The organism is Marinococcus halotolerans DSM 16375, assembly GCF_000420725.1.
GTDB classification, from domain to species: domain Bacteria; phylum Bacillota; class Bacilli; order Bacillales; family Marinococcaceae; genus Marinococcus; species Marinococcus halotolerans.
In genome coordinates this window covers 1-57,671 of the sequence record NZ_ATVM01000005.1, presented here as the reverse complement: position 1 = coordinate 57,671, position 57,671 = coordinate 1, and the positions used below count along the sequence as shown (strand labels likewise).

45 protein-coding genes and 1 other annotated feature (1 of these 46 running past the window's edge) are annotated in these 57,671 nt (G+C 47.2%); of the genes, 5 read left to right on the top strand and 40 right to left on the bottom strand.

Annotated elements, in window-relative coordinates; translation table 11 throughout:
- The 27 genes from thrS to G548_RS0105205 all read right to left on the bottom strand — a co-directional run.
- Positions 1 to 1,550: the 5' portion of a threonine--tRNA ligase gene (gene thrS / locus G548_RS0105335; protein ID WP_027847227.1), read on the bottom strand. The gene continues 391 nt to the left of window position 1, outside the view; only the first 1,550 of its 1,941 coding nucleotides appear in the window; the start codon lies at positions 1,548 to 1,550; the stop codon falls past the left edge of the window.
- A gap of 331 nt (positions 1,551 to 1,881) precedes the next feature.
- The gene (gene mqnC / locus G548_RS0105330) at positions 1,882 to 2,991 is read right to left on the bottom strand and encodes a cyclic dehypoxanthinyl futalosine synthase (protein WP_022793117.1); all 1,110 of its coding nucleotides are present in this window, start codon (positions 2,989 to 2,991) and stop codon (positions 1,882 to 1,884) included.
- Between the two features lie 141 nt (positions 2,992 to 3,132).
- Positions 3,133 to 4,059, bottom strand: a complete 927-nt coding sequence (gene dnaI, locus G548_RS0105325) for a primosomal protein DnaI (RefSeq protein ID WP_022793116.1) — start codon at positions 4,057 to 4,059, stop codon at positions 3,133 to 3,135.
- Between the two features lie 18 nt (positions 4,060 to 4,077).
- The gene (locus tag G548_RS0105320) at positions 4,078 to 5,481 is read right to left on the bottom strand and encodes a replication initiation and membrane attachment family protein (RefSeq protein ID WP_022793115.1); all 1,404 of its coding nucleotides are present in this window, start codon (positions 5,479 to 5,481) and stop codon (positions 4,078 to 4,080) included.
- 16 nt (positions 5,482 to 5,497) lie between these two features.
- Positions 5,498 to 5,977 carry a transcriptional regulator NrdR gene (gene nrdR, locus G548_RS0105315; protein ID WP_022793114.1) on the bottom strand — a complete coding sequence of 160 codons (480 nt, stop codon included), beginning with the start codon at positions 5,975 to 5,977 and terminating at the stop codon, positions 5,498 to 5,500.
- Positions 5,978 to 6,148: 171 nt separating this feature from the next.
- Positions 6,149 to 6,532: an adenosylmethionine decarboxylase gene (gene speD / locus G548_RS0105310; protein WP_022793113.1), complete on the bottom strand. Its 384-nt coding sequence runs from the start codon at positions 6,530 to 6,532 to the stop codon at positions 6,149 to 6,151.
- Positions 6,533 to 6,907: 375 nt separating this feature from the next.
- The gene (locus tag G548_RS0105305; protein WP_022793112.1) at positions 6,908 to 7,939 is read right to left on the bottom strand and encodes a glyceraldehyde-3-phosphate dehydrogenase; all 1,032 of its coding nucleotides are present in this window, start codon (positions 7,937 to 7,939) and stop codon (positions 6,908 to 6,910) included.
- 138 nt (positions 7,940 to 8,077) lie between these two features.
- Complete coding sequence (coaE, locus tag G548_RS0105300) at positions 8,078 to 8,671, bottom strand: dephospho-CoA kinase (RefSeq protein WP_022793111.1); 594 nt, start codon at positions 8,669 to 8,671, stop codon at positions 8,078 to 8,080.
- Entirely contained in the window at positions 8,644 to 9,507 is an 864-nt protein-coding gene (gene mutM, locus G548_RS0105295; protein ID WP_022793110.1) for a DNA-formamidopyrimidine glycosylase, read from the bottom strand. Before mutM ends, coaE begins: the two co-directional genes overlap by 28 nt.
- Positions 9,508 to 9,519: 12 nt before the next feature.
- Positions 9,520 to 12,144 carry a DNA polymerase I gene (gene polA, locus G548_RS0105290; RefSeq protein WP_022793109.1) on the bottom strand — a complete coding sequence of 875 codons (2,625 nt, stop codon included), beginning with the start codon at positions 12,142 to 12,144 and terminating at the stop codon, positions 9,520 to 9,522.
- 261 nt (positions 12,145 to 12,405) lie between these two features.
- Positions 12,406 to 14,187: a two-component system histidine kinase PnpS gene (pnpS, locus tag G548_RS0105285; RefSeq protein WP_022793108.1), complete on the bottom strand. Its 1,782-nt coding sequence runs from the start codon at positions 14,185 to 14,187 to the stop codon at positions 12,406 to 12,408.
- Positions 14,184 to 14,894: a response regulator transcription factor gene (locus G548_RS0105280; protein ID WP_022793107.1), complete on the bottom strand. Its 711-nt coding sequence runs from the start codon at positions 14,892 to 14,894 to the stop codon at positions 14,184 to 14,186. Before G548_RS0105280 ends, pnpS begins: the two co-directional genes overlap by 4 nt.
- A gap of 170 nt (positions 14,895 to 15,064) precedes the next feature.
- Complete coding sequence (gene mdh, locus G548_RS0105275) at positions 15,065 to 16,009, bottom strand: malate dehydrogenase (RefSeq protein WP_022793106.1); 945 nt, start codon at positions 16,007 to 16,009, stop codon at positions 15,065 to 15,067.
- 29 nt (positions 16,010 to 16,038) lie between these two features.
- Complete coding sequence (gene icd, locus G548_RS0105270) at positions 16,039 to 17,307, bottom strand: NADP-dependent isocitrate dehydrogenase (protein WP_022793105.1); 1,269 nt, start codon at positions 17,305 to 17,307, stop codon at positions 16,039 to 16,041.
- A 124-nt stretch (positions 17,308 to 17,431) separates the two neighbouring features.
- Complete coding sequence (citZ, locus tag G548_RS0105265; protein WP_022793104.1) at positions 17,432 to 18,547, bottom strand: citrate synthase; 1,116 nt, start codon at positions 18,545 to 18,547, stop codon at positions 17,432 to 17,434.
- A gap of 231 nt (positions 18,548 to 18,778) precedes the next feature.
- Complete coding sequence (locus G548_RS0105260; RefSeq protein WP_022793103.1) at positions 18,779 to 19,252, bottom strand: DUF441 domain-containing protein; 474 nt, start codon at positions 19,250 to 19,252, stop codon at positions 18,779 to 18,781.
- 108 nt (positions 19,253 to 19,360) lie between these two features.
- On the bottom strand, positions 19,361 to 19,759 hold the full coding sequence (locus G548_RS0105255; protein WP_022793102.1) for an FxsA family protein: 399 nt from the start codon (positions 19,757 to 19,759) through the stop codon (positions 19,361 to 19,363).
- An 86-nt stretch (positions 19,760 to 19,845) separates the two neighbouring features.
- Positions 19,846 to 21,600 (bottom strand): pyruvate kinase, encoded by a 1,755-nt coding sequence (pyk, locus tag G548_RS0105250; protein WP_022793101.1) that lies wholly within the window; start codon positions 21,598 to 21,600, stop codon positions 19,846 to 19,848.
- A gap of 84 nt (positions 21,601 to 21,684) precedes the next feature.
- Positions 21,685 to 22,644: a 6-phosphofructokinase gene (gene pfkA / locus G548_RS0105245; protein WP_022793100.1), complete on the bottom strand. Its 960-nt coding sequence runs from the start codon at positions 22,642 to 22,644 to the stop codon at positions 21,685 to 21,687.
- Positions 22,645 to 22,854: 210 nt separating this feature from the next.
- The gene (locus tag G548_RS0105240; protein WP_022793099.1) at positions 22,855 to 23,817 is read right to left on the bottom strand and encodes an acetyl-CoA carboxylase carboxyltransferase subunit alpha; all 963 of its coding nucleotides are present in this window, start codon (positions 23,815 to 23,817) and stop codon (positions 22,855 to 22,857) included.
- Positions 23,818 to 23,832: 15 nt separating this feature from the next.
- On the bottom strand, positions 23,833 to 24,678 hold the full coding sequence (gene accD / locus G548_RS0105235; RefSeq protein ID WP_027847226.1) for an acetyl-CoA carboxylase, carboxyltransferase subunit beta: 846 nt from the start codon (positions 24,676 to 24,678) through the stop codon (positions 23,833 to 23,835).
- 263 nt (positions 24,679 to 24,941) lie between these two features.
- Complete coding sequence (gene ystJ, locus G548_RS0105230) at positions 24,942 to 26,177, bottom strand: NADP-dependent malic enzyme (RefSeq protein WP_022793097.1); 1,236 nt, start codon at positions 26,175 to 26,177, stop codon at positions 24,942 to 24,944.
- A 114-nt stretch (positions 26,178 to 26,291) separates the two neighbouring features.
- Positions 26,292 to 29,585 carry a DNA polymerase III subunit alpha gene (locus tag G548_RS0105225; RefSeq protein ID WP_022793096.1) on the bottom strand — a complete coding sequence of 1,098 codons (3,294 nt, stop codon included), beginning with the start codon at positions 29,583 to 29,585 and terminating at the stop codon, positions 26,292 to 26,294.
- 41 nt (positions 29,586 to 29,626) lie between these two features.
- Positions 29,627 to 30,586, bottom strand: coding sequence for a DHH family phosphoesterase (locus G548_RS0105220; RefSeq protein WP_022793095.1), 960 nt, complete (start codon positions 30,584 to 30,586; stop codon positions 29,627 to 29,629).
- A gap of 17 nt (positions 30,587 to 30,603) precedes the next feature.
- Positions 30,604 to 31,914, bottom strand: a complete 1,311-nt coding sequence (locus G548_RS0105215) for a CBS domain-containing protein (RefSeq protein WP_022793094.1) — start codon at positions 31,912 to 31,914, stop codon at positions 30,604 to 30,606.
- A 198-nt stretch (positions 31,915 to 32,112) separates the two neighbouring features.
- Positions 32,113 to 32,796 (bottom strand): metal-dependent hydrolase, encoded by a 684-nt coding sequence (locus G548_RS0105210; protein ID WP_022793093.1) that lies wholly within the window; start codon positions 32,794 to 32,796, stop codon positions 32,113 to 32,115.
- A gap of 79 nt (positions 32,797 to 32,875) precedes the next feature.
- On the bottom strand, positions 32,876 to 33,634 hold the full coding sequence (locus tag G548_RS0105205; RefSeq protein WP_022793092.1) for an SDR family oxidoreductase: 759 nt from the start codon (positions 33,632 to 33,634) through the stop codon (positions 32,876 to 32,878).
- A gap of 171 nt (positions 33,635 to 33,805) precedes the next feature.
- Between G548_RS0105205 and G548_RS0105200 the strand changes: the two genes are divergently transcribed.
- Positions 33,806 to 34,246 carry a universal stress protein gene (locus tag G548_RS0105200; protein WP_027847224.1) on the top strand — a complete coding sequence of 147 codons (441 nt, stop codon included), beginning with the start codon at positions 33,806 to 33,808 and terminating at the stop codon, positions 34,244 to 34,246.
- Between the two features lie 128 nt (positions 34,247 to 34,374).
- Here G548_RS0105200 and argH read toward each other — a convergent pair whose 3' ends face one another.
- From argH to G548_RS0105140, 12 genes are all read right to left on the bottom strand, one after another.
- Positions 34,375 to 35,754, bottom strand: a complete 1,380-nt coding sequence (argH, locus tag G548_RS0105195; protein WP_022793090.1) for an argininosuccinate lyase — start codon at positions 35,752 to 35,754, stop codon at positions 34,375 to 34,377.
- Entirely contained in the window at positions 35,751 to 36,956 is a 1,206-nt protein-coding gene (locus tag G548_RS0105190) for an argininosuccinate synthase (RefSeq protein WP_022793089.1), read from the bottom strand. The genes argH and G548_RS0105190 overlap by 4 nt, the downstream gene beginning before the upstream one ends.
- 341 nt (positions 36,957 to 37,297) lie before the next feature.
- The gene (locus G548_RS0105185; protein WP_022793088.1) at positions 37,298 to 39,676 is read right to left on the bottom strand and encodes a Lon protease family protein; all 2,379 of its coding nucleotides are present in this window, start codon (positions 39,674 to 39,676) and stop codon (positions 37,298 to 37,300) included.
- A 121-nt stretch (positions 39,677 to 39,797) separates the two neighbouring features.
- A complete protein-coding gene (locus tag G548_RS0105180) occupies positions 39,798 to 40,991 on the bottom strand; it encodes an acetate/propionate family kinase (protein ID WP_022793087.1) in 1,194 nt (397 codons plus the stop codon).
- A gap of 29 nt (positions 40,992 to 41,020) precedes the next feature.
- The gene (locus tag G548_RS0105175; protein ID WP_022793086.1) at positions 41,021 to 42,019 is read right to left on the bottom strand and encodes a class I SAM-dependent methyltransferase; all 999 of its coding nucleotides are present in this window, start codon (positions 42,017 to 42,019) and stop codon (positions 41,021 to 41,023) included.
- A gap of 168 nt (positions 42,020 to 42,187) precedes the next feature.
- Positions 42,188 to 42,688 carry a thiol peroxidase gene (tpx, locus tag G548_RS0105170; protein WP_022793085.1) on the bottom strand — a complete coding sequence of 167 codons (501 nt, stop codon included), beginning with the start codon at positions 42,686 to 42,688 and terminating at the stop codon, positions 42,188 to 42,190.
- Positions 42,689 to 42,720: 32 nt separating this feature from the next.
- Positions 42,721 to 43,275: an RDD family protein gene (locus G548_RS17395; RefSeq protein ID WP_022793084.1), complete on the bottom strand. Its 555-nt coding sequence runs from the start codon at positions 43,273 to 43,275 to the stop codon at positions 42,721 to 42,723.
- Positions 43,276 to 43,290: 15 nt separating this feature from the next.
- Positions 43,291 to 44,286: a signal peptide peptidase SppA gene (gene sppA / locus G548_RS0105160; RefSeq protein ID WP_022793083.1), complete on the bottom strand. Its 996-nt coding sequence runs from the start codon at positions 44,284 to 44,286 to the stop codon at positions 43,291 to 43,293.
- Positions 44,283 to 45,914 carry an amidohydrolase gene (locus G548_RS17390; protein WP_022793082.1) on the bottom strand — a complete coding sequence of 544 codons (1,632 nt, stop codon included), beginning with the start codon at positions 45,912 to 45,914 and terminating at the stop codon, positions 44,283 to 44,285. The genes sppA and G548_RS17390 overlap by 4 nt, the downstream gene beginning before the upstream one ends.
- A gap of 98 nt (positions 45,915 to 46,012) precedes the next feature.
- On the bottom strand, positions 46,013 to 47,218 hold the full coding sequence (gene thiI / locus G548_RS0105150) for a tRNA uracil 4-sulfurtransferase ThiI (RefSeq protein ID WP_022793081.1): 1,206 nt from the start codon (positions 47,216 to 47,218) through the stop codon (positions 46,013 to 46,015).
- Positions 47,215 to 48,360 (bottom strand): cysteine desulfurase family protein, encoded by a 1,146-nt coding sequence (locus G548_RS0105145; RefSeq protein WP_022793080.1) that lies wholly within the window; start codon positions 48,358 to 48,360, stop codon positions 47,215 to 47,217. Before G548_RS0105145 ends, thiI begins: the two co-directional genes overlap by 4 nt.
- 77 nt (positions 48,361 to 48,437) lie before the next feature.
- Positions 48,438 to 50,147 carry a septation ring formation regulator EzrA gene (locus G548_RS0105140; protein WP_022793079.1) on the bottom strand — a complete coding sequence of 570 codons (1,710 nt, stop codon included), beginning with the start codon at positions 50,145 to 50,147 and terminating at the stop codon, positions 48,438 to 48,440.
- Positions 50,148 to 50,416: 269 nt separating this feature from the next.
- Here G548_RS0105140 and hisJ point away from each other — a divergent pair, with 269 nt between their 5' ends.
- The 3 genes from hisJ (at position 50,417) to rpsD (ending at position 52,693) form a co-directional block, all read left to right on the top strand.
- Positions 50,417 to 51,238: a histidinol-phosphatase HisJ gene (gene hisJ, locus G548_RS0105135; RefSeq protein ID WP_022793078.1), complete on the top strand. Its 822-nt coding sequence runs from the start codon at positions 50,417 to 50,419 to the stop codon at positions 51,236 to 51,238.
- A gap of 13 nt (positions 51,239 to 51,251) precedes the next feature.
- The gene (locus G548_RS0105130; RefSeq protein WP_022793077.1) at positions 51,252 to 51,758 is read left to right on the top strand and encodes a GAF domain-containing protein; all 507 of its coding nucleotides are present in this window, start codon (positions 51,252 to 51,254) and stop codon (positions 51,756 to 51,758) included.
- A 332-nt stretch (positions 51,759 to 52,090) separates the two neighbouring features.
- Positions 52,091 to 52,693 carry a 30S ribosomal protein S4 gene (gene rpsD / locus G548_RS0105125; protein WP_022793076.1) on the top strand — a complete coding sequence of 201 codons (603 nt, stop codon included), beginning with the start codon at positions 52,091 to 52,093 and terminating at the stop codon, positions 52,691 to 52,693.
- 72 nt (positions 52,694 to 52,765) lie between these two features.
- Here rpsD and tyrS read toward each other — a convergent pair whose 3' ends face one another.
- Positions 52,766 to 54,043: a tyrosine--tRNA ligase gene (tyrS, locus tag G548_RS0105120; protein ID WP_022793075.1), complete on the bottom strand. Its 1,278-nt coding sequence runs from the start codon at positions 54,041 to 54,043 to the stop codon at positions 52,766 to 52,768.
- A gap of 89 nt (positions 54,044 to 54,132) precedes the next feature.
- Positions 54,133 to 54,354 (bottom strand) — a binding site (T-box leader).
- Positions 54,355 to 54,467: 113 nt separating this feature from the next.
- Between tyrS and G548_RS17385 the strand changes: the two genes are divergently transcribed.
- The coding region (locus G548_RS17385) for a transglycosylase domain-containing protein (protein WP_022793074.1) at positions 54,468 to 57,671 on the top strand (3,204 nt) is incomplete at its 3' end.

The window sequence follows — 57,671 nt, the reverse complement described above, 5'->3', positions numbered from 1 at the left end:
ACCGGACGATGCTCGCCTCCGTCACTTCCAACATACGTGAGATCAAAACGTTCAGGAAGGTGGGTGTCGATCTGGACGGTGGAAAGCGTCTCTTCCTTGCCCATCGCTGTTTTTACCTGGACATCGAGCTTCGGGCCGTAAAATGCTGCTTCCCCTTCTGCTTCTACGTATTCAGCGTCAATCGCATCCATCGCTTCCTTCAAGATGCGCTCGGAATTTTCCCACATCTGGTCGTCATCCACGTATTTTTCCTTATCCTCCGGGTCCCGGTACGAAAGCCGGAAGGTGTAATCCTTGATGCCAAAATCATGGTAGACTTCACGGACAAGCCTTACAGCACGAATGAATTCATCCTTCAGCTGATCCGGGCGGGCAAAAATGTGACCGTCGTTTAACGTCATCGCCCGCACGCGCTGCAGGCCGGCAAGCGCCCCGGATTTTTCATAACGGTGCATCGTCCCGAGCTCTGCAATGCGGACCGGCAGATCGCGATAGCTGTGCTTTTTATTTTTATAAACCATCATATGGTGCGGACAGTTCATCGGCCTAAGCACGAGGGTTTCATTGTCCATTTCAATCGGCGGGAACATATCATCCTGATAGTGGTCCCAGTGGCCCGACGTTTTATACAGCTCGGAGGAACCAAGCACCGGCGTATACACGTGATCATAGCCGAGGCGCACTTCTTTATCTACAATATAGCGCTCAATAATCCGACGGATTGTGGCACCGTTCGGAAGCCAGAGCGGAAGTCCCTGCCCGACTGTCTGACTTGTCGTAAATATATCGAGCTCTCTGCCGATTTTACGGTGATCGCGCTCTTTGGCTTCTTCGAGCATTTTCAAATGATCATCAAGCTGGGACTGCTTTTCAAAGGCGGTGCCGTAAATACGCTGCAGCATTTTGTTATTGCTGTCTCCGCGCCAGTAAGCCCCGGAAATGTTCATCAGCTTAAACTTTTTCAATTTGGATGTTTGCGGTACATGGACGCCGCGGCATAAATCGACAAATTCTCCCTGCCGGTAAAGCGCAATCTGTTCTCCTTGCGGGATATCTTCAATTAATTCCAGCTTCAGCTCGTCACCAAGCTCTTTAAAAAAGCGGACTGCTTCTTCCCGGGACACTTCCTCGCGAATAATTTCCAGATTCTCATCGATGATTTTATTCATCTCTTTTTCGATTCTGGGAAGGTCTTCCGGCGTCAGCTGGTGCGCCATATCAATGTCATAATAAAACCCGTTTTCAATCACCGGGCCGACGCCAAGCTGCACGTCATCAAACAGGCGATTCACCGCCTGGGCCATCGCGTGTGCGGTGCTGTGCCGGAGCACTTCAAGGCCTTCCGGGGACTGGTACGTAATGATTTCAATCTGACCGTCCTCCCGGAGCGGAGTGCGAAGATCCACCATTCTTCCGTTGATCTTTCCTGCCAGTGCACTCTTTTTCAGGCCTGAGCTGATACCTCCGGCTACTTCTTCTGTGGTCGTGCCGATGTCATATGATTTTTCGTTCCCATCTGGAAATATGAGCGTGATTGTCTGTTCTGCCACTGTGATTTGTCCTCCTTTTATAACTGTAATAAACCAAAAAACACATAAAAAAGCCCGCCCCCTCGAAAGGGGCGGGCTCAGCCGCGGTTCCACCCTAGTTTCCGTCCCAAGCGCAGGGACGACTCTATCCGGGTAACGGCCGGGGGCCCGCCGGCAGATACTGCTGTTCCCTGCCGAAGCTCCGAGGGGGTAAAAATAAAACGGTTCGTAGAGAACTTCCAGCCCTGGTTCTCTTCTCTGGGACGCCTGTTTTATTTTCATGTCCTCATCCTTGCATTTTCCTTTTCGCTATTTCAGCATAGCGAAAAGCTCCTTATGATGCAACCTGTAGTTAGTTTTGCATTACAAAGTCTTTTTCGCTGTTCTCTTCTCCCTCAAACACCCGAAGCGTATGATACTTCGTATTGCGCTGCGCCGGCGTGTAGCCTGCTTCCCGTATTAAACGAAGAATTCGGTTGATATTCACTTTGTGCGTGGTACCGGCTGAAGAGACGACGTTCTCTTCCATCATGGTACTGCCAAAGTCATTACAGCCGTAGGAAAGGGAGCGTTTCCCTGTCTCTGGTCCTGCTGTTACCCAGGAGGACTGGAAGTTCGGGATGTTGTCCAGAAATAAGCGCGAAATGGCTACGTTCCGGAGATAGCCTTCCGGTGTAATACGCTCGCCTTTCATGCTTGTGTAATCCTGCTGGAAGGTCCAGGATATGAAGGCCAAAAAGCAGTTGGATTCATCCTGCGCCTCACGAATGCGCCACAGATGCTCTGCCCGCTCTTCGTTTGATTCGCCAAAGCCAATAACCATCGTTGCCGTACCGTGCATACCAACCTCTTTAGCCATCTTCATGCAGTCGATCCATTGATCGGCCGTGCATTTCAAGCGGCTGATCCGTTTTCTCGTTTTCTCTGTGAGTATTTCGGCACCGCCGCCCGGAAGCGAATCCAGACCAGCTTCGTGAAGAGCCGTTAATACCTCTCTCAATGACAGGCCGGAAACTTCCATCATTTTATAGACTTCTGCCGGCGTAAACGAGTGCATCGTTACGTCAGGAAAATGGCTTTTAATTTTTTTGAGCAGGTTCGTATAGTATTCAAATGGAAGATTCGGGTTGGTTCCACCCTGCATTAGAATTTCGTCTCCTCCAACATCCTGGAGTTCTTTAATTTTCTGCAGGATCTGGTCATCCGAAAGAAGGTAGCCCTCTTCCGAGCCCGGCCGGCGGTAAAATGCACAGAAGCGGCAGAAAGTATCGCAGACGTTTGTGTAATTGACATTCCGGCCTATGTTAAAGGTAGCGACAGGCTCCGGGTGCCAGCGTTTTTTAATTTCATCCGCGGCAGCTCCCATTTTTTCTATTTCATCGCTTTCATACAAGCGGACAGCATCTTCCATTGTCAGTCGTTCTCCGTTTAGTGCCCGTTCCAATATTCCATCAATGTTCATTTGTATACCCTCCAGAAAATTCCTTTGTGGCGCTCGCATGAAAATACCGCGAATCCAACCCATTTTCTGCATGCTGGGCGCTATCATCATGGTAGCATATTTATTTGTATTATACACTTAGAATGCCCTCTGTATTTCCAATTATCCCCGGCGGTTCTGTCCATCCATGAAGACTTCTTCTGTGAACGGGCGGATGCGCTCCATGATGCGCTTAGCCTTCAGCCTCTCGTTACCGCCCTTCTGGGAATACGTCAAATGCTCTTCAAGTTCACTGTAATCATAATTGGACGTATAGACAGTAGGAAGCTTTTCCATCATCCGGTACTGCAGAATAACGCCTAAAATATCGTCTCTTGTCCAGGCACTCATTGACTCGGCTCCAAGATCGTCGAGTATGAGCACCGGCACACCTTTGACGCTGTCCACCTTTTCCCTCACCGTATTATCCGATAACGATTCCTTGATCTCCCGGAAAAAATCCGGCACGTGTACAATCATCGAGCCGATGCTGCGCTCTGCCAGTTCATTCATAATAGCTCCGGCAATATACGTTTTACCGACCCCGAATTTTCCGTACAGGTATAGTCCCTGTCCGTCCTCCCCGGGCACGGTGGTCGATGCAAAGTGAAGTGCTGCGGTCCCTGCCTTCGCCCTTGATTCATGGTCCATGTCCACCTGATCAAAGGAAGCGTGCAGAATCTCTTTTGGGATATAATAGCTTTTAATAAGGGCCTGTCTTTTTTTCTTTTCGTCATCGTGTACCTTTAGTGAACAGCGATGATAGGCAACCGTCACTTTTCCTTTGTCTTCCATCAATTCCGGCTGGTACCCCTGCATCAGGTTTGGGCAGTTTTCGAGCCCCGGACAGGCATCACAGTTGCTGCGCTCCCGCTTATACTCAAATAAAGCTGCCTTGTTTTTTTCATATTCTTCCGCTGGTATATGCGGATGACGGCGTTTAAAATCGATGACTCCCGGATAGGCAAATACTTCTTTTTCAAGTCTCGCCATCCGCTCCTTCCAATCTTTGTCCATCCATCTGTTTAACGATGATCCGATCGAATCCATCCAGCCGCCTCCTTTCTTTTAACGGTTTGCTCTTTCCCGGCGCTCCTTCAGCATTTCTTCAAAGCGCTCCCTTTCCTTCGACAGCTGCTCCTCCTGCGTGGAGTTTGTACCTTTCTCCGGCGTATTTTCCGACTGCTCTTCTTTTTCCAGCCATTTAGGCAGTTTATCGTTTCGGACATAGCCCTGCTGGCGTTTGTTCGCATAATTGTTTTTAGGCGCCAGCCGTTCCTGTGCCTGCTTATGCTCTTCCTTCGCAAGCTTCATAGCATCCTCTACAGTATGTACTTTTTTTCGTGTCCACTGGCCGGCGATTTTATACACAAGCGCCTTGCTTAATTTCATGTTATTTTTCTGCATTACATAGTCGGTCAACACATTTACCACTCCCGGGGATAAACGATAGCTGAATAAAAGCTCCTCCACGAGATGAATATCGGATTCCGGTACAGTCGCTCCTCCGGCAACCGAACGAAGAAACGTCACCGGGGACGTCTGTTCATAAAACTGCTTCATCTGCTCCTGCTCGGACACAGGGCGGTCCTTTGCCGGCGCTGGCTCCTGGTGTTCTGTACGGTTTCCGAGCGCAGGCGGGGCTGCTCCATGCTCCATGCGGTAATGATTTTTTGCTTTTTTACGAAGATCCTCAATGTTTACTTCATCATCCGCTGATAAGGACTCCTGAATCACTTTTCCCATATCAATCGGCGAGAGCTGGTACACAAAAGCAAGCCGGCGCACGGTTTGCTGCAGCGAAGGCGTTAACAGCCGCGAGGTGTCAAGAAAGGAAGGAAGCGAAGCTTTCAGCATTTCCATATCGAATCCATTTTCTTCAAGCTGCAGACGCGACGGCTCACTGCCGCCGATAAACTCCGTCCCTTCATCTGCCGGAGGCGGTTCGGAAGCCATTTCCGATGCATGCAGAGAAGCAAATACTTCATTGAACGAAGCCGTAATTTCTTCTGCGGCTTCGGGCACAGCCGAAATGCCAAAACGCTGGCGCAGCTGAATGTATTTACTTTTCCCAAGGCGGTTATACAAAAATACACTTAAAACATCGTCCTGAAAAAAAGCCCGCGGCGACATAGGCGGCTGGATGTCATACACAAATGTTTTATCCAGTGATTGTGTTTTTAATTCATAAACCCTGAGAAGCCCGATGCCCTCAAGCAGGCGGCGGGCAGCGTAAATTTCATTTAAAGGCATCTGCAAAAAAGCCATCAGTTCATGATGGGTGGCTTCGGAACTTTCATAGCAGTCCTTTTCCAATTTATTCTGCAGAGTCTGGTAGAGAGCGATCGCTTTGCTTCCGACTAACGGCTGGTAGAGCATAGACATCGTTTTATCCGTGCTCTCGCTGAATTCTTTACTTGTGCGAACGTAGTACCCGTCTACCGGTTTGACTTCCATCCAATGCAGACTCAAAGCGCCGCCCTCCTTTTTATGATTTTGATGAATCCTCTTTGTTTTCTTTATCAATCAGTTCTTTTAATTCATTGATGAATACATTTATATCACGAAACTGCCGGTAAACAGAAGCAAAACGGACATAGGCGATTTCATCAATATCCGCGAGCTCTTCCATGACAAGCTCTCCGGCTTCTTCACTTTTCACTTCCGTCCGTCCCTCTTCCCGCAGTTTATTTTCCACCCTCGAGACGATGCCCTCGAGCGTTTCCATTGGAATTGGCCGCTTTTCACAGGCCCGGATCAAGCCTCTCAGCATTTTTTCACGGCTGAATTCTTCACGGTTCCCATTTTTTTTCACTACGACAAGCGGCAGTTCTTCCACAATTTCAAATGTGGTAAAGCGGTGGTGGCACGTATCACACTGACGCCGGCGCCGGATGGAACGGCCTTCATTGCTCGGCCTCGAATCCAATACACGTGTGCCATTGGAGTAGCATACAGGGCATTTCATTATTATCATCTCCAATTTGATGGGCGGTCTCTATTTTTATTGGTTCTATCATATCACATTCGCTCCTCGCGGGAGGATGACAATTTGTGTATTTCTTTGAATCCCTTCCAGTCGAGGCAATAAAAAACCGTTCAAGCACAGGCAGCTGCTTGAACGGTGTTCGTATGCGTATTATAAGGCGTTTGCTTCCGGACGCTCTACACGGATAGGGCCTGTTCCGCGGGGAATTTCTATCGTTTCTTCCGCTTCGGCACCGAGGGAACCGGCAATATATTTAGCCGCCGTATTTGGATCAATATGGTCCCCGCAAGTATACACATCGATGCTGGCATAGCCGTGTTCCGGAAAACTGTGAATCGTTAAATGGGATTCTGAAATAATGACGACTCCGCTTACACCCTGCGGAGCAAATTTATGAAAAATCACTTCTCTTATCTCAGCGCCTGCTTTTAAAGCGGCGTTTACAAAGATACGTTCGATTGCATTTACATTGTTTAAAGTTTCTTCGTCACATCCCCAAAGCTCGGAAATGACATGGCGTCCCATTGTTTCCATGGTACGTTTCCCCCTTTGTTTCTTTTTATTACATCATTAGGTCGCTGTGTTTTGATCGGCCCGTCACGCTTTAAAGGCTACTCTGGGGGAAAGTTAGTCCAATTTGGCACTAACCCTTGCAGTAACCGTTGGTATACCTGTATACGCCTGGAAACTGTGCATTTCTGCCGTTTAATTCAAAGACGCAAAGGCACGAAATTCAGTATACGATGTTTATTTGCAATTTGCAACCAGTTTTCCCACGCAGCGTCTTAAACCCTGAATTTACGGCGTTCTGGGCTGTATAAGCTCTGTACCTTCTCTATTTGATATTCATACTGAGGATAAATAAAAAAAGCGCCCCGCTCACGGAACGCTTTCCCACATTAACGATCTTTAAAACGAAGCGACGGAAGAGTACCCGACGGCTGGCTCACCGACCATTTTCACCAGGTCCACTACCCGACAGGAGTAGCCCCACTCATTATCGTACCATGCAAGTACTTTAACCTGACGGTCGTTAATAACCATAGTAGAGAGCGCATCGATAATCGATGAATTTTCGTTCCCGTTAAAATCTGTTGATACGAGCGGATCCTCACAGTAGGAAATAATGCCTTTTAATTTCTGTTCTGAAGCCGTCTTTAGTGTTTGATTGATTTCCTCCTCCGTCACCGGACGCTTCATATCGATTACCATATCCACAAGCGACACGTTCGGCGTCGGTACCCTGAGAGCCATCCCGTTCATTTTTCCCTCCATGGAAGGAATCACCTCTGACAATGCTTTGGCTGCCCCGGTAGAGGTCGGGATAATCGACTGGCCGCAGGCTCTTGCCCGGCGCAGGTCTTTATGGGGATTGTCCATATTATTCTGGTCATTGGTGTATGCGTGCACGGTTGTTATTAAACCGCTTTCAATACCGATGCTGTCTTCAAGCACCTTGACGACCGGTGCAAGGCAGTTCGTCGTGCAGGAAGCATTTGAAATTACGTGATGGCGTTCCGGATCGTAGTCTTCTTCATTTACTCCCATTACGATGGTTGTATCGACTTCTTTGCCGGGAGCCGTTAACACTACCTTTTTCGCTCCAGCTTCTATATGCATTTCAGCGTCCGGGCCACGGTTAAATTTCCCCGTCGCTTCGACCACAATATCTACACCCAGTTCTTCCCAAGGGAGTTCGAGGGGGTTTCGGTTTTGAAGCAGGCGGATTCGTTTTCCATCCACAATCATTTCGTCTCCTTCAGATTTTACGTCAAGCGGAAACGGACCGTGCACGCTATCGTACTTCACTAAATGAGCCAGCGTTTCAGGAGGATACATAGCATTGATGGCTTTCACTTCAACTTCAGGATCCATCATTGCCTTTCGAAAAACCATACGCCCAATTCGTCCGAAACCGTTGATCGCTATGCTTGTTTTCATTTAATATCCTCCTCTGGAAATATGTTATACTTTTATAAGTGAAATCTAAAAATAGTATAACACATTGACAGCGTATTCTTGCAACCTATTTTAAAAAAATAACCACTTTCTTTTACGAAAAGTGGTTACTCTGGCTTTTTATTTTATTTTCCATTGCTCAAGCAACTCGTTCACCTGGGTTTTTGTTTCCTTTTCTGTGCCCGAGTTATCGATTACTGCATCTGCCAGCTCCCTTTTTTCTTCAAGGGGCATCTGCGATTTGATTCTCGCGGCCGCATCTTCTTCTCCCCGGCCGTCACGCTCCACAAGCCGCCGCTTTTGTGTTGTCTCATTTACATAAACGACAATGACCCGGTCGACCATAAAGCTTAAATTGTTTTCAAGCAAAAGCGGGATATCGAGCACGACATGTTCATTTCCTTCGCGTACGAGATCATCGCGTTTGGTTATCATGCGCTGCCTGACAGCCGGATGAATAATTTGATTGAGCACCTGGCGTTTTTCAGTATCATTAAAAATGACGGAGCCTAATTTCTTTCTGTCGAGTGTGCCATCAAACTGAAGGATTTCCGGACCGAAATGCTCAATGATCTGCTCTAAGGCAGGCTCCCCCGGTTCCACCACTTCCCGCGAGATTACATCCGCATCAATCACGGGCAGACCCTGCTCCCGCAGGGCGTCTGCCACCAGTGACTTTCCGCTTGCTATTCCGCCTGTAAGACCGATAACCATTTTGTCCCCTCCTTCGTCTGGCAGACTGGACAGTAGTGCGTGCCCCGGCCCGCCACTACAGCCCTCTCGATTTCATGGCTGCATACCTTGCACGGCTCCCCTTTTCTTCCATATACAAACAGGTTTAATTGGAAAGCACCAGCCTGTCCGTCTCCATTCACATAGGAACGCACCGTGCTTCCTCCCTGTTTTACTGCTTCTTCAATCACTTCTGTTATCTGCTTTTGAAGGATTTCCACTACAGGCTTTCCGAGTCCTGCGGCTGGAGCGTCCGGCAGAACACCTGCCCGGAACAGCGCTTCATCCACATAAATGTTTCCGAGCCCTGCAATGATTGACTGGTCGAGCAGCACCGCTTTAATACTGCGTGACGTTTTTTGAAACCGGGCGTGCAGATAATCAGCGGTAAACGAAGCGTCACGATAAGGCTCCGCCCCAAGCTGATTCAGCGGCTTTTCGTTCCATTCCTCGCCGCGGCTGAACACGTGCATCGTGCCGAATTTCCGCACGTCACGATAGCGAAGCTCCGTACCATCGGTGAAATGAAAGCGCACATGCGTGTGTTTATCCGGCTCTCCACCATCACTCCATTCGTAACGCCCTTCCATACGCAAGTGAGAAACAACAGCCAGATCTTCAAGATAAATGACTAAAAATTTTCCTTTACGGTGTACATGGTCAATCGTCTTTCCCCCAAGCATCATAGAAAAAGCTTCATGGTCATCGGGGCGTTTAATAATGTTAGGCCAGTATACTTTCACGGTCTCCACCGTTTTTCCAACGGCCGACTGTTCTAAATTCCGCCGGACCGTTTCAACTTCCGGTAATTCAGGCATCGTTTTCTCTCCTTATTTCGCATCATACCATGTCGGCCCCTGTGCCACATCTGCTTTTAAAGGCACCGACAGTTCAATTGTCTTCTCCATCAGCTCCGGCACAAGCTCCTGCATGGTTTCAACTTCGTTTTCCGGCACTTCGAAAATTAATTCGTCGTGTACCTGCAGGAGCAGCCGGCTGCTCAGACCTTTTTCTTCAAGGGCTTTGCTTACATCCACCATCGCTTTTTTAATAATATCAGCTGCAGTTCCCTGAATAGGAGTATTCATGGCAGTTCTTTCTGCAAAGCTGCGCTGGTTAAAGTTGCGGCTGTTCATGTCGGGCAGATACCTGCGGCGGTGCAGAAGTGTGGTCACAAACCCGTCGCGCCTGGCTTCATCTTTAATTTCATTCATATAATTCTGCACGTTAGGGTAGCTTTTTAAATAGCTTTCAATAAATTCTTTCGCTTCGTTTCGCGTAATGCCAAGACTCTGTGAAAGCCCGTAGTCCGAGATTCCGTACACAATCCCGAAGTTCACGGCTTTGGCACTTCTGCGCATGTTTGATGTGACATCCTCCTGTTCGACGCCAAACACATCCATCGCTGTTTTTGTATGAATATCCATATTGTTTTGAAAGGCTTCCTTGAGACCCTCATCGTCTGCGATATGAGCGAGTACCCGAAGCTCAATCTGCGAATAGTCTGCCGATAAAATAGACCACCCGGATTCAGAAGGAATGAACGCTTTCCGGATGCGCCGGCCTTCTTCAAGGCGGATCGGAATGTTCTGCAGATTCGGCTCCGTCGAACTCAGCCGTCCTGTCTGCGTAATCGCCTGGTTAAACATCGTATGAATTTTACCTGTAGTTGGGTGAATAACTTTTAAAAGCCCTTCAATATACGTGGAGCGCAGCTTCGAAATCTGGCGGTACAACAGCAGACTCGGAATAATTTCATGCTGGTCACTGAGTTTTTCGAGCACATCCGCCGAGGTGGAGTAGCCGGTTTTCGTTTTCTTAATGGCAGGCAGCCCCAGCTCTTCGAACAGAATCGGCCCAAGCTGCTTTGGCGAGTTAATATTAAATTCACGTCCGGCCTGTTTGTATATTTCTTTTTCAAGCTCTGCGAGACGGCCGTCCAGTTCATCACCGATCGTCTCAAGCTGCGAACGATCCACACAGATACCCTGGGTCTCCATTTGTCCGAGTACTAGCGACAGCGGCATTTCCAGTTCTCTAAACAGTTCTAGCTGCTCGTTCTGCTTTAAGTCCTCTTCAATTTTTCCCTGCAGCCGGTAGACAGCTTCACCTTTGCGGATCAGATGCTCTGCCAGTGCATTTTCCTCCGGCTTCGTGCGTTTGGCACCTTTGCCGTAAACAGCTTCATCGGTATCCACCACCTGCAGATTCCGGCGCTTCGCTATATCAGACACGTGATGTGAAGATACGGATGGGTCAATCAAATAGGAGGCGATCAGCGTATCATGAGTGATGCCCCGGAGTTCTACACCTTTCCAGCCAAGCGCAACGACAGCCCGCTTTGTATCAAACGTATATTTCTCTTTGGACTCGTCTTTAGCCCAGGCCTGGAACGCTTCACTCTGCAGTGCGTCTTCTGTGGAAATAAAATACCGGCCGGTTTCGTTAATAACCGCTACGCCCCAGATGCTCCCGTGGTGATAATTTTCTTCCGGCACTTCCACCACCAGGGCTGACGGGGAGACGAGTATATCCTCCTGCACATCTGTCACATGTTTGTATGCCAGCTCGTCGAAAGTCTGCTGCGCTTCATCTACGTCATCAAACTTGTTCAATAGCGTTTGAAACTCCAGCTCGCGGAAAAGATCTGTTACCTCTTTTACGTCATATTCCTCATGCTTTAATTGCTGAAGCTCCAAATCAAGCGGCGTGTCCCGGTAAATGACAGCGAGTTCTTTACTCATTCTCGCCTGTTCCTTGTTTTCTTCGAGTCGTTCTTTCATCTTTTTTCCGGAGATTTTATCAATGGATTCCAGTACTTTATCAACAGATCCATACTCCTGCAACAGCTTCAATGCCGTCTTTTCCCCGATGCCGGGCACGCCCGGAATATTATCCGAGCTGTCTCCCATAAGTCCCTTCATATCGGTAATCTGAATAGGAGTAAGGCCATATCGTTCCTGAATGGCATCCGGGTCGTACAGCTCGGTATTCGTTATTCCTTTTTTAATAAAGGAAACGTGGACGTGGGGGCTGACCAGCTGCAGCAGGTCACGGTCACCAGTATAGATGCGCACATCCCAGTTTTCGTCCTCGGCCTGTTTCGAGAGCGTACCGATAATATCATCTGCTTCATAGTTTTCCTTTTCGATATAAGGGACTTTAAAAACGTCCAGCACTTCACGGATGACTGGAAGCTGTTCAGACAACTCAGAGGGAGTTTTTTCCCGTCCGGATTTATATTCGCTGTAAGTATCGTGACGGAAGGTTGTTTTTCCGGCATCAAAGGCCACGAGCACATGACTTGGGTCCTCGTCCTCCAGAATTTTTAGAAGCATGGTGGTAAAGCCGTAAATGGCATTTGTGTACACGCCTTTATCGTTATTTAAAAGAGGGAGGGCAAAAAATGCCCGGTAAGCAATACTGTTTCCATCCATTAACACTAGTTTACTCAAATTATTGTCCTCCTTATTACAAAAAGCCGAACCGGCTTCTTATGTACATCCTTAAGCGGGCTTTCACGTTCATCGTTATATTTTATCATACACCACGGACAGCGTCAGAATGTCTACCTGAAAAAAGCATAAAAAAAGAACGAAAGCCAAGGGGTGCTTTCGTTCCAAAGGGATGCAGCCCGCTGCAAAAACCAACAGCGGATGAAAACCCGTTCAACCACTATGTTATAACAAAAATGTAAACAGGTCGTTTACCGGAGATTAAGAATTTGTAAATTCTTCCTCCCCGGGCTGTCTTTCCACAGGAAAACGCAATGTGAATACTGTCCCTTCGTCCCTGGTGCTGTTCACTTCGATACGGCCGCCATGAGCATCCGTCAGATGCTTAACAATGGCAAGACCGAGTCCGGTGCCGCCCGAGCCACGGCTTCTCGCTCTATCAACACGATAGAACCGCTCAAAAATACGCGGCAGCTGCTCGGGGCTGATGCCGATGCCGTTGTCTTCCACTTCAAGCACTACTTCCTCTGCTTCCTTAAACAAACGGACCTGCACTTCCCCGCCCTCTTTTGTGTAAATAATGGCATTATTGACCAGATTGATAATGATCTGCTTTAACCGGGCTTCGTCCCCGTCCATATAAATTTCTGCGTCCACACGCGAAGTAAGCAGCAAATGCTTATCAATCGCTTTAGGCTCAAGCAGGCGAACAGCTTCTGCTGTGGTACTGCTCACATCGAACCGTGCCCGGCTCAATTCAAAATAATCCTGTTCAATTCTTGAAAGCTCCAGCAGATCACTGATCAAATCCTGCAGCCGGTCGCTTTCTTTCCAAATGATGTCCAGAAACTGCCTGCTTAATGCTTCGTCATGCATCGCTCCGTCCAGGAGCGTTTCGGTAAAGCCTTTTACTGAGGTCACCGGCGTTTTTAATTCGTGTGACACGTTTGCGACAAAATCTTTGCGCACTTCCTCGAGCTTTTTCAACTCTGTAATGTCATGCAGGACAAGCACAATGCCACGCAGCTCGTCTTTTTCCCCCAGCACCGGAGCACCATAAACGTGGAAAAAACGCACCTCAAGTTCATGGAGCATCTGCACAGTGGCACTCGACCGGCTCTCCGTTAAGAATATCTTCTGGATAAGCTTAATGATTTCTTTCTCATCAATCGCTTCATAGTACAGCAAATCGAGCCACTGACTTGTATCTTCCTCAAAAATCCGGGCGCAGTAGGCATTCATCAACGTAATTTCCCCGCGGCTGTTTATAAACACCAGTCCGCTTTCCATCGTATTGATCAGCGTTTCGAGCCTCTCCTGCTGCTCCTGGTTTTCCTTTGTCACGCTTTCAAGATTAAATGCGAGCACGTTGATTGACCGGGTCAGCTGACCGACTTCGTCCTGCGCGCCCCCGTAAGCCCGGGCGCTGAAATTTCCTTTAGCCAGTTCATTGGCTGTATTAGTAGCCTGAGTGATCGGTTTGGTCAATTGGTTTGTCACTTTTGTTGTAATGTATAAAATGATTAGAAGCGCGATAGCGAAGCTGCCAATTAACGTCCCCCAAATCAGCCAGTTGGTCGCATTGATCTGCTCCACTGGAATCGCAAGCCGCATATAATACGTATTATTTTCATACGAAAAAGGGACTGCGTAATATAGAAGCTCCGCCTCCAGCGTATTACTGTACCGGATGTTACTTCCTTCTCCGCTTTCACGGGCATCCTCTATTTCCGGACGCCCGAAATGATTGTCGAGTTCCTCTGATTCAGCTTCCGTTTCTCCAATAACTTCGCCGGTTTCATTCAAAATTGTCACGCGGACATCCAGCTGGCTGCTTATATTCTGTGCCAGTGCTTCCCAGTTTCCTTCATCCCGCTCTTCAGCAATAGAGGCGGAAAGGTTCGCCTCTCTTTCCAGACTGTTTTCGAGCTCATCCACATAAAGAGAACGGACAATCTGCCCGATCACAAGCCCCACGACGGTCAAAACGATTAAAATAATCGCCATTAGAGCTACAATCAGGCGGGTACGGAATCGTTTCATGCAGGCGCTGGCTCCTCAAATTTATAGCCAAGACCACGGACCGTTTTGATGTATACCGGTTTTTTCGTATTCGGTTCAATTTTTTCACGCAGATGACTAATATGTACATCGACAATTCTCGTGTCTCCGACAAATTCGTAATTCCATACTGCATTCAATAGCTGGTCCCGCGTAAGCACCCGCCCTTTATGATTAATTAAATAGACGAGTAGTTCAAATTCCTTCGGGGTCAGCTCAAGCGCTTCTTCTTTCACGTATGCTTCATAATTTTCCGGATACACTGTTAAGTGACCGATGGTTTTACTTTCTATTTTTTCCATTTCCGTTTCCTGCCCGGAATAGTCCACTCTGCGCATAATCGCCTTGACACGGGCAACCAGCTCGCGCGGGCTGAACGGCTTTGTCATATAATCATCGGCTCCAAGTTCAAGACCGAGCACTTTATCAAATTCTTCGTCTTTTGCAGTCAGCATTAAAATTGGGACCTGAATCTTTTCTGTCCGGATTTTCCGGCAAACTTCGAGGCCGTCGATCTCTGGAATCATCAGATCGAGCACAATTAAATCGTACGTTACCTGCTGTGCTTTCCGGAGTGCTTCCACGCCGTCATAAGCGGTATCCACCGTGTATCCCGACTGCTCGAGATTGTATTTTAACAGCGTTACGATAGATTCTTCATCGTCTACTACCAACAACCTTGTTGCCATATGAACCCTCCGCCTCTCAGCGCCCCCCTTGGCCCTGATTATTTTCCCGAGCTGCTGCATCTGTCACATTCATCATACTATAAGCTGGCAGCACAGCTCAATGTTTATCGCTTTTCGCCTGCAGGCAAAAAAAAGCTGCCTGTATGATACAGGCAGCCCACAGTACTTCTTTAATCGTTCGGTAAGGCCTTCATGACATCACGAACAGAATCAGCAGAAGTATTCAATTGATTTTGTTCTTCCTCTGTCAGCTCGAGCTCGATAATCTTTTCCAGCCCGTTGCCGCCAAGAATGGTCGGTACCCCGAGGTAAAGATCATTATATCCATATTCGCCTTCAAGATAAGCAATAGATGGGAGCACGCGCTTTTTATCCTTCAAAATCGCTTCAACCATTTCCGTAAGAGCGGCGGCCGGTGCGTAATAGGCGCTTCCATTACCAAGAAGCTGCACAATTTCTCCTCCGCCCTTGCGTGTGCGTTCAATAATGGCGTCAATACGTTCCTGGGATATGAGCTTCGTCAGCGGCACTCCGCCAGCGTTCGAGTAACGGATCAGCGGTACCATGTCATCTCCGTGGCCACCAAGAACGAAGCCCTGGATGTCTTCCACAGATATGCCGGTTTCCTGGGCGACAAACGTACGGAAGCGTGCCGTATCGAGCACCCCGGACTGGCCGATAACACGGTTTTTAGGGAAGCCAGATTCTTTATATACCGCATAAGTCATTGCATCTGCCGGGTTCGTGAGCACCACAATAATGCATTCCGGTGAATGCTTCACAATTTCTTTTGTGACAGATTTCATGATTTTTGCATTTGTATTAATCAGATCATCCCGGCTCATCCCCGGCTTTCTTGCAATACCTGCTGTAATCACGACAATGTCCGAGCCAGCTGTATCAGCGTAATCCGAGGTGCCGGTCACATTAACATCCGAGCCGTTTACCGGAGTCGACTCGAGCATATCGAGTGCTTTCCCTTTTGTCGGTCCTTCATTGTCCGGGACATCTACAAGCACTACATCCCCGAGCTCTTTCTGGGCAACCATAAGAGCCGTAGTAGCACCTGTAAAGCCGCCTCCTATAACTGAAACTTTTCTGCGCGTAATAGCCATGCATGCTCATCTCCTATCAATTGATTGGATTACATATTGCTGATTAGAGCGTCACCGAACTCGGAGCACTTCACTTCTTTTGCTCCGTCCATCAGACGTGCGAAGTCATAGGTAACGACTTTGCTTCCGATGGTTTTGTCCATGGATTGAAGCACAAGCTCAGCCGCTTCATTCCAGCCAAGATGACGAAGAAGCAGTTCACCGGACAGAATCACAGAAGATGGATTTACTTTGTCCAGGCCGGCATATTTTGGCGCTGTACCGTGCGTAGCTTCGAAAATAGCGTGTCCTGTCTCATAGTTGATGTTGGCGCCCGGCGCGATACCAATGCCGCCAACCTGTGCAGCGAGGGCGTCGGAAACATAGTCTCCGTTCAAGTTCATAGTGGCTACCACATCGAACTCTTTCGGACGTGTCAGAATCTGCTGCAGGAAGATGTCTGCAATAGCATCTTTTACGATGATTTTGCCTTCGCTTACCGCTTTATCCTGAGCAGCATTTCCTGCTTCCTTGCCTTCTTTTTCTACGATTTCATCGTATTCGCGCCACGTGAATACTTTATCGCCGAATTCGCGCTCTGCAAGGTCGTAACCCCAGTTTTTGAAGGAGCCTTCGGTGAACTTCATAATATTACCCTTGTGTACGAGGGTCACACTTTCACGACCTTCATCCAGTGCGTATTGAATAGACGCACGCACGAGACGCTCAGTACCTTCTCTTGAAACAGGTTTTACGCCGATGCCGGACGTTTCAGGGAAACGAATGTTTTCGGAGCCCATTTCATTTTGCAGGAAGTCGATTACTTTTTTCACTTCATCTGTGCCTTCTTGGAATTCGATACCGGCATAAATATCCTCAGTGTTCTCACGGAAAATCACCATGTTAACATCTTCCGGACGCTTTACCGGGGAAGGTACGCCTGTAAAGTGCTGTACCGGGCGCAGGCACGTAAACAGGTCAAGCTTCTGGCGCAGTGCTACGTTCAGGGAACGGATTCCTCCGCCAATAGGAGTCGTAAGCGGGCCTTTAATAGCGATTAAGTATTCACGGATAGCATCCAGGGATTCTTCTGGGAGCCACTCGCCTGTTTTGTCATAAGCTTTCTGACCTACAAGGATCTCTTTCCAGTGAATTTTCTTTTCACCGTTATAAGCTTTTTCTACAGCTGCATCCAGAACTTTCTCTGCTGCAGCCCAGATGTCCGGGCCGATGCCGTCCCCTTCGATATAAGGAATAATTGGTTCGTTTGGCACCGTTAAGTTACCATTATTAGTTTGAATTTTTTCTCCATTAGACATGAATAAATCCTCCTTTAATGTGATCAACTTTTCTTTTTTTACCCGGGCATAATTTTATGCCCGGAACGCTGGCTAAGCAGGGACCGGAAAACGAATTACCGCTTTCCGCTATTTACATTCCAGCCTACCGTTCTTCAAGAGAAACGTACGTTTTATTTTCCGGACCGACGTATTCTGCACGCGGACGGATTAAACGATTGTTTTCATACTGTTCAAGAATATGGGCAATCCATCCGGATGTGCGGCTGACGGCAAAAATTGGTGTGAACAAGTCGTGGTCGATGCCGAGACTGTGGTACACAGACGCTGAAAAGAAGTCCACGTTCGGCAGAAGTCCTTTTTCGTTTTCAATTTTTTCTTCGACTTTCATCGACATATCATACCATTTTGATTCCCCGGTCACCTCTGTCAGCTGGCGGGACATTTCGCGCAAATGCTTAGCACGTGGATCTCCGGTTTTATATACCCGGTGGCCGAATCCCATAATCTTTTCTTTATTGTCGAGAAGCTTCTGCACATGACTGTCTACATTTTCCGGCGTACCGATATCCGTAAGCATTTCCATCACGCGCTCGTTGGCACCGCCGTGCAGGGGCCCTTTTAGTGCTCCGATGGCAGCTGTTACTCCGGAGTACATATCAGAAAGGGTGGCCACACAGACACGCGCAGTAAACGTAGAGGCATTCAGCTCATGATCGGCGTGCAGGATCATTGCTTTATTGAATGCTTTGATGGACGTTTCATCCGGCTCTTCTCCGTTTAGCATATACAAAAAGTTTGCAGAAAAGCTTAGTGCAGGATCAGGCTTGATTGGATCTTTTCCTTTTCGAATTCTTGCAAAACCTGTGACGAGAGATAGAATTTGTGCCTGCAGACGCACAGCTTTATGCTGGTTTGCTTCTTCGCTCATGTCATCAGCTTCACTGTCGTATAAGCTCAACTGGGAAACTGCAGTCCGAAGAGCTGCCATAGGCCGTACTTTATCGACAGGATAGTTTTTCATATAATCAAAGACTTCGTCCGGCACGCTCATATTATCCATGAGCGACTGGCGAAAATTGTTATATTCTTCTTTAGTTGGGAGTTCTCCGTACCAAAGCAGATAAATAACTTCTTCAAAAGATGCATGTTCTGTCAGGTCATCAATATGATATCCCTGGTACTTTAACACATCATCAACAATGGAGCTGACACTGGAAGTAGTAGCTACAACGCCTTCTAAACCACGAGTTGAACTCATTACACAATCTCTCCTTTAATTCAAAAAGTATAACGTATGTACTGAAGAAAATGCTTACATTTTCCATTTAACAAAACATACGCTTCGAAAACAGAACGGTTGGTCTGTTTTTGACATAAAAACCCATTGTACTGCCACTTTTTGGAGGTATAGCGCATTCAATTGTGTACACAATAATGACCTTTTCCCTGTTTAAGCAGCCGGAGATGCCTCCGGCTGTCATTCAGCCGCCTATCCGCCGAGAGAGGAAAACCACTCCACGGCTCTCATCGCAATATAAGCGATGCCGGCCCCGATAAGAGGCCCGACGGCTATACCGTTAAACAGAGCTACTGCTAAAATGGTACCAAGTACAAGTGCGGTAGTAATATGCGGATCTGTCTGAAGGAGCTCCACGCCTCCCTTGGCAATCAGTGCCACCAGGATACCTGAGGCGAGCGCGATCCATGCATAATAAGAACGAACTGCTTCGCCAAGCTGGCGAAAGCCGATGTCCCCGGTAGCAATAGGAACCAGAACCGCAAATGTCAAAATAGTAACAGCAATTTCAATGCCTTTTGCCTGCATAAACGGAAATATTTTATCGCCCAGCCCTGTCCATTTAATAACGATTAAAGCAGCGACAGCTATAATTAATGACTGGTTCTTTGCGAAAATCCCCACCGCAAGCAGTATAAGTAAAAAAACTGAGGCTTGCGATAACAATGCATGGTCATCCTTCCAAATTAAACGCTCCTAATAATCCTACCACATTTGACAATTTCATGTCATGTGCGTCCGGAAAGTTTTCAGAAGTTTCAATCGGGAGCAGGCTTACCACCTGCGTCCCATCACTCTTATATTCCCGTTATCCACCATCTTTTTAAACCATTTCTTTAAAACAGCTTTCATCCCTCTTCTTGACCACGGGATTAACAGGCTGAAGCCGAGAGCGTCTGTAATAAAGCCCGGGGTGAGCAGCAGCGTGCCGCCAACAAGAATACATACCCCGTCCAGAACAATATCTCCAGGCATCTCCCCCCGCTGCGTCTGCATCTGCAGCGTACGGAACACCTGCAGGCCTTCCCGTTTCGCAAGCCAGGCTCCAAGCAGCCCGGTCGCAATAATGAGTGCAATTGTCGGCCATATGCCAATCGTGTTGCCGGACAATATTAACACTCCTACTTCTGCGGCCGGTACAATAATCAGCAGTAATAAAAACCATTTAGCCATCTGCCCGCCCCCTTTCATTTAAAGTTTTACCCAGAGCTCTGCATCGTCTCAGCATTACCAGGCCATAAGACAGGGCTCAGCGTTTCTTACAGTACACTTGCATGTCCCCGGTAAATGTCGCCTCTTGAAGCGTCGACGGTAATTTCCTCGCCGTCTTCAAACAAGCTTCTGGCTTCTTCCACACCCACTACTACAGGGATGCCCAGATTCAGACCTACAACAGCAGCATGGGAGGTTAAACCGCCTTCTTCTGTCACCACAGCCAGCGCTTTTTCCACAGCCGGCATCATGTCTTTATCCGTCGCCTGGGTGACGAGCACTGCGCCCTCTGTCATTTTGGCATTTGCTTCTTCTGCACTGCCTGCAACGACTACTCGCCCTGATGCAGTGTAGCGGCCGATGCCCTGTCCTTTTGCAACCGTTTCACCGATCACATGGACCTTCATCAGGTTAGTCGTTCCTGTTTCACCTACAGGTACTCCGGCAGAAATAACTACAAGATCCCCGCGGTTGACGAGCTCTTCGGACAGAGCTTTGCTTACTGTTACGTCAAGCATTTCATCGGTAGTGCTGGATTTCGTGCCAAGCAGACCCTGAACGCCCCAGATCAAAGCGAGACGACGATAAACACGTTCATTACTTGTAACCGCAATGATCGGTGATTCCGGACGGTATTTTGAAACAATGCGTGCGGTGTACCCGCTTTCGGTGGCAGTTAGAATCGCCGAAGCATTCAATGAATGGGCTGTATAGGCTACCGACTGCCCGATGGAGTTGGTGATGGAAGGCTTGCTTTCTTTTGTTTTCTCATCAAGCGTATTGCGGTACTGCAGGGATGACTCTGCTCTAAGTGCGATGTTGCTCATTGTTTCCACAGATTCCACAGGATAGTCTCCGGCTGCTGTTTCCCCGGAAAGCATGATAGCATCTGTACCATCGAAAATGGCGTTTGCCACGTCACTTGCTTCAGCGCGGGTTGGACGCGGGTTGTGCTGCATGGAATCGAGCATCTGTGTAGCTGTAATGACCGGCTTGGCCAGGAAGTTACAGCGTTTAATCAGACGCTTTTGTACGAGCGGTACTTCTTCCGGCGGAATTTCAACGCCCATATCTCCGCGTGCCACCATCAATCCGTCGGACACTTCAAGAATTTCCTCGACGTTGTCGATGCCTTCCTGATTTTCAATTTTAGGCACGATGAACGTATCTTCTGCTCCGTGTTTTTCCAGGAGTTCCCGGATTTCCAAAACATCAGAGGCCCGGCGCACAAACGAAGCGGCAATAAAATCGACGTTGTTTCTGATGCCAAATTCGATGTCATCCGCATCTTTTTCTGTTATGCCTGGCAGATTGACCTTCACGTTCGGAAGGTTAACGCCTTTTTTATTTTTCAGTTCGCCGTTATTCAGCACTTTCGTATGAACTTCCTTGTCCTCAATACCGGTTACTTCAAGCTCAATCAGTCCATCATCGAGAAGGATTTTTTTGCCGACTTCCATATCGTCTGTCAGGCCATCGTGGGTGACAGAGATTTTTTCAGTTGTCCCTACGACTTCTTCTGTGCTGATGATCAGCGACTGTCCTTTTTCGAGCTGGATGGCGCCGCCTTCCATCGTATGAGTCCGTACTTCCGGACCCTTTGTGTCCAACAGAATAGCGACATTTTTCTTCAGGCGGGCAGAAACTTCACGTATGCTGTCAATCCGGGCCTGATGCTCATCAAAGTCCCCGTGGGAAAAGTTGAGCCTCGCTACGTTCATGCCATTTTCAATTAATTTTTCAAGCGTTTCCGGCGCTTCACTTGCCGGTCCTATCGTACATACAATTTTTGTTTTTCGCATGATTTTCCTCCTGTTCTCTCTCTAAAATCCTAGTTTATTGTACCATAGAAACTTTTCATCCGTGACACTGCCTCAGCCACGGAATTAAATTGACAGTTCCTGAGATAATTTATACATGCCGGAGTCTACCTGATGCTTTTGCTTAAGCACTTCCGGAATGGATTTATCCACAATCTCATTTTTTTCAATGCCGACCATACGTCCTTCTTTACCGTTTAAAAGAAGCTCCACAGCTCTTGCTCCGAGCCGGCTTGCGAGCACACGGTCAAATCCGGTCGGAGATCCTCCGCGCTGGATGTGGCCAAGTACTGTCACCCTTGTTTCAAGGTTCGTCGTTTCCTGAATTTTTTGGCCGAATTCTGTTCCGCTTCCCACGCCTTCAGCAATAATGATGATGCTGTGTTTTTTGCCCCTCGCGTGACCGCGGCGGAGACGGCTTACTACCTGGTCCATATCATACTCTTCCTCAGGAATAAGAATCGTCTCTGCACCGTCGGCGAGCCCGGACCAGAGAGCGAGGTCACCGGCATCTCTGCCCATTACTTCAATCACGTATGTACGCTCATGTGAAGTGGCGGTATCACGGATTTTATCAATAGCGTCAATGACTGTGTTCAGCGCTGTATCAAAGCCGATTGTGTAGTCCGTTCCAGGAATATCATTGTCGATTGTTCCCGGCACACCAATCGTCGGATAACCCAGCTCTGTCAATTTTTCAGCGCCACGGAAAGATCCATCGCCGCCTATGACAACCAATGCTTCAATGCCTCTTGCGTTCAGCTGATCCACAGCCTTCTGGCGTCCTTCGGGTGTACGGAACTCTTCGCAGCGGGCGGTGTACAGCTTCGTTCCACCGCGGTGGATGATATCCCCTACGTCGCCAAGCTCCATTTTTTCGATATCGCCTTCGATCAGACCGGCATAACCGTACTGAACCCCGTAAACTTCAAGATCGTGATAAATTGCCTTCCGAACGACAGCGCGTATGGCTGCATTCATTCCCGGAGAATCTCCCCCACTAGTTAATACTCCAATCCGTTTCATTCCATAACTCCTTCCCTTTGCATTCCTGTTTATCATTATACCCGTTATAGACCCGATGACACAAAAGTAATTGTATTTTTAAAAACCGCTTTAACCAAAAAGCCGCATCAGAAGGGGCCTCTGTGACAGCTCCCAGCACGTCTTCTTTAATCTCAGCTGAACAGCAGGGCCCTGTTCAATTTCATAAAAAAAGCGCCACCCGGCGCTTTCCTAAAAATCACTTTCTTCAAACGTACCCATCTGCTTGAATTTTTCATACCTTGATTCTATTAATTCATTCGGCGTTAATACAAGCAGATCCTTCAAAGACTGCTGAAGCGTTTTTCGCAGAATAGCCATCTGTTCCTTCGGATCATGGTGCGCCCCTCCCCGGGGTTCCTTCACAATTTCATCGATTACTCCGAATTCCTTCAGATCTCCAGCCGTGATACGCATAGCTTCGGCAGCCTCCCGTGCATACGAAGCATCCTTCCAGAGAATAGAGGAGGCTCCTTCCGGCGAAATCGTTGAATACCATGAATTTTCGAACATATGTACATGATTCGCTACCCCAAGTGCAAGGCCGCCTCCGCTGCCGCCTTCTCCAATAACAACACTAATTACCGGCACTTTCAGTCCGGCCATTTCCATCAGGTTACGGGCGATCGCTTCACTCTGGCCCCGCTCTTCCGCTGCTTTTCCGGGATAAGCTCCCTTCGTATCAACGAAGCAGATGACCGGCCGGTTGAACTTTTCCGCCTGCTTCATAAGACGAAGCGCCTTGCGGTACCCTTCCGGATGCGGCATTCCGAAATTCCGGCGCACATTTTCTTTTGTATCCCGGCCGCGTTGGTGTCCGATAACAGTTACCGGACTTCCCTCAAAAAAGGCAATCCCTCCGACAATCGCTTCGTCATCGCCAAACAGCCGGTCACCGTGCAGCTCGATGAACTGTTCAAACAGACTGTCGATATAATCCAGCGTGGTGGGACGCTCCGGGTGTCTTGCAATCTGCACACGCTGCCACGGCTTTAAATTGTTATATACTTCTGCTTCGAGCTGCTCCAGCCGTTGTTCCAGTTTTTCTATTTCTCCGCTTAAATCAATGTCCTTCTCATCTGTGAAGCTTTTTAATTCATCGATTTTATTCCGGAGCTCCATGATTGGTTTTTCAAAAGGAAGATGATTTTCCATTGTCACTTACTCCCTTCACGTATGCATCTGCACGATCGCGGACAAAACATTTTTCATGTCCTGCCTATGCAGTACCTTGTCGAGCTGACCGTGTTTAAGCAAGAATTCCGCTGTCTGAAAGTCTTCGGGAAGCTCCTGGCGTATCGTCTGTTCGATTATTCTTCTTCCGGCAAAGCCGATCAACGCTTCCGGTTCGGCAAAATTGTAATCCCCAAGAGAGGCAAAGCTTGCAGAAACGCCTCCGGTGGTAGGATGGGTCATTACTGATACGAATAAAAGCCCTGCTTCATCCATTTTTTTCAGTGCTGCACTCGTTTTGGCCATTTGCATGAGGCTGAGGATCCCTTCCTGCATCCGGGCTCCGCCCGAAGCAGAAAACAGAATGAAGGGTGCATGGAGATCAAGTGCCCGTTCGATTGCACGGGTGATTTTTTCTCCGACCACCGATCCCATACTTCCCATCCTAAACGCCGGATCCATGACACCGAGAACCACCGGGGTCCCACCAATTGTCCCTTCACCTGTGACGACAGCTTCCTTGTGACCAGTCTTTTTCTGGTCCTTTTCAAGCTTTTCTTTGTATTCCGGAAATTCCAGGGGGTCTGCCGAAACCATATGAGGGTTTAACTCACGGAAAGAATCCGTATCGAGGATTAAATCGATCCGTTCGGAAGGAGTCATCGGCATATGATGACCACAGTGCATACAGACATTGGCATGTTTCATTAATTCTTTTGTATACACAATTGTTTTACATTTAGGACACTTTGTCATAACGCCTTCATTCATTGTTTTCGGCTGTTCCCGCTCAGCCGGCATTGAAGCATATTTTCGCCTTTTGCTGAATAAATCTTTGATCATCATAAAGACACCTTCTTCATATTTAATGCTTGGCTGCTCCGCAAATAATAAACGCAAGCAGACTGCAGCGTCCCGGAATGTAATTCACCGTTCAGCGGGTGTACATAACGCAGCGCTGTTGTTTTATTTGCAGACGTACATCAGGAGCGACCGTTTTGTCAGCGATCGCTCCTGCTATTAGTCTCCCACATAGTTTATCACATACAAGCTCTAATATATAGGAAAAGCCAGACATCTTCAATGGTTAGAAATGTAGGTCTTTACTATTCTTCGATGTCAGAAAGAGCTCTTGTTTTTTCTTTGATTTTTTCCGGATCGGCATTTTTTCGCGCCACGCCTGTTTCCATCGCTGTTTTCGCCACTGCTGCAGCGACTTCCGGGGCCACTCTTGGATCAAACGGATTTGGAATAACATAATCTTCATTCAGCTCATCTTCTGTGATCAGCTCAGCAATAGCATATACAGCTGCCTTTTTCATGTCCTCGTTAATGTGAGTGGCGTTTACATCGAGGGCCCCCCGGAAAATACCCGGGAACGCGAGCACGTTATTTACCTGGTTTGGAAAGTCGGAGCGGCCCGTACCAATTACCTTCGCCCCGGCTTCCTTGGCATCGTCCGGAGTAATTTCAGGGTCCGGATTGGCCATTGCAAAGATAATAGGGTCATCATTCATGGACTCTACCATTTCCTTCGATAATACTCCCGCCACGGAAACGCCAATAAACACGTCCGTATTCTGGACAACTTCTTTTAACCCGCCGGAAACATTTTCATTGTTCGTTACTTTCGCGACTTCCGCTTTCATGTCATTCATGCCCTCCGGACGTCCTTCGTAAATGGCTCCCTTGGAGTCGCATAAAATCACATCCTTCACTCCAAAGCGGCGCAGAAGCTTAATAATAGCAATCCCGGCTGAACCTGCCCCGTTAATAACTACACGGATTTCAGACATATGCTTTTTATTGAGCTTCAGGGCGTTGATTAATCCGGCTACGGTAACAATTGCTGTTCCGTGCTGATCGTCATGAAAAACAGGAATATTCGTTTCTTTTTTCAGCCGTTCTTCAATGACAAAGCAGTTAGGAGCAGCAATATCTTCAAGGTTTACTCCTCCAAACGTCGGCTGCATCAGCTTTACCGTTTCGACGATTTTATCCACGTCATTTGTTTCGAGGCAGATAGGAAAAGCGTCTACACCCGCGAATGATTTAAAGAGAACCGCTTTTCCTTCCATAACGGGAAGGGACGCCTCCGGCCCGATATTACCGAGTCCAAGCACAGCAGAGCCATCGGATACGACTGCTACCATGTTCCCCTTCATTGTATACTCAAATACCTTTTGTTTATCATCAAAAATTTCTTTACACGGCTCGGCTACACCTGGAGAATATGCTAGACTTAAATCTCTTCCATTTCTCACCGGTACTTTCGAGACCGTCTCCAGTTTTCCCTGATTCTGTTTATGAATATGTAGCGCTTCTTCGCGGGTTGTCGGCATAGTGCCACTCTCCTTCAGCATTTTTTATATTTTAATTATAACCCTGTGCTTTTAGAAGCACATCAAGTATTTCATTCATTTTAATTATAAACGTTACCTATTATAACAGAATAATCAGTCAGCGGCATCTTTATTTGATTTTAAAATAATGGATTCTTTTGAAACGATCTTTTCAAGTTCGCGTATACATGCATCCCCGGCGTTTGTTTTTAAGCTGTTTCCGAGCTGCATCGTGCGCTTGTGCTGCTCGTCATAGACGATGACAGGCACAGCGCCGGGCGACTCCCGCAGTATCTGTTTAATCCGGCTCAGCGCCTGTTCTGCGCCTTTTTCCGGCAGTTTAACAAACAGCGTATGCTCTGACTGCTTTTCAAGCTCCTGCAGAGAGAGACAGGCTTCTGCAATCATTTTGCTGCCGCGGGCCTGTTTATCGGTTCGCCCCTGGATCAGAAGAATTGATTTTTCTGTAAGCAGTGATTTGACGTTCCGGTAGACGTTCGGAAATACGACCACTTCAAGCTCCCCGGAGCCATCATCTATCGTTAGAAAGCACATGGACTGGCCATTTTTTGTGCGCACAGTTTTCACCGTCCTCACGAACCCGCCGGCCCAGCGCAGCTGATTATCCGCCGGAAGAGAACGCCCCAGGTCCCATAAACGGAAAGCAGCAAAAAGTTCATTGTATGCATCCAGCGGGTGGCCGCTCAAGTAATATCCGGAGGCTTCTTTTTCCATCTCAAGCTTTTCTTCACGGGTAAGAGGCTCAGCCTCAATCCAGCGCATCCTCGCCAGTTCAGTACCAAATTCCTGAAACTCCTTTATTTCCTCGATCATCCGCAGCGAACGATCAAGCGAAGCGAGCAGCGTCGAACGCTCAACACCAAATTCATCAAACACCCCAGCCTGAATAAGGTATACAAACCCCTGACGGCCAATAGCTTTTGTATCTACGCGGTGAAGAAAATCAAGCCAGTATTCAAATCGTCCTCCGTTTTTTCTTTCTTTTAAAATCATCTGGATATTATTTTTGCCTGCCTGTTTAATGATATTCAAGCCAAAACGCAGATTTCCTTCCTCGATGCGAAAGCCGTATCCACTTTGATTTATTGAAGGGGGAAGCAGTCTAATACCAAGTTCCTTTGCTTCCCGCTGATATTCCAGAAATTTTTCTTCACTTCGCACATGACTTGTCATTAAAGAGGAGAAAAACACGGCCGGATAGTGGGCTTTAATATAAGCCAGCTGATAGGAAATAACGCTGTAGGCTACTGCGTGGCTTTTATTAAAGCCATAGTTGGCAAACTGCTCAATCCAGCTGAATATTGTTTCTGCTTCCGTTTTCGACACGCCTGAAGCTGCGGCCTTTTCCAGAAACCTTTTTTCTTCTTTTTTCATTTCACCAGCGTCTTTTTTGCTGATAGCCCTCCGGAAGGAATCTGCTTCTCCCATCGAATATCCTGCCGCTTTCACTGCAATCTGCATAATCTGCTCCTGGTATACGATAATGCCATAGGTAGACCCTGCAATATCTTCAATATACTCAGGGAGGGCAGGCATTTCCTTTATTCCGTGCTTCCGCTCTGCATACAACGGAATTTGAGCCATCGGTCCCGGACGGTAAAGAGCGCTCACCGCGGCAATATCTTCAAAACGGTCGGGCCGGATCTGCTGCAGGGCAGATTTCATTCCTGCTGATTCAAGCTGAAATATCCCGTTGGTTTTGCCCTCACTCAGCAGCTTGTACGTTTTTTCATCATCCATGGGAATGCGCCTTAACTGAAAATTCTTCTCTACTTTTTGGACCGCCTCGGTCATATATTCAAGAAGCGTTAAATTCCGGAGACCCAGCAGGTCAATTTTCACAAGTCCGAGAGCTTCAAGGTCCTCCATCGGGTACTGCGTTAATAAAAGCGAGCCGTTTCTCTCCATTAAGGGAGTGTAGGAGTCGAGCCGCTCGCTGCTTAACACGATACCGGCGGCGTGAATAGACGTCTGGCGCGGCAAGCCTTCCAGAAAGGAAGCGGCCCGGAGAAGGGAGTCAACTTTCGGCTCCTTTTGCTGCCACTGCTGCAGCTGTTTGTCGCCGGCAGTTTTCCCGGCGATGGAATCGGCCCCTGAAAACATACCAGCCGTCCGATTAATGAGTCCCTGTGGAATTTCAAGCACCCTCCCCGCGTCCCTTATCGCCGCCCGCGCCCCGAACGTATTGAATGTAACAATCTGGGCCACATGCTTGTCCCCGTATTTATTCCGTAAGTAATGAAGCACCTCTTCCCGCCGGTGATCCGGAAAATCAATATCTATGTCCGGAAGCGCCGCACGTTCGGGATTTAAAAAACGCTCAAAAAGAAGATCGTACTGCAGGGGATCCACATCCGTAATGCCGATAAGGTAGGAGACAAGCGACCCTGCTGCCGATCCTCTCCCCGGCCCTACATACATTCCCTGCTTTTTAGCAAACGCTACAAAATCCTGCACAATTAAAAAATAATCAGCGAAGCCGGCATCGATAATAACGTTCAGCTCATGCTTCAACCGCTCTCTCATCTGTTCTGAAACAGCGTTATAACGCTTTTGCATTCCTTTTTCCGCAAGCTTTTTTAAATGCAGGCCGGCAGACTGTTCACGCGGAGCTGGAAAGACAGGCAGATGCGTTTCTTCTAATGAAATATCTACGTGGCATTTATCAGCTGCCCGTCTCCAATTATTGATATGCTCCGCTTCATACATGTCAGATGCTGCCTGCTGCCACATTTCGAGCGAGAAAGGCCTTTGTTCTATCACGGTATCTTTCCAGACGCTGCCTTTCTTTACTGCATGCAGCAGCTTATAGGCCCGCTCTTCTTCAGCTGCCTGCATATTGATTAATGGGGACGCTGCCATCGGGAGTCCGAATCGCTCTGCAGCACCTCTCCATTCTATTTCTTCTCCAGCCCTGGGCGCTTCAAGCCAGAGGACATCAGCCCCGAACCGTCCGCTCCATTTTTCAAAAAACGCATATAATGCGTCTTTGCGGTGCTTAAGGGTGCCGGGTTCACTGTTTTCAAGCGGGAGGATAAAAAGACAACCGGCAGCGTCTGCCAGTTGTTCCCACGTTACCTTTTTGTCCTGTTGTTTGTCCCCGGCCCACCGCATCAGCTGGCCGTACCCCTGGTTGTTCTGCGGAAGCGCAACCACTGGAAATTCTTCGTCCTCTTTAGTATCTCCCTGAACCCACAGTTCAATCCCCGGGAGGCCTTTCACCTGATATTGCCGGCAGAGACGGTAAAAAGCTACTGCCCCGTGCATCGTGTCCCGGTCAGTAATCGCAGCTGCCGGCCAGTTGTATTCTTTTGCTTTGCGGACAAGATTCTCGAGCCGGATCGTGCTTTGCAAAATACTGTATTCCGAGTATGTGTGCAGTGACATGCGCTCCCCCTCCCTTCAGCCTGCTCTGTTATGAATGCTCTTTACCGCTGCTTCCAATTTCGGCAGATAGTCTCAAGCTCCTGTATAATATCTTTCGTTTCCTTCCTGTTCTCTGCTTTTGCTCCTGCAGCCATTGTATGTCCGCCTCCGCGGTATTTAACAGCCAGCTGATTGATCACCGGCCCTCGTGAACGAAAGCGGACACGATATGACCCCTGCTCTTCTTCCACAAAAAACACCCACGCAATGACTCCTTCTGTATCAGCAAACGAATTAATTACCGCTGAAGATTCATTAATGGTTACATTGTATTTATCAAGCAGCTCCCTGGTTAAGTACATGTAGGCTGCTCCGTCTCCACTCAGCGTAAAGCCTTGAAGCACTTCCCCGCGCAGACGCACCAGACTCTCAGGGTTTTTATACATTTCGGCGTAAATTGCTCCCGGATCAAAATCAAATGCAAGCAGTTCAGCTGCCATACGCATCGTATTCGGCGTTGTGTTACTGAACTGGAAACGTCCAGTGTCTCCGATAAGGCCGGCGTAGCAGAGGCGGGCGGTTTCATTGGGGATCGTCCAGCCGTAAGACTGCTGGGCATACAGCACCAGCTCGGTAATCATTTCACAGGTAGAGCTTTTTTTCGTGTCCACCCACATCGGCTCGCCGTATGGATCTTCGTTCGGGTGATGGTCAATTTTGATAATTGCCGCTCCCTGATCCCATCCCTCGCCGTCAATTCTTGCCATATTGGCAGTATCGCACACAATGACCAGTGTTTCGGCGTCTACTTCAAACGGCTGTTCATCCACGGTCGCCAGAAACGAAAGAGAAGGTTCATTTTCACCCATAGTGCATACCTGTTTGTCCGGAAACTGTTTTCTAATCCATGCCGCAAGTCCCGCCTGCGAACCGAGAGCGTCCGGGTCCGGGCGTTCGTGCCGGTAAATCATGATTTTACTGTATTGTTCTATTGTTTGTATGATTGCCTGAAACATCTGCATTATCACTCCTCCATTGATCAGCGGTCGAGCAGCTGTACCATCATCATCGCCTTACCGACGATTGCGCCTTCATAGTACAGTTCCACATCCACTTTTCCGTGTTTTCTTCCTACTTCAAGGATTTTTCCGCTCAAATCAATTTTACTTTCAATTTGTACCGGACGGATAAAATAAAGTGTTACGTTTTCTACAACCATGTCACCCTTTTTATATTCTCTCAGCAGACGCCGGCCGGTTTCTGTAACTAGAGACATGATAACCCCATTCGCCACTGTCCCAAGTTCATTAGTCATCTGCGGCGTAATGTCGCACTCAAACATAAATCCTGAGTCAGGGGAAGCCTCCCGGAAACGGCTTGTTACCGTATCTTCAATGGTTTCTCCGACGTGAGGCTGACGCTGCACCATCTGCAGCGCTTTTAATACGTCCTGCCGGCTGATGACTCCAAGCAGTTTTTTCGCATCGTCCATTACCGGGAGCAGTTCGATTCCTTCCCACACCATCGTATGGGCTACCGAAGCTACAGACGTTCGTTCACTTACCGTAATCGGAGACTTCGTCATCACTTTTTCGATAGGGGTCTGCACAGAAGCCCCCAGCACGTCCTTCGCTGCCACCATCCCCTGGATTTTCATGTCTTCGCTGATTACGGGATATCTGCTGTGGCCGGTTTTCTGGTTCATTTCATGCCATTTTTCCACAGTGTTATCCACTGTCATAAAATAGGTGTCCTGAAGTGGAATTAAAATATCGTCTACTACTACAATTTCCTTTTTAATCAGCTGGTCATAGATTGCCCGGTTGATCATGGTGGCTACCGTGAACGTGTCGTACGTTGTTGTAATTACCGGGAGCCCCAGTTCATCTGCCAAAGAAATGACATGTTCGTTCGTGTCAAATCCACCAGTAATTAAAACAGCTGCTCCGGCTTCAAGTGCAAGCTTATGCACCTGATAGCGGTTGCCGACAATAAGGAGGTTCCCGGGCTCCACATAGCGCATCATCGCTTCGAGCTTCATAGCCCCGATAACGAAACGGTTCAGAGTTTTGTGCAGGCCGTTTCTTCCTCCGAGCACCTGACCGTCGATAATATTGACTACTTCAGCATACGTTAAGCGCTCGAAATTTTCTTTTTGCTTTTTTTCGATACGTATCGTGCCGACTCGCTCGATCGTACTGACAATTCCCTGATTCTCCGCTTCCTTGATCGCCCGGTACGCTGTACCTTCACTTACCTCTAAGTTCTTCGCAATTCCACGGACCGAGATTTTCTCCCCTACATCCAGGGCCAGTATGTAGTTTAATATTTGTTCATGTTTGGTCGCCATAGGCACAGTACCTTCCTTTTTATTTAAGCCTTTACCGGGACGTTCTGTCTGCGTAAATTTCTAACTGTATTACTTCTGTTATATTATCTGTACTATTACATTATACGGTTCAAAAACCCTCCCTTCAACTGCCTGCCGGCAATTACATTAAAAAAAACCGCTCAGTCTGTTTTAATGACTGAGCGGTTTATTAAAGTGTTACAGTTCGATGGATCCGCCTGCTTCCAACGCTTTTCCTTTGAGCGGTGAAAGCGAGTCCACAAACTGCTGCGGGTCCTGCTTGATAGGCGGCATAGTGTTGTAATGGATTGGAACTGTATAATCCGCGTTCACCCATTCCGCTGCCGTTTTGGCATCCTTTGGCCCCATCGTGAAGTTATCACCGATCGGCACGAATAAAAGATCAATCTTGTTTCTTTCAGCGATAAGCTTGATATCTGAGAACAAGCCGGTATCTCCCATATGATACACTTTTTTGCCTTCTGCTTCAAAAATGATGCCGCTTGGCATACCAGTGTAAATAATCTTTTGTTCTTCTTCAAGGAAATAGCCGGAACCGTGAAATGCCTGTGTCAGCTGCACGTGACCGAAATCAAACGTATAGCCGCCACCGATATGCATCGGATGCGTTTCTACACCCTGCCAGCCAAGATACTGAGCCAGCTCAAACGGTGCCACGACAAGCGCATTGTTGCGTTTAGCAATATCCACAGTGTCGCCAACGTGATCAAAGTGACCGTGAGTCAGCAGAATGGCATCCGCCTTTACTTCCTCCGCGTTTAAATCAGTTAACGGGTTGTCTGTAATAAATGGATCAATCAAAATCGTTTTACCGTTCGTTTCAATCTTTACTACTGAGTGACCATGATAAGATACTTTCATGTATATCCTCCTCCGCAATCAAAAACTGTTTCCGATAGAACTATACCTTTTACAGACTTAACTTAAACTGCCTTCCAATTTATCTGTGTTTATGCAGCACATCTACACCGCCGGTCACTTCGATCACAGAACCTGTAATCATGTCTGCATCGTCATCTGTTAAAAACAAAATAGTTCTCGCAATATCGCCGCCTGTTGCCGGTCTTCCTACAGGGATGGAGTGATCGGTTACTTCTCTGCCTTCATGAATATCCGCTTCCTTAAAATCCCCGGTCACTACGCCCGGGCATACCATATTTGCGGTAATGCCATGAGCCGCTTCTTCAATCGATATTGATTTTGTCAGCGAGACCAGGCCGCTTTTCGCTGCAGCGTAAGCTGAACGATAAAGCCATCCCGGTGCTGTCGGGGCATTTTGGAAACCATATGTGACGAAACGGCCGAACTGCTGCCGGCGCATAATTGGTATTGCCTTTCGTGCCAAGTGGAAGGCCGCGCTTAAATTGCCGTCGATCATCCGGTGCCATTCTTCATCAGAGTAATCTGCCAGCTGTTTTTTCTCAAATATGTAGGGGCCGGCATTATTCACGACAATATCCAGACGGCCAAAAGCTTTATAAGCTTCTTCCACCATCCGCTCGACATCCTGCTTTGACACCATATCCCCCTGCACAAACTGAATACGGCTGCTATCTTCTTCCCACTGCTCTTTCATTCTATAGTAGGCTTCGTCTTTTTTCCGGTAAGTAATGGTCAGTGTATATCCTTTTTCTTTTAAAGCTTCAGAAACTTTTCGGCCGAGGCCTTTCGTGCCTGCAGTAATTAACGCATGCCTCATCGTTATTCACCCGCCTTTATATCATCCATTAGTCATATAATAGTGAAAATTATTTGAACATTTTCTACTTGTTTCTCCGGCACATCCTTTTACCTACACTCCATCGTTTTAAATTAAAAAAATAGGGAAAATTATCTATAGGAAAGAGAAATCCTACGACAAAAGGGGAGGATGGCATTGAGTAGATACGGAGTTATTATTGTTGCCGTCGACGGCTCAGACGAATCCAGAACAGCGTTCAAAAAATCTGTTGAGATCGCACAGGAGCAGCAGGCAAAACTAATCATCTCTCATGTTATTGATACAAGAACATTCGCCACCATGGAACGGTATGACCGTACTATTATTGCACGAGCAGAAGAATATGGCAACGAACTGCTCGAGAACTACACCGCAGAAGCAAAAAATGCAGGGGTTCCAGACGTCGTCTCCTCGTTGGAGTTCGGTTCTCCAAAAACAAAGATTCCGCGTGAGCTGGCCAAAAACTATGAAGCGGATTTAATTATCACTGGCGCTACCGGCCTGAATGCTGTTGAGCGTGTTTTTATCGGCAGCGTTTCTGAAGCCATTGCCCGCCACGCAAAATGTGATGTCTTAATCGTACGTAAATAAGAACCGGCAAAGTCCCCCGTATCCTTAAGGATGCGGGGCTTCTATTGTTTATCCAGTCGACAGCCTCTTTTGCATCAAAAAAGCCCCGGCCGGAGGGTTACCCCCGGACGAGGCAGAAGCAATGCTTATTACGTTTGGTTTATTACCTTTTTTCCCTGTGCGATTGCAGCACGCACCTGTTCAAAGCCGGTGCCGCCTTCACTATTTCTGCGGCTGACGACAGTTTCAGGCTTTAAGACTTCATAAATATCTTCTTCAAATGCTTCATTTGCTTCTTTAAATTCCTGCATGGAAAGGTCTACAAGATACTTGTTGTTTTGAATGCAGTCCAGCACCAATTTGCCGACAATCTCATGGGCTTCCCGGAACGGCACTCCTTTAACGGCAAGATAATCCGCCAGTTCTGTCGCGTTGGAAAAGTCTTTGCTGGTCGTTTCCGCCATCTTCTCTGTACGGACTTCCATCGTTTCCACCATTCCCGCAAAAATATCCAGCGACCCTTCGAGCGTCCGCACAGTATCAAACAACCCTTCCTTATCCTCCTGCATATCTTTATTATACGCAAGCGGAAGTCCCTTCAAAAGCGTATACAGTCCCATCAGGTTGCCGTACACTCTTCCAGTTTTCCCACGAATAAGCTCTGCCATATCCGGGTTTTTCTTCTGTGGCATAATGCTGCTTCCTGTCGCAAAGGAATCATCAAGCTCAATAAACTGGAATTCCTGGCTTGACCAGAAAATCATTTCTTCGGCCAGTCTCGATAAATGCATCATGACCGTTGAGGCCGCGCTCATAAATTCCAGGGCAAAATCTCTGTCGCTTACTGCGTCCAGGCTGTTTTGGTAAATATCGTCAAAGCCGAGCTCTTCTGCCGTCTGCCGGCGGTCGATAGGAAACGTTGTTCCAGCGAGGGCCCCTGCCCCGAGAGGAGAAATATTCGTGCGTTTTAAGCTGTCCTCAAAGCGTCCGTAGTCCCGTTCAAGCATCCAGAAATAAGCCATCATGTGATGGCCAAAGGAGATTGGCTGCGCCCGCTGCAAATGAGTGTAGCCGGGAATAATGGTCTCCACGTGCTCTTCTGCCTGAAGAAGCAGTGCCTGCTGCAGGGCCCGGATAGAATTCATAACGGTGTGTGTGTGATTTCGCACATACAGATGAACATCTGTAGCCACCTGGTCGTTCCGGCTCCGACCTGTGTGGAGTTTACCCCCTATGGGACCGATTTCATCAATTAAAAACTTCTCGATATTTAAATGAATATCTTCATTTTGAACCGAATACTCCAATTCTCCGTTTTTTGCTTTGGCAAGCACTGCTTCCAGGCCCCGGTGAATTTCGGAAGCTTCTCCTTCCGTAATAATTTCTTGATTTTTCAGCATATGTACGTGCGCAATACTTCCCTGGATGTCTTCTTCCACCAGTTTTTGGTCAAAAGGAATGGATGCCCCGAAGGCATCCACCCATTCTTCCGCTTGTTTTGTAAAGCGCCCGCCCCACAGTTTGGTCATACATTAACACCTTTCTTGTTAACTGCACTTTGTACTTTGGTCGGTAGACCCCACAGCTGAATAAATCCGACAGCTGCATTATGATCAAATTCGTCGTGGGTCGAGTAGGTAGCCAGATTTTCATTGTACAAGGAGTAGTCTGATTTTCTTCCTTCAATGATAGCATGGCCTTTAAATAATTTCACCCGTACAATACCCGTCACGTTAGTCTGCGTTTCTTTCAAAAACGCTTCGAGTGCCGGCCGTACCTGGGAGAACCACAGTCCTTCATAAATCACTTCACTCAATTTTTTCTCAATAACCGGTTTAAAGTGCGCTACTTCTTTGGAAAGTGTCAGGTCTTCAAGCTCTTTATGCGCCTGAATCAGCGTCATAGCTGCCGGACATTCATAAATTTCTCTTGATTTAATTCCAACCATTCTGTTTTCCACGTGATCAATTCTGCCCACGCCGTGCTTACCGGCTACGTCGTTTAATTCCAAAATCAAATCCTGCAGTTCATAGGCCTGGCCGTTAAGTGACACCGGCTTGCCCTGCTTGAATTCAATTTCGACGATATCTGCCTCGTCTGGTGTTTTTTCGAGCGGATTCGTCAAATCATACGCGCCTTCCGGCGGTGTAGCCCATGGGTCTTCAAGAACGCCGCACTCGTTGCTTCTGCCCCAGAGATTTTGGTCGACAGAATATGGATTATCGAGATTTACCGGAACAGGAACGTCATTTTCTTTTGCATAGGCGATTTCTTCATCTCTTGACCATCCCCACTCCCGGACAGGTGCGAGTACTTCAAGATCAGGATTAAGAGCCTGAATGCTGACTTCAAATCTTACCTGGTCGTTTCCTTTACCAGTACAGCCATGCGCTACGGCATCAGCATTTGTCTGCTCTGCGATTTCCACAAGTTTCTTTGAAATCAGCGGCCGTGACAATGCGGAGACGAGCGGATATTTTTGTTCGTACAGCGTATGTGCCTGCAGGGCCGGAAGCACGAAATCCTCTGCAAATTCTTTCTTGGCGTCTACTGTATACGACTGCACCGCCCCTACTTCCAGTGCCTTATTTTTTACAAATTCCAGATCTTTTCCTTCGCCTACATCAAGGCCTACTGCTACCACTTCGTATCCTTGACTGCTCAACCACTTAATTGCTACTGATGTGTCTAAACCGCCTGAATAAGCGAGAACTACTTTTTTGTCTGCCATTCTTATTTCCCTCCAGATTATAATTGAATATTCATGCTTGATTAATTATTTTTATACATCGTTTTGAAAAAATTAAAAGGACCAGCGCCTTTGTTTATGATTACTGTATTCAACTTCTTTCATTACTTTAACAAGCCCACAAAGAATTTGCAACCGGAAAATACAATTTTTTAGTATAAAAATTTATTTTTTTGATATTTTATGCGTTATCCGCCCTTTATCATGCAATCTGATGTATGTGCATGCATGAATCATAAACGACTTTGCAAGCTTCTGTTAAACAAACAGCCGGGTGAACACACAAATAAGCAGAGAGACCTGTACAGGCCTCTCTGCTGCATTTATTCCTGATGCTTTTCTGCCATTTCCATTAAACGCTGCTGCACATTACCGTAAACAGTATTAGAAGCATAAAATCCATTTTCTCCTACCTCACCGGCATGTTCACTCATAAGTATTTCCATGCCTTCCTTCACAGTGTTCACCGCCCAGATATGGAAATCACCGGCCTCCACTGCCCGCCTGATTTCATTACGAAGCATTAAGTGTTTCGCGTTCTGCGTCGGTATAATTACACCCTGAGTTTTTGTAAGTCCCTGCTTTTTGCATACATAATAAAAGCCTTCAATTTTTTCGTTCACTTCTCCGATTGCCTGCACATCACCAAACTGATTGACAGCCCCGGTCACGGCAATGTCCTGGCGGAGCGGCACTTCCGCCAAAGAAGACAGGAGAGCATAAAGCTCCGTGCTTGAAGCGCTGTCACCATCCACTAAATGATAGGATTGTTCAAAGGTAATACTTGCTGCAAGCGGCAGGGGCCGGTCACTTGCAAATTCCGCCTGCAGGTAGCTGGTCAGTGTATGAAGGCCCTTCGTATGAAAAGCCCCGGTAAGCTGGGATTCCCTGTCGATATTAACGATACCCCCGCTCCCGGCATATGTACGTGCCGTGACGCGGGTCGGGTAACCAAATGAATAATCTCCTGTGTGGGCTACCACTAACGCATTGATCTGGCCAATTTTTTCACCGCTCGTTGCGATATTGATTGTTCCGTCTTCAATCGCTTCATGAATGGCTGCTTCCGGCTGGGCTGAACGGTAATTTGTTTCTTTTAAGGCAGCGTGCACGTGATTTTGTTCAATAATGGCTGATTGTTCCTGGGCCGCCCAATAATCCGCTTCAATTAATAGAGATGTTACTTCGTGAAATTTAACGGAAAGCTTTCGCTGATGGCCTGCTTCTCTGGTACTGTAGTCAATAAGCCTCGCGACTGCTTCCGACGTCAGAGGACGCAGCCGTTTATTATCACAAAAACAGGCCAGAAAAGTCGCATACTGCCATATATTCTCCTGGGTCCGCTCCATTGTAGTAGTAAAATCCACCTTCACTTTGAAAAGCTTACGGAAGGTTTCATCTTCCTTCTGGAGCTTCTGGTATAAAGCATTCGTTCCGACAAGAAGCACCTTCGCCTGAAAAGGCACAGGCTCCGGCTCGAGGTAAGTACTGGCAAATATGTCGGAATCCTCATAAGGATTCTCAAGCCGGATATGACCCAGCCGCATGGCTCTTTTTAATGCTTTCCATGCAAATGGATGCGACATCAGTTCTGCGGCATGAAGGATCAAAAATCCGCCGTTCGCCCGGTGAAGAGCACCGCCCCTGATGTGGGAAAAATCCGTGGGGGAGCCTCCATTGCGGCCAATTTCGACCTTTCCAAACAGATTGACATATGTCGGGTGCGACTCATAAATAACAGGCGCCCCCGTATTACCGCTGTTATTTACCAGAATATTAATTTCATAACGGCGGAACGAAAAGCCCGATACGGCCGGGCTCCCTTCCTGCGTTTCTTTTGCTGGCAGAAATTCCTGCCAGTGCTGAATAACGTCCTTTTCCATGTCAGACAAGAATGTATGTAAGCCTTCGTTGATATATTCATCTTTTAGAGTTGAAATAAAGCCCTGGATGGATGTTCGAACCATCTGCTCGTCGGCTTCCCTGAGCTGGCGCCTTAGAATACGCTTTGCCACCTGCTGTTGTCTCAAAAAGTCGTTCACCTGTCTTGTGATCGTTTGAGACTCCTTCATAATATAATCCTGCCGGCTTTTTAAGAGTTCGTTATAGCTTTCGTCACTGTGAGGCTCGCCGTTTTCTTTAAGCGGTACCGCTACGATATCTTCATCTGATTTTTCGAGCGCAAATCCCTTTGCTGCAGCTTCCTCTTCAAGCTTTTCCCAATGGTCATTAATCACTTTTTCGTGTTTTTCCGCCATAGCTACTTTTTTCCGCTCAAAGGACTTACTGCGGAGTGTCGCAGCAATCTCTTCCTGCAGATCTTCAATCAATTCTTTAATATCTTTAGCAAAAGGCTCAGCCATTCCGGCAGGGATGCTCATCACTCTCGGCCGCCGGGGATCTTCAAACGAATATGTATAAATCCAGTCAGCCGGCACCTGCCTTTTCTCTGCTGCTTCCTTTGCTTTTCTCCGGGCATACGTCGTTTTCCCAAGCCCGCTTGCTCCGGTTAAAAACATATGATAATTTTCATCCTGAATATCCAAACCCATCTCCATAGCTTTCACTGCACGCTCTTGTCCAATCATTCCCTGAGTTCTATCTGTTAATTCTTTCGTTGTGTGAAAGGAAAACATGCGCGGATCGCAGCGCTCCGCTAATGCTGAGACAGGAAGTTTGCAGCGCATTTCAGCTGTTTGCATAAATCTGTCTCCTTTCAAAGTACTGTTACTCCTTCTTTCCCATTATCCAAAGAATATATGCAGAAATATCATATATTTTGTAAAAAACTCCTGCTTCATCGAAACAGGAGTTGTGTCTTACTTATTGAATCGGGCCGAGCCGGACTGTGTCCCTTGCAATCATTACTTCTTCGTCGGTAGGAACCACTGCAACGGCCACCCGGGAGTCACCTGTCTGAATAAACGCCTCTCCCGAAGCCTGGCTGTTTTTCTCTTTGTCAATTTGAATGCCCATAAATTCAAGGCCCTCCATTACTTTCTCACGGACCAGCGCACTGTTTTCGCCTACACCAGCGGTGAATATAACCGCATCGACACCGTTCATACTGGCTGCATAGGTGCCAATATATTTATGCATCCGGGTTAAATATATATCGAGCGCTGTCTGAGCTCTTTCACTGCCTTCCTCCGCCTGCTGAACAACATCGCGGAAATCACTGGACGCTCCGCTTACACCAAGCAGTCCGCTCTTTTTATTCAGTGTATCAATAACTTCCGCAGCTGTCTGGCCGGTTTTCTCCATTAAATATGGAATCAGGGCCGGATCAATGTTGCCGGAGCGGGTACCCATCATTACGCCGGCAAGCGGAGTGAAGCCCATCGACGTATCGACGGAAACGCCCTGGTCCACCGCCGTGATGCTGGCACCGTTGCCGATATGGCACGAAATGATTTTCAGGTCATTTTCCGGACGATCCATTAGCTCTGTCATCCGCTGACTGACATATTTATGGGATGTTCCGTGAAAGCCGTATTTACGAACACCGTACTTTTCGTAGTATTCATACGGAACACCGTACAAATATTTTTCTTTCGGAATCGACTGGTGAAACGCTGTGTCAAATACCGCTACAGATGGAACTTCCGGGAGAATATCACGAAACGCTTTAATACCGACAATGTTAGCCGGGTTATGAAGCGGGGCAAGCTCGCTTACGTTTTCAAGTTCGCTGAGTACCTGCTCTGTAATTAAAACAGAATCCGAAAATGTTTCGCCTCCGTGGACCACGCGGTGTCCTACTCCTTCAATGTCATTAACATCGGTAATAACATTGTATTTTGTTAACGAATCCAACAGGGCTTTTACAGCCTCTTCATGGTTTTGCAGAGAAGGATATTCGGTTTTCTTTTCTCCCTGTACCTCTACGGTAATAAAAGGGGTCTCCAGGCCGATCCGTTCGACTACTCCTTTAGTGATAATGGTTTCTTCAGGCATCTGCAGCAGTTGAAATTTCAGCGAGGAGCTCCCCGCATTAATAGCAATAATGGTAGACATTCTTTCTCCACTCCTAATAATTACTCTCTTTATTTATTGATAAACCCTTCTTGTACAAACCAGTCGTTGATCCGCTTCATCATATCCTGGAGAGCTTCCTGGCGGCTGAAGGATGGCAGCTCTGCCAACAGCGCCTGTCCCGGCTGTCTTACGTCAGGACTTTTCTTTTGAAGCATCCATATGCTTTTCGATGCTTCTTTGGCCTGAAACATCGTTTCCGGCAGCTGAAGAAGGCCAAGCGTATGCGCATGTCTTTTTACATATGCCTGAAGCTCCGCTGCTTTTTCGTCTTCAAACAGGTTGTTTGGAATGAGAAGCACCATAAAACCACCCGGCTTCAGCCGGTTCATCATTCCTTCCACAAGCAGGTGATGCACGTAGGATTTTCCGTCCGTGCTGCCCAGCTGATACAGTTCGGCGATTTGATTTTTCGGATAGTAGCCTACCGGAAGATCGCTCATGACGACATCCAGATCAGGCGCACCGAATTGTTCGATGCTGTCCTGATGAAACAGCTGAACAGCATGCTCCTGCAGATTCGCGAGTGTGTAGGCAATTTTAATTAACGTTTCGTCAACCTCCGAACCGTAGGCCTCAATATTTTTTTCCGACAGCTGATTTAATACGGCAGACAGAAGATTACCTGTCCCTACAGCCGGATCCGCGACCACAAATTCTTTACGGCCGTTCATCAGCTTGTCTACTAAATAACCCATGAAAATAGCAACAGCGTCCGGTGTAATAGCATGATGCTGCTGGACGGACTGCTTCATTCCTTTGATCAGGGCAAGCTGGAACGCTTTTCGAATATCCTCCTGCTCCATCGCTTCAGGCATCTTTTCTTCCAGGCTCTGCTCCAGACGGTCTTTTTCTTCGGCAGATATACGCTGCACTACCGTTCCCTGAAAGATATCCTCTCCAGCTTCGGCTATCGCTTCTAAATACGTTATACTAAGTTCCTGCTGTATCGTTTTCGTAAGGTCATCCACCAATTCAAATAGTTGTTCGACCGGTGTCGTTTCGTCCATGACACGCCCTCCTTCTGCAGCGTAAATACTTCTCCGCTCTCACTTTACAATACGCCAGTATAGCAGATGTGTTCTTTAAAGAGAAGTAAAGAAAACAGAAAAAAGCCCGTTTACCATTCAGGCACACGCACACAATAAATGACGCCCTTGCAGGCGCCATTTTCTTCATTAGTTTGTGTTGTTGGCTGCGTTTATTGCCGCTTCATAATCCGGATGGTTGGTTCCTTCTGAAACAACTTCCTTATAAGAAACCTTGCCTTCGCTGTCTACTACAATTACCGAGCGGGCAAGCAGTCTCATTTCATCCATTACGAGACCAAACCGTTCGCCAAAGTCCAGGTCTTTATGGTCGGACAGTACACGCACGTTTTCAATTCCTTCTGCTGCACACCAACGCCGCTGGGCAAAAGGAAGATCGCAGCTGATAGTCCATACTTCCACATTTTCAAGCGAAGCAGCTTCTTCGTTGAACTTCCGTGTCTGCTGCGAGCAGACCCCTGTATCAATAGATGGTACTGCGCTGATTAACCTTACTTTGCCTGCGGCATCACTTAGTGATACCGGAGTCATATCGTTAGCGAGTACAGTGAAATCGGGAGTGTATTCTCCGACTTCTACTTTGTCTCCCACAAGTGTCACGGGTTTTTCTTTAAACGTTACTGCTGTCATCTTACTCCTCCTTCATTTTTTGTTCACGGGCATCATTTTCTTGTATGAATGACCCTCGTATCGGCAATCATATCATGAATACCCGCCTTTTGTGGTGTGAAGGCTACCACAATATACGCCAGATTTGTAATAACCAGACTGCGGTAGGCAAATCGGAGAACGATCTCCCTGAAAATGATATCGGACCATTTTAATTTTTCCCGGTTCACCCGGACTACTCTCAAGCCGAAAATCATTTTACCGAGCGTCTGCCCGTAAAATTTTGTCATCAGTGCAAAATACCCGTATGTGATCACTGCGTTAAACACAGCATACAAGGTAATGAATCCCCAGATTTCTCCTTCTCCCGTAAAATAGAAAGGAGAGAGGAGAATCCCGTTCAAAGAAAAAAGTATAATCAAATCGGTAAGGTATGCCCAAAAGCGCATCCAAAACCCTGCGAACAACTCTTCGTTCGTTTCAATTCGTTCATTGGAATTCTGCTTATCCGCTGCACCGGACAGAGAATAAGCTTTCTCATTGTTTTCTTCCGGCACTGTGTGTTCAGTCCCCTGGGCATCCTCCGGATAGCGGTCGTTTGTGGTCATCGTCAGTCATCCCTCCTATCCTTCATACAAATACATTGGCCGCGGACTGTCGCTTCCAACTGATTTTAGCAGTTCCTGAAGTCCCAGCAGCTTCTCATCAGAGATGAACAACCCCTGGACAGAATTTTGCAGAAGTGACTGCCAGCTAAACCCATCCGAAGTGTAGCGTTCTACAGTAGCGTCTCCGAGTTCAAGATCTTCTTCCATCATAGCGATAGTGTCTTCTGAAGTCCCAAGCTCATCGACCAGTCCATTTTCTTCCGCCTGCTCTCCCGTATAAATACGGCCATCAGCTAAATCCCGTGCCTCGTCTTCACTAAATCCTCTTCCATCAATGACGACCTGCAGAAAATCTTCATACATATCGTCAACAATCCCCTGCATAATTTCTTCCTCTTCTTCTGTCACTTCTTCTGTAGGTGAACCCATGTCTTTAAATTCCCCGCTCGTTATGTTTACGCCTTCGATACCAAGGTTTTCGGCCAGCTCGGAGTAGTTCAGGGAGGACATAATTACACCTATCGAACCGGTAATAGTCGCCGAATGGGCTACAATTTTATCCGCCGGGGCCGCCAGATAGTAGCCGCCGGAAGCAGCCGTGTTCCCCATCGAAACATACACAGGCTTATTTTCTTCCTCCTGTACCTCGACCACGGTATCGTGAATTTCATCACTTTCAACGACACCTCCGCCCGGGCTGTTTACATTAATAATAATGCCATCCACATCTGCGCTCGATCCCGCATCTTCCAGATTACTCAGAAATTCCTCATGGTTGTAGCCTTCACCGGAAAAAGCACCGGACCCGCCCGAGGATTGAATGGTCCCCTCTACATCAAGCATAGCTATCCGGCTGTCTGAAGAGCCCTCTTTTACTATATCTTCCTGATTCTGCTGATTTTGCGCCTGGTTCGAGACTGTGTTCCACAGTGAAAAAGCTGTCTGGGCGCCAAGGGAAACGATGAGAAGCACCGCTGCCGCTAATAAAGCAAACCACCTTTTTGCGTTCATAATTGTTCCTCCGTTTCATTATTAATTTTGATCCTGCTTTCTTCCGGCAGAAACACTACCGCGTCCCCTACAACGGTTGCTTCCACTTCGGCTGTTAAAATCTCTTCCGCCTCAATTCGAAAAAGATCCTTCCGGAGCACCGTAAAGTCTGCTTTGTAACCGGGAGCTATCCTGCCAAGATCGCCCTCCCGGCTGATCGCTCTGGCACTGCCGCCAGTATACAGCTCCACGGCTTCAAAAGTGGTTAGTTTTTCTTCCGGCATATAACCGTTGTGCGACTCTCCCGGGTTTTTCCGCGCGACAGCCGCATAAATTCCGGTTCTTGGGTCCACGGATCCAATAGGAGCGTCCGAGCTTCCCGCACAGATCACCCCCTGATCAAGGAGTGTTTTCCAGGCAAAGGAATAACGAAGTCTTTCTTTGCCAAGACGTTCTTCCACCCACGGGAAGTCAGAAAGCACAAACCGCGGCTGCAGATCGAGTGCCACCGGCAGAGCCTTCAGCCGTTCCACCAAATCTTCCCTGGCGATTTGGACGTGAATAATCCGGTCCCGCACTCCTTCTGGCACCGGCCAGGTTTCCAAAGCATCTATCACATACTCCAAGGCTAAATCACCAATGGCGTGCACAGCTACCGGCATATTTTCTTTTCTGGCCTCTGCCACAAGCTGTTTTAACTCTTCTCTCGAATGGATAGCAACGCCTGCTGTTTCAGGGGCGTCATTGTAGGGGCGACTGAGAAGGGCGGTACGTCCACCGAGCGCTCCATCTGCAAATATTTTCATGGCGCCAAGCTCCAGGCCTTCCTCAAGAAGGCCGTAGGTGTGGCCCTGCTGTATAAAATCCGGAAACACTTCATGGTGCACGAGAAGGTGTGCCCGAAATGAAGTATCTGCCAAAATATTTCTAAACGTGTTCAACGTCCTCGTAAACCCGCCGTAGTAATTAAGATCTTCAGTATGTCCTCCGGTCAGCCCACACTGATGCATATGGCGCACTGCTTTTCCAAGTGCTTCATGTAAATATTCCTCAGACACCTCCGGAATTTCATCCTTCACTAAATCAGCGGCCTGGTCGAGCAAATAGCCTGTCGGCTCCCCCTGTCTTGATTTAACAATAATGCCTCCCTCCGGATCCGGAGTATCTTTATCAATACCCGCAGCATCAAGGGCACGCGTGTTAACCAATGCCGCGTGACGGCATATCCGGGTCAAAAGCAATGGATGGGCGGGCACTAAATCATCGAGCTCCTCCCGGTGGAAAATTTTCCGGTCAGGGAAATTGTTCTCATTCCATCCTTCTCCTATGACCCATTCTCCGGCAGGAATTTCTTTGGTCTTCTCTTTAATCAATGCAGCCATTTCTTCTGCAGAGGTGCACTCTGACAAATCCAGTTGGATCATTGTTTCCCCCAGCCCGATCATATGTAAATGACTGTCTGTAAAACCCGGGTACATTGTGTTACCGTTTAAATCTATCCGGCGGACAGCAGCATTTTGCAGTTCTGTTTCTATTTCTCTGAGCATGCCTGCTTTTTCAATAGTCCCGTCCGCGGTCAGGACGGCCTCCACCTGTTCCCCTTCTTTTTTCATTGTATAAATATTTCCGTTATACCAAAGTGTTTTCACAGCATTAACCGCCTCTCCTTTTTACGGGCAAATTCCCGTTTTGTTTCAATTCTTTTAAAATTCCATTTTATACCACTTTTGTAAATGAAAAAAGCTCTTCAGAGAAGGTCTTCAAACTCTTCTTTGCCATGATTCGCGTTGGAGACAGAAATCACCTTCGTTTCAGCTATCGCTTCTTCAAACAGTTCCTCTTTATTCAGGCGTTTTTCATACTTGTAAACTAAACCAATTTTCGGTTTGGTCGCAGGACTGTCCGGCTGAAACACAGTACAGCAGTCTTCATAAGGCCTCACAGAAATATCATAGGTACCTATACGCTTGGCCAAGCTGATGATTTCCTCTTTGTCCATAGCAATCAGCGGCCGCAGTACCGGTACACTAGTTACTTCGTTGATAACATTCATGCTTTCAAGCGTCTGGGAAGCTACCTGTCCAAGGCTTTCGCCATTCACCACCGCTTTAGCGCCTTCCTTCTCCGCTATTTTTGTTACTATTTCAAGCATCGCTCTTCTTGTAATCGTCATCGTATGGTCATCCGGTACCTGGCTTCGGATCGCTTCCTGAATCCGGGTAAATGGAACCACGTGAAGATTGATACTTCCTCCAAATTGGCTCAGGATCCGGGCGATATCCTCCACTTTTTGCTTCGCCCGTTCGTTTGTATACGGCGGACTATGAAAGTGTACTGCCTCGATCGTTACTCCGCGCTTCATGGCTAAGTATGCAGCGGTTGGACTGTCTATGCCCCCGGAAAGCATACTGACTACTTTTCCTCCTGTACCTGTCGGCAGACCCCCTGCTCCGTTTATACGCCCGCAGCTTACATAGGCTCCCTGCTCACGAACATCAATTTCCACAGTTACTTCTGGATTCTTCACATCCACCCTGACACCTTCGGTATGATGGAGAATATAACTGCCGACGCTTGGAGCGAGCTTCGTGGAATGAACTGGAAAATCTTTATTGGACCTTCTTGCTTCCACTTTAAACGTGGTTTTCCTATCCTTATATTCCGAAAACATTTGATAGGCCGTCTGCTGTATCTCTTCTTCTGATAAGTCAGCTTTTCTCGCATAGCTAATGGAAGATATACCAAACACCGGCCTAACCGCCTCAATGACTTCTCCAGCAGGTTCCCCGAGCAGATTGATCGCAATACGTCCGTACGTACGCCGTACTTCACAGTGGGGAAAATCTTTCACTGCGTGGTCAATGTTTTCTCTTAACTGCCGCTCGAATTCTTTTCGGTTCTTTCCTTTTAAAGCAAGTTCGCCGAAGCGAATTAATAAATATTCCTCTCTCATTGCTGTTCCTCCATAACCTTTTTTAACTGTGGCAGCACTTCTTCACACATGCTGCATAAATGAGCGGCTTCCTCTTTTTTTGTATCCGCAGAGAAACTGATTCGTACAGCACTTTCCGCAAGCTCCCGCTCGCCCGTAGCAGCCAGAATGACGACAGACGGCTCCGAGTTTTTCGAAGCACATGCTGTTTTGGTCGAAATGGAAGCTCCTCTTTCCGCGAGCGCTTCAACAAGCACTTCTGGTTTTATTCCCGGGAAGGAGACATTCAATATAAAGGGGGACCCTCCGGAAAAAGGAGAGTTGATCACTCCGCCGCTTTCCTGAAGCCGCAAAGCTGTCCAATCTTTAATTTCTTCAACTCTGCTGCTGTTTGCAGCATAGCTTTCTTTTGCCAGACGGAAAGCTTTGGCCATAGCGGCAGCCCCCGCTGTATTTTCCGTGCCCGAACGAACCCCGCTTTCCTGGCCGCCTCCGTGTATTAAAGGCTCAAGGATCGTTCCTGGGCGCTTATACAACACCCCTGTCCCCTTTAATCCATGAAATTTATGAGCTGATACCGTAACAAAATCCAGCCCCGCCTTTTCAATATTTAAAGGGATTTTGGCAGCGCCCTGAACATAGTCTGTATGAAAATAAATATCCTGATAGGAAGAGAGTATTTCTCCAATAGCTTCAATAGGCTGTACTGCTCCGATTTCACTGTTTGTATGACCAATTGTAACAAGGATGGTGTCCGGTTCTAACGCTTTATGCAAATCCTTTGTATTTATACGGCCGTCCCTGCCCACCGGCAGGTATGTTACCCGATACCCTTTTTCTTCTAAATAGACACAGGTTTTCATCACCGAGGGGTGTTCAACAGCCGTTGTTATAATATGACGGCCAATATTTTTTCTCGCCTCTGCGGTTCCTTTTAACACCATATTGTTTCCTTCTGTACCACCGCTCGTAAAAAAGCAGCGCTCCGGTTTCACGTTTAATTCCCGGCCGATCTGGCCTCTCGCAGTTTCAAGCAGACGTTCAGCTTCGCCGCCCTTGTGGTGAAAGGAAGAAGGATTGGCAAAATAGCTTTCGGACGCTTTCCTGTAAGCACTCAGCACTTCCTGGTATGGCTGGGTGGTCGCGCTGTTATCAAAATACATTTCAAATTCCTCCCAGCATTCACTAATATCATAAAAAAGAAGCCTGGGTTCAGGCTTCTTAACTATTTGCTTGTCGATTATGCTTCTGTCAGCTGCATATCAGACTCCTGCAGAACTTCTGTTACAAACCGGTCATCCATTTTCCGCACAGACGACGAAGCAACCTGCAGCGCGTGCTCATACTGGCCCTTGCGGAAAGCACTTTCTGCTTCCTTCAGACTTTGGTCAAGTTCAGCTTCCTTACCGCGGTATAAATTTCCGCGCTGGATGATACGCTCAGTCATCAATGCCTGCTCTTCCATACGCCGGAGCATCGTCGAAACAGTACGGACACTCTCTTCTGCCCGGGCTACCGTTTCGCGCACCTGCGCCATTTCAAGCGGAGTCTCAGAAAGAGCCGCAGCGGCATGGGCAATTTTATCGTCCGCCGATTCTTTTTCGTTCAAAAGTATTGGAGGAAGCTTAGGCAGCCTTGTGCGCTGCATTCTCATTTCTTCGATACGGTTCTGGCGCTTTAGCTCCTCGAGCGTTTCCATCGCCTGTGTCTCGTCTTTCCGGAGCACGCCAAGCTGGTTCTCTGCTTCCAGAATTCCGGACTCAACTTCTTCCTGTTTTTCAAGAATTTGTTTTAGTTCCATTTCGATATGCGTAAAAGAATGTTCTTTGTTTTCTTTTTGCTCCTGTAATTGTAATACGCTCTTTCTAATTCCATCAACCTGTCGTTTCGATGAAGCAATCAAATGCTCTGTTTCCGACGGAATCCGGTAGTTGGCCTCGATAAATTCTTTTTCCACTAAAAGCGTCTGCATCCGTGTGGATAACTGTTCTCTGCCTTCATGCACCTGCGGCAGCAGACGTTCGACCTCGGCGCGGGCTTCCACTTCTTCTTCAAGAATGCGGTACACTTCTTCATTGTACTCATCCATCTCAGTAAGACGTTCTGCAACTCCGTCGAGGTCCAGGTTTTCAATCCGCGTCTGCAGCTGTTCAGCTTCAGCTTCGTTTTCATTCAGCCTTTGTTCAAACGCAAAAGCATCCATGGCATACCCCTGCTCTTCCATTTCATAAAGACCGGCACGCAGGGATTTCCATTCTTCCGGCAGGCGCCGCCATACCTTTGCAAGCATATCCGGGACGGCGTAGAGCGATGCTTCTTCACGTTCTAAGTCTTCATCGAGTTTCTCCCTGAGCTGTTTTGCTTCAAATTGATTCCCCTGCTCCACCGCCCCGTAAAAAGCTTCAAAAGAAGCCTGGAGATCACGCATGTGCTGATCAAACAGCGGGGCTGTTTTGCCAAGCGTGTGCCAGTTCTGGGAAACAAAACGCTTTATTTCTTCATATTTTTGTTCAGACTCTTCAATACCGCGGCGGTTATCAGATTCATTATGTACGAGCTCTTCTATTTCCAGAAAGATATTGTTGATTTCCTCTTCAATACTGGCGAGCTGCGTGTCTACTGCAGCAGTGATTTCTGAAGCCTGACTGAACTTGTACTTGTCTGCTTTTTCTTCCGCATCATAAAGAGCCTTTTCAATATCCGGCAGATGCTTTCCCACAATTTCGTCCCAGTCTTTGCGCCATGATTCAAACTTTTCTTCTGTTTCTCCCGACATTGTCATGCCCTTGACCCGCGCAATTTCTTCGGCCACAGGCTGGTCCGCCAAATTTGCCCTAGCATCCTCCAGGCGGTCTACCTCCCGGTAGATGCGTCTGCGCCCCCATGCTCCGTATATGACAAACGCGGCGATAATGATAACCAGAACTATAATTACAATTGTTGTCGCCAAATTCCTCACTCCAGTTTTCCCCGCTGTGCATCCTTGTTTTTCAATAATTTACACGTTATGGGTTACTTATACTTATCTGATACTTTATGTGCACGAACGTACTCAAAATATTTTTTCAACTATGTTTACTTTAACTTATGATAACATGTAAACGCAGTGATTGTTATATGACGATAAAGAAAATTTCGAGAAAATCCATTTTCCTTATTTCCTTAATTAATCCCACTAAGTTTTCATAATATTTTCCATTAAAAGAGGTGTTTTTACCTATGACAATTACTCGTGACGGTCATGTTCATTCTCCATTCTGTCCGCATGGAAGCAGGGATTCGTTTCGTGCTTATATTGAAGCCTGTATTAAAAACGGAATAAAAACGATCAGTTTTACCGAGCATGCTCCTCTTCCGGAAGGCTTTACAGACCCTGTTCCGGATAAAGACAGCGCCATGCCTCTTGCACATCTCGATCAGTACCTCCATGATCTAAGCGACCTTCAGTCAGAATACAATAGCGATATTTTAATTAAAAAAGGACTTGAAGTAGATTTTATTGAAGGATTTGAGCAAAATACAGAGCAATTTATGAACACATACGGTCCTGAGCTTGACGATTGCATTCTTTCCTCTCATTTCATTAAAATAAATAGTGAATATATATGTATAGATTTTTCTTCAAGTCATTTTGACCGCTATGTCCGTCTAAGCGGCTCACCGCAAAAAGCAGCAGAATTGTACTATGATGCCGTTTTCCGCTCCATTCAGGCCCCGCTTGGAAAACACGCACCGAACAGAATCGGGCATATGACGCTCATTCGGAAGTTTCATAAAAATTATGATTATGATTTTCTTGATAAGCACGCTATTGAAGCTATTTTACGGGAGGTTAAGTCCAGAGGGTTTGAACTTGATGTAAACGGCGCCGGTACAATAAAAGAGCGGTGCCTCGAGCCGTACCCGCACCCCTCCGTAATACAATCGGCAGTACAGATGGGAATACCACTTGTATACGGCTCCGATGCCCACGCCTCTTCGGGACTTTTGGCAGGAAGTAAAGATATTTTAGCACTTACAGGGGAGCAACTACGACAATGAAAGAGGGATATCCATGTCTTTTCAACCGGTTTCTTATGATTCATCTTTAGAAAAAAGCTACCATACATTATGTCAGCAGGCGAAGGCATTATTTTCAGGCGAAAATAACCAAACCGCCAATTTAGCGAATGCTTCCGCTCTGCTTAACCAATTTTTATCCAATGTAAACTGGGTCGGCTTCTATATTTGGAGCGAAACAGAAAATGAGCTCGTTCTCGGACCATTCCAGGGACTGCCTGCCTGCAACCGCATCACCCCGGGAAAAGGAGTGTGCGGCACAGCTTACCAGAAAAAACAGACCGTCCGCGTGGAAGATGTTCACGCCTTTCCGGGCCATATCGCATGTGACGCCGCCAGCCTGTCAGAAATAGTTGTGCCATTGTTCACTCCTGAAGGGGAAGTATACGGCGTGCTCGACATTGACAGTCCTGTACTGAACCGTTTTTCGGAACAGGAAGCGTCCTTCCTGCGTCAGTTTGCTGATGAAATTGAACACGGACTGTTTTCCACAGAAAATTAAAATTCCCCAGTTCACTGTTCCCTGCCGGGCAGGCTTAAGTTAAGCCTGCCCGGGTTTTTCATTCACTACAAAATTTTTTAAATTCCATTTAATTCTTCCCGGTCTAAACATATTGACTTGCCATCAGCCAGAAGTTATAATGACGGTTGTGTAAAAGACAGCCTGGGCAAGCCTTGCATGTGCTTTCCATTTTGCTCCTTGCTGTAAGCAAGGTGTGTTGCGTAACCCCTAGCTGTCGGGGCGAAGACATACGAGGGCAAAATGAGCATGACGGGAGATTCGCCAACAGTGTTTTTATACCAAAATTTGTTTTAATAGAGGAGGATGCCATTATGGCACGCTATACAGGTCCAACCTGGAAAAAGTCCCGCCGCTTCGGCATCTCTCTCAGTGGTACAGGAAAAGAACTCGAAAAACGTCCTTATCCGCCGGGAGAGCATGGCCCAACGCAGCGCAGAAAATTATCCGAATACGGTGTTCAGCTGCAGGAAAAACAGAAGCTTCGTTTCATGTACAACTTAAATGAGCGCCAATTCCTGCGCACATTTAACATCGCTGGCAAATTGCCTGGTGTACACGGCGAAAACTTCCTGATTCTGCTTGAATCCCGTCTCGATAACCTTGTTTATCGTCTCGGTCTTTCCCGTACACGCCGCGGTGCACGGCAGCTGGTTAACCACGGCCACATTACTGTAGACGGTAATCGTGTAGACATCCCGTCTTACCGCGTAGAGCCTGGCAAAACTATCAGTGTTCGTGAAAAGTCCCGCAACATGAGTGCTATCCAGGACGCCCTTGAAGCTAATTCTTTCGTTCCGGAATATCTCACATTTGATGCTGATAACCTTCAGGGTACCTACAGTCGTTATCCTGAACGTTCTGAGCTTCCTGCGGAAATTTCCGAAGCACTAATCGTTGAGTACTACTCCCGTTAATATTAAAAAATCCCGTGCAGATATCGATCTGCACGGGATTTTTTTATTTATCCGGCTTTTTCTGTCCGATGTTTATCCATTGTTTTTTAGAATCAGAAAATATTTCTTTTTACCTCTGCGCATAATGATAAATTGATCGTCAATTAAATCATTGTTCCCTACAGTTTTATCTGTACTCTGTTCTCTCTCACCATTAATATATACGGCACCGTTCTGTACATCTTCTCTGGCCTGTCGTTTTGAACCTGCTATGCCCGCTTGAACCAGAAGATCCACCAGGTTTTGTTCTCCTGCTTCCATCGTGTATGATGGTACATCTTTAAAGCCCTGGGCTATTTCATCTGCTGTCAGTGCTGTCAGCTCGCCTCCGCCAAACAGAGCCTTCGTAATGTTTTCAGCCTGATTCAGCGCTTCCGGGCCGTGGACAAACGAAGTGATTTCCTGCGCCAGTCTCCGGTGAGCCTCTCGTTTTTCAGGCGCTGTCTGCATTTTTTCTTCAAGCTCTTTCATCTCTTCCTGATCAATAAACGTAAAATAGCGTATAAACTTTAATACATCACGATCGTCCGTATTAAGCAGAAATTGATACATTTCGTATGGAGATGTTTTTTCGGGATCGAGCCATATAGCATATCCGGCCGTTTTTCCAAATTTCGTGCCGTCAGCTTTGGTCACTAACGGGATGGTCATGCCGTAAGCAGGAGATTTTTCCTCGTCTTCATATTCAAGACGGCGAATCAGCTCTAAACCAGCGGTAATATTGCCCCATTGGTCGCTGCCACCGATTTGAAGCGTACACTGATGATTTTTGTACAGGTAGTAAAAATCAATTGACTGCATTATCTGATAGCTGAATTCAGTAAAGGAAATGCCCTCCTGTATCCGGGATTCCACTGATTCTTTGGCTAGCATATAATTGACGCTGAAATGCTTTCCAAAGTCTCTCAGGAAGCTGATGAGAGTCATGCTTCCAAGCCAGTCATGGTTGTTTACAATTTCTGCACCGTACGCCCCGTCAAAATCCAAGTATTTCTCGAGCTGAGTCCGAATTTTTTGTGAAAAACCTTCCACAATCTCCGGTTCGTTCAGGGAGCGTTCTGCGTTTCTCCCGCTCGGATCCCCAATCATTCCTGTGCCCCCGCCTACAAGAGCAATTGGCTGATGCCCGTGCAGCTGCATCCGGCGCATTAAAATAATAGTCAGCAGATGGCCAATATGAAGGCTGTCTCCCGTAGGATCAAATCCACAGTAAAAACGGAGCTGGCCGTTGTTTAACTGATTCTTAAGTCCCTCTCTTTCTGTCACCTGATTCACAAGTCCTCGTTCTTCTAATTCCTCCCAAATGCCCATAACTTTCCCCTTTCTGGTTTAAAAACGCTCTAAACTTGGATATATAAGTGTAGGTACATAAAAAAAGTCCCTCTTCGCTTCGAAAAACGAAAAGGGACGATGATGACCGCGGTACCACCCTTGTTGGAAGCATGAGCTTCCCGGCTTCATGTTGATAACGATGCATTACACCGTTTCAGGTCTTCCTAATCAAAGATCTGAAAGAAGCTCTGGATGTGTAATTCACCAAAGGCTGCAGTTCGACTTTCAGCAGACGTCGACTCTCTGTGACTGTAGGTCCTATGGTTACTTTCATCCTTCATAGCTGTATGTTATAGTTTGTTTTCAAGTTTGCGCTCTTTTTATTTTTAGCACAATACTTTCAACACTGTCAATGTATGAATTCATAGACAAAGCCACCTACAGAAGGGAGATCGTAATAATTATGGGACTCCACGACCAAACAAGCTCAAGAAACACCCCGCGCATTGTTGGTCTTTCATTTCTCACCCTTTTTATCGTTTTTATTTTAGCTGTTATATTTATCGGGTCAATCGGTGCAGGCTTTTTCGCCTCCTTGGTTAAAGGACAGGAAGCTTACACGGAAGAAGAAATGCAGGAATCAATATATAGCTACGCCGAGAACAGTACCGTCCATTTTGCCAGCGGAGAGGAATTAGGGGAGCTGCCTTCAGAATTGGAAAGACAGCGTGTAGAACTTGATAACGTTTCAACCAACCTGCAGGACGCCTTTTTATCGACAGAGGACAGGGCCTTTTATGATCACAACGGAATTAATCCTCAATCTTTAATGCGTGCTACATACCAGGAAGTAACGAACTCTTCCACTCAAACGGGGGGCTCAACATTAACCCAGCAGATTGTTAAAAACCAGCTGCTGACCAGAGAAGTATCCTTTGAAAGAAAAGCGAAAGAAGTCGCTTTGGCGATGAGAATGGAAACGTATTTTTCGAAGGATGAAATATTTCAGGCTTATATGAATATCGTTCCGTTCGGCCGTAACGCCAACGGAGAAAATATCGCAGGGGCTCAGGCAGCCGCTCAGGGAATATTCGGCGTTGACGCTTCTGAACTGAATGTGGCCCAGTCCGCCTACATTGCCGGGCTTCCGCAAAACCCATACACCTACACACCATTTGAAAGTAACGGGGAGATAAAAGACGATCTCTCTCAAGGACTGAACCGGAAAGATGAAGTATTACAAAACATGCTTGAAGTAGAGTCCATTTCCCAGGAAGAATACGATGAAGCAATGGACTATGATATTCGCGAAAACCTTGCTGAGCCACAGGAAGAAGTAGCACAGGAGTATCCTTATCTAATTAATGAAGCACAGCGCCGAGCTACAAGGATTATGCGCGAAGAAATGATTGCTGAAGACGACGTTCAATTAGAGAGCTTATCAGACGAAGAACGGCAGGAAACTATTCAGCAATACAATCAGGAAGCAAGCCGGGAGGTCGCTGAAGGCGGCTACGATATTGAGCTGACGGTTCATAAAGACACCTATGACGCTATGCAGGAAGCTGTAGATGGCAACGACTACTTTGGCCCCGACAAAGAGGGCGAAGCAGAGCAGGTCGGCGGCATGATGATTGAAAATAACAGTGGTGCTATTTTAAGCTTCGTCGGAGGTCGTGATTTTGAAACAAGCTCGTTAAACTATGCTACCCAGACGCGCAGGCAGAACGGCTCTACCATGAAACCACTGCTTGATTACGGCCCAGCTATTGAAGAAGGCCTTCTGCATCCCGGACAGACACTGCTTGATATTCCTACCGAATACGGAGGAGACGATGACGAGCTCAACAACTTTGACGGAGAGTATGAAGGCTTTATCGATGCAAGAAGTGCTTTAGCCGAATCACGTAACATACCGGCAGTGCGGGTATTTGATATGCTTGACGAATCGACAAAAGAGGAAGCCCTTACTGATCTGGGTATGGGCAACGTAGTCGAAAACGGTATTTCTACTTCCACTGCCATCGGCGGTCTCAGCCGGGGCGTAAGTGTAGAACAAAACACAAGCGCGTTTACAACTTTCCCTGCCGGAGGAGAACATCATGAACCTTACATGGTAGCTTCTATTACCGACAGTACAGACGAAGCTGTTTTCGAACATGAAGAAGAATCCACTAATCCTTTTTCAGAGCAAACCAGCTTCCTTATCACAGATATTCTGCGTGACGTATTAGGATCAGACGGTACTGCAAGCTCTCTTCCCGATCGTCTGAATATTGACGGCGACTGGGCCGGAAAGACAGGTACAACAAATAACCAGATCGACTCCTGGTTCGTCGGCTATAATCCCAACGTAACCTTCGGTCTGTGGCTTGGGTATAATGAACAGATCAGCATTGAAGATGCACAGGGGCTCTCTTATTCGCAGAGAACTCAGCAGATCTGGGCAGATATTATGAATGCCGCTTCTAACACGGAGGACGATTTAATCGGAGCTGGAGACACATTCTCTGAGCCGGAGGGCATTTCTACAGAAGAAATATGCGGACTCTCTGGTCAACAGCCTACCGATTTGTGCGAAGAAGCGGACCTGGTGAACGAAGATATTCTCAATGAAGAATTCGCTCCTACTGAAGAGGATGATAGTCTCGAAGAAATTGAATATGTAACTATCGACGGAGACCGTTACCCTGGATACGATGATACCCCTTCTGAATTTATGGAAGATGGTATTTCTTTAAATGACGAATACCTGTTGGACGGCGATGAAGAAGAAATTCAGGAATATCTGCCGGACGATTGGGACAATATTGTGCCAGATGAAGATGCTCCTGAAAATAACAGAGATCCTTCCCGGGTCACTGGAGTTTCTAATGATGGCGGCACCCTCACCTGGTCAGCTTCCGATGATAATGATGTAATCGGCTATCGTATCTTTAATGACGGCGACGAAGTAGATAATGTTATCGACCGGGAAACTACAGAATTTGATACTGATGGAAACGGCGAGTACACTGTCCGTGCCGTAGATACTCACGGCAGGGAATCCAATGATTCCAGCGCAGTTGATGTCGGCGGTTCGGATGGCGGTAGTGATTCTGGCAATAACGACAATGATAATTCCAGTGAAAACAATGACTCCGGTAATAACAATTCCGGAAACAACGAAGACTCTGGCAGCAGCGACTCAGAAAACAACAATAATGATTCAAACAATGATAACGCTGAAGAAAATACCGACAGTAATGATTCTTCAAACAACGAGAATGAAAATCAAAATTCTGAAGACTCGGGCAGCAGCGACGACTCCGGCAGTGATAATGAAGAAAACAATACAGATGAAAATAATGAAAACGAAGGCGGAGATAATTCCTCTTCTTCAGATTCTTCCGGCGACAGTCCCGAATCATCTGAAGGTAACTCTTCGGAGCCATCAGGCAATGAGAGCAGTGACAGCTCCGAGGAAAATACAAACGAATCAAATACGACGGATGAAGAAGAAAATGACGGAAGTTCAACTGACGAAGAAGAATCCACTGAAGACAGCAGCAACGAAGACTCTTCTGCTCCTTCCGGGGACAGCGGCTCTGACGAGGCTGAAGACTCCGGCGCATCCACCGAGGAAGAGGATTCCACTGAGGACTCCTCTTCTGCTCCTTCCGGGGAC

Bases quoted from the DNA above. Each gene is read 5' to 3' on its own strand.
- G548_RS0105225 (WP_022793096.1), bottom strand. From the start codon at position 29,585: ATGTCACTGCACACATACTCGGAATACAGTATTTTGCAAAGCACGATC.
- tpx (WP_022793085.1), bottom strand. From the start codon at position 42,688: ATGACAGCAGTAACGTTTAAAGAAAAACCCGTGACACTTGTGGGAGAC.
- G548_RS0105200 (WP_027847224.1), top strand. From the start codon at position 33,806: ATGGCATTGAGTAGATACGGAGTTATTATTGTTGCCGTCGACGGCTCA.
- G548_RS0105185 (WP_022793088.1), bottom strand. From the start codon at position 39,676: ATGCAAACAGCTGAAATGCGCTGCAAACTTCCTGTCTCAGCATTAGCG.
- icd (WP_022793105.1), bottom strand. From the start codon at position 17,307: ATGTCTAATGGAGAAAAAATTCAAACTAATAATGGTAACTTAACGGTG.
- hisJ (WP_022793078.1), top strand. From the start codon at position 50,417: ATGACAATTACTCGTGACGGTCATGTTCATTCTCCATTCTGTCCGCAT.
- G548_RS0105215 (WP_022793094.1), bottom strand. From the start codon at position 31,914: ATGGCGACCAAACATGAACAAATATTAAACTACATACTGGCCCTGGAT.
- G548_RS0105205 (WP_022793092.1), bottom strand. From the start codon at position 33,634: ATGAGGCATGCGTTAATTACTGCAGGCACGAAAGGCCTCGGCCGAAAA.
- G548_RS0105255 (WP_022793102.1), bottom strand. From the start codon at position 19,759: ATGGCTAAATGGTTTTTATTACTGCTGATTATTGTACCGGCCGCAGAA.
- coaE (WP_022793111.1), bottom strand. From the start codon at position 8,671: ATGGTTATCGGTCTTACAGGCGGAATAGCAAGCGGAAAGTCACTGGTG.
- ystJ (WP_022793097.1), bottom strand. From the start codon at position 26,177: ATGCCGACAACCCGCGAAGAAGCGCTACATATTCATAAACAGAATCAG.
- G548_RS0105145 (WP_022793080.1), bottom strand. From the start codon at position 48,360: ATGTATTTTGATAACAGCGCGACCACCCAGCCATACCAGGAAGTGCTG.
- argH (WP_022793090.1), bottom strand. From the start codon at position 35,754: ATGACCAAACTGTGGGGCGGGCGCTTTACAAAACAAGCGGAAGAATGG.
- G548_RS0105305 (WP_022793112.1), bottom strand. From the start codon at position 7,939: ATGAAAACAAGCATAGCGATCAACGGTTTCGGACGAATTGGGCGTATG.
- thiI (WP_022793081.1), bottom strand. From the start codon at position 47,218: ATGAGAGAGGAATATTTATTAATTCGCTTCGGCGAACTTGCTTTAAAA.
- G548_RS0105210 (WP_022793093.1), bottom strand. From the start codon at position 32,796: ATGAAAGTATCTTATCATGGTCACTCAGTAGTAAAGATTGAAACGAAC.
- G548_RS0105190 (WP_022793089.1), bottom strand. From the start codon at position 36,956: ATGGCAGACAAAAAAGTAGTTCTCGCTTATTCAGGCGGTTTAGACACA.
- pfkA (WP_022793100.1), bottom strand. From the start codon at position 22,644: ATGAAACGGATTGGAGTATTAACTAGTGGGGGAGATTCTCCGGGAATG.
- G548_RS17395 (WP_022793084.1), bottom strand. From the start codon at position 43,275: ATGACCACAAACGACCGCTATCCGGAGGATGCCCAGGGGACTGAACAC.
- G548_RS0105180 (WP_022793087.1), bottom strand. From the start codon at position 40,991: ATGTCTACCATTATTGCTATTAATGCGGGGAGCTCCTCGCTGAAATTT.
- G548_RS0105240 (WP_022793099.1), bottom strand. From the start codon at position 23,817: ATGGAAAATCATCTTCCTTTTGAAAAACCAATCATGGAGCTCCGGAAT.
- mqnC (WP_022793117.1), bottom strand. From the start codon at position 2,991: ATGAACATTGATGGAATATTGGAACGGGCACTAAACGGAGAACGACTG.
- pyk (WP_022793101.1), bottom strand. From the start codon at position 21,600: ATGCGAAAAACAAAAATTGTATGTACGATAGGACCGGCAAGTGAAGCG.
- pnpS (WP_022793108.1), bottom strand. From the start codon at position 14,187: ATGAAACGATTCCGTACCCGCCTGATTGTAGCTCTAATGGCGATTATT.
- citZ (WP_022793104.1), bottom strand. From the start codon at position 18,547: ATGAGTTCAACTCGTGGTTTAGAAGGCGTTGTAGCTACTACTTCCAGT.
- nrdR (WP_022793114.1), bottom strand. From the start codon at position 5,977: ATGAAATGCCCTGTATGCTACTCCAATGGCACACGTGTATTGGATTCG.
- G548_RS0105280 (WP_022793107.1), bottom strand. From the start codon at position 14,894: ATGGCAACAAGGTTGTTGGTAGTAGACGATGAAGAATCTATCGTAACG.
- G548_RS0105130 (WP_022793077.1), top strand. From the start codon at position 51,252: ATGTCTTTTCAACCGGTTTCTTATGATTCATCTTTAGAAAAAAGCTAC.
- G548_RS0105175 (WP_022793086.1), bottom strand. From the start codon at position 42,019: ATGGACGAAACGACACCGGTCGAACAACTATTTGAATTGGTGGATGAC.
- mdh (WP_022793106.1), bottom strand. From the start codon at position 16,009: ATGGCTATTACGCGCAGAAAAGTTTCAGTTATAGGAGGCGGCTTTACA.
- dnaI (WP_022793116.1), bottom strand. From the start codon at position 4,059: ATGGATTCGATCGGATCATCGTTAAACAGATGGATGGACAAAGATTGG.
- G548_RS0105220 (WP_022793095.1), bottom strand. From the start codon at position 30,586: ATGCAGATGTTTCAGGCAATCATACAAACAATAGAACAATACAGTAAA.
- mutM (WP_022793110.1), bottom strand. From the start codon at position 9,507: ATGCCTGAATTACCGGAAGTTGAAACGGTCCGGCGGAATTTAGAACAG.
- rpsD (WP_022793076.1), top strand. From the start codon at position 52,091: ATGGCACGCTATACAGGTCCAACCTGGAAAAAGTCCCGCCGCTTCGGC.
- speD (WP_022793113.1), bottom strand. From the start codon at position 6,532: ATGGAAACAATGGGACGCCATGTCATTTCCGAGCTTTGGGGATGTGAC.
- sppA (WP_022793083.1), bottom strand. From the start codon at position 44,286: ATGAACGCAAAAAGGTGGTTTGCTTTATTAGCGGCAGCGGTGCTTCTC.
- tyrS (WP_022793075.1), bottom strand. From the start codon at position 54,043: ATGGGCATTTGGGAGGAATTAGAAGAACGAGGACTTGTGAATCAGGTG.
- accD (WP_027847226.1), bottom strand. From the start codon at position 24,678: ATGATCAAAGATTTATTCAGCAAAAGGCGAAAATATGCTTCAATGCCG.